The sequence below is a fragment of the Chitinophaga sp. CCNWYY40 genome (assembly GCF_037483205.1).
GTDB classification, from domain to species: domain Bacteria; phylum Bacteroidota; class Bacteroidia; order Chitinophagales; family Chitinophagaceae; genus Chitinophaga; species Chitinophaga ginsengisegetis.
This window is the reverse complement of record NZ_JBBHLF010000004.1, coordinates 1-49297: the sequence shown is the minus strand read 5'-3', so window position 1 is coordinate 49297 and position 49297 is coordinate 1. Positions and strand designations below refer to the sequence as shown.

Here is a 49297-nt window from a genome sequence, read left to right as displayed (position 1 = left end):
CTTAGCGGCGGCTTTTTTAGGAGCAGCTTTTTTAGCAGCGGCTTTCTTAGGAGCAGCAGCTTTCTTTTTAGGTGCAGCTTTCTTAGCAGCCGCTTTTTTAATTGTTGCCATTGTTTTTTGAATTTGGGTTAGTAAAAAAATTGGGTATTAAAAAAAACTTTATGGCTAACACTGATTAGGCTTCCGCCTGAGCAGTGGTATCAAATGCTTTAACAGAAACGTAAGTCTTGTTTTCGCGACCTTTTCTGAATTCCACTACACCGTCTGCTACTGCGAAAATGGTAAAATCTTTACCAACGCCTACGTTTTGACCGGGATGATAAACCGTACCTCTCTGACGAACAATAATGTTGCCGGAGATAGCTGGCTGACCACCGAAGATTTTTACTCCCAGCCTTTTGCTGTGGGAGTCACGGCCGTTTTTTACACTACCTTCACCTTTTTTATGTGCCATTGTATGATTACTTTAAACTTGTCTAATAAATAAATTTAGCTTAACAGGATTAAGCTATTTCATTGATTTTGATTCTTGTAAAGTGGGTACGGTGTCCAACTTTCTTTCTGAAGCCTTTTCTTCTCTTCATCTTGAAAGCGATGACCTTGTCACCCTGAACATGAGCCAGAATCTCTGCTTTTACTACTGATTTTACATCAGTGCCTACGGACAGCGCACCAGCATTATCTGTTAACAGTACATCGGAAAACTCCACCTTGTCTCCAATATTTCCTTGTAACTGCTGTACAAAAATTTCCTGGTCTTTTTGTACTTTAAATTGCTGACCTGCGATTTTTACAACTGCAAACATAATTATCCAAAATATAATTTCCGCAAAAGTAACCTTTTGTTTTCTAATAGACAAAGTTTTTCGGTCTTTTTTAAATCACCATGTATAAACACATATGAAGGACCGCCTAAAGCTTAATCTTTTCAAAGATACATACTTTCTTGAATTTTAAATTATTTTAACAAATAATGATTTCTGGCGCCGGGTCGCCATATGCACATTTTTATGCTATTTCCGGATCATTTAAAAACAGCTATCTTGCTGTACAAACCAACGCAAATTTGTATACTTTTGTCGTTTACACGAATAAAAACAGATAGGATGAGGACATTTATTTACCTGCTTATTTAATTACCAGAGAGGGATATTTCTTCCGGAAATCCCTAAAAATCAGTGCAATTAAATCCCCGGATAAATAAATATGCTCAGCTTTAGTCTCTCAATTATAAAACAACAGGCATGAAGTTTAAATCACTGCTGGCCAAACCATTTGCTTCTATCGTACATAATAAGATAAAGAAGGAAATGTTAAGGGCGGTAGAAGATCAGGATACTATCCTGCAGGAGCTCTTGAAGACAGGCAGAAAGACGGAATTCGGAACAGATCACAAGTTTAGCGGGGTACAAACCCACGAAGAATTTAAACAGGCTGTGCCTTTGCGGGATTATGAGCAGTTTAAGCCTTATATTGAAAAAATCAAGGAAGGCAAACAAAATGTACTGTGGAAAGGGCAGCCGATTTACCTGGCTAAGACCTCCGGAACGACCAGTGGTGTTAAATATATCCCCATCTCCAAAGAATCTGTTAATAATCATATAGATACAGCGCGTAATGCGTTGCTGAACTATATGGGAGAAACAGGCAATACGGCCTTTGCGGATGGCAAAATGATCTTTTTGTCCGGGTCGCCGGAGCTGGAAAGGGTAGGAGGCATTCCTACCGGCCGGCTGAGCGGTATCGTGAACCACCATATTCCCCGGTATCTGCGTACCAATCAGCTGCCATCGTACGAAACCAATTGTATTGACGACTGGGAAACGAAGCTGGACAAGATTGTGGAAGAAACCATTAATCAGGACATGACGCTGATCAGCGGCATACCACCCTGGGTACAGATGTATTTCGACCGCCTGATGGAGCGCAGCAATGGTAAAAAGATCAAAGAAATATTTAAGAATTTTGATGTGATGGTATACGGCGGGGTGAATTTTGAGCCTTACCGTTCCAAGCTGATGGCCTCTATAGGTTCGCCGATCCATACGGTGGAAACGTTTCCTGCCTCTGAAGGCTTTTTTGCCTTCCAGGATTCGCAGGAGCGCGAAGGGTTGCTGCTGAACACCAATTCAGGGATCTTTTATGAGTTTATACCGGCGCAGGAAATTTTTAATGAGAACCCTACGCGACTGTCGCTCAAAGATGTGCAAACAGGTGTAAATTACGCCATGGTGATCAACAACAACGCCGGATTATGGGGGTATAACCTCGGTGACACGGTGAAGTTTGTTTCCACTAATCCGTACCGTTTGCTGGTAACCGGCCGTATCAAACATTTTATTTCTGCGTTCGGGGAGCATGTGATCGGTGAAGAAGTGGAACACAGCCTGATGAAGGCGGCAGCAGAGGAAAATGTGCAGATTACAGAATTTACAGTAGCCCCGATGGTACAAACCAACGGTGAACTGCCTTACCACGAGTGGTTTGTAGAGTTTGAGAATATGCCCGCCAACATGGAGGCATTTTCCAGGAAGGTAGATGAAAACATGCGTCAGAAGAATATTTATTATGATGATCTGCTGACCGGAAATATTTTGCAACCCCTGAAGATAAGGACTGTACGTAAGCAGGGCTTTATCGATTATATGAAAGCTATTGGAAAACTGGGAGGTCAGAACAAAGTGCCTCGTTTGAGTAACGACAGGAAGCTGGCGGATGAACTGGCAGCGTATTTACAAAAATAACCGGCGATTCAGGGCGGAACGGCTGTCAGGCTATTTTACCGGCAGCTGATTCTTCATTTTTTGTTAACTGTAAAAAAGTAAATCACCGTAATGAATAAACGAAAGATTGCCATTTTCGGATCAACCGGATCTATTGGCATACAGGCACTGGAGGTGATCGCTGCGCATCCCGACAGATTTAGTGTAGAAGTATTGACCGCACAGCAAAATGCTGACCTGCTGATTGAGCAGGCGCTGAAATTCAAGCCCAATGCGGTAGTGATAGGCAGCGAAGCAAAGTACAAACAGGTAAAAGACGTATTATTTGATAAAGGCATCAAAGTATTTGCCGGTCCGAAAGCGATGGTGGAAGTAGCCGCCTGGAGTTCGATCGACATGGTACTGGCGGCCATTATGGGTTTTGCCGGCCTGGCGCCTACTTTATCTGCTATTGAACAGGGCACCCCGGTGGCATTGGCCAACAAGGAAACCCTGGTAGTAGCCGGTGATATTGTAATGGCTACCGCACGCAGGAAGAATGTACCCATTATACCGGTAGATTCTGAACATTCCGCCATCTTCCAGTGCTTGCTGGGAGAGCCTTTCAGCAAGGTGGAAAAAGTAATCCTGACCGCCTCCGGCGGACCATTCCTCGGTAAAAAGCCGAACTTCCTCATCAATGTAAAGAAAGACCATGCGCTGCAACATCCCAACTGGAGCATGGGCGCTAAAATAACCATCGATTCCGCCACCCTCATGAATAAAGGGCTGGAGATGATTGAAGCACGCTGGTTGTTTGGCCTGGCGCCGGAAAATATTGAAGTGGTGATACATGCACAATCTATCATTCACTCGATGGTGCAGTTTGTGGATGGTTCCCTGAAAGCACAGATGGGATTGCCGGATATGAAACTGCCTATCCAGTATGCGTTGGGGTACCCCGACAGGCTGGCCAATGATTTCCCCCGTTTCTCTTTCCGGAATTATCCTACGCTTACTTTTGAGCAGCCGGATACCAAAACTTTCCGTAACCTGGCTATTGCCATTGAGGCGATGCACAGAGGCGGAAACGCTGCGTGCGTAATGAATGCCGCCAATGAAGAAGTGGTGAATGCCTTCCTGAAAAACAGGATAGGCTTCCTGCAGATGACGGAAGTGATTGAAGAAACGCTGGGTAAAATACCGTTTATTGAAACCCCCACCCTGCACGATTATTATGAATGCGATAATGCCGCACGTGAACACGCTGCATCCCTTATCAATTCTATCGTTATATAAATTGCCAGTAAAAATTAACAAAGAGTTTTGCCGGAATATGTATTAAAACTGATATATTAGGCAGATTAAAGCAGAAACAATTAAATGACTACAGAGGTAATATTGGTGAAAGCCGGACAGTTGTTACTGTCACTTTCTATTTTGGTAGTGTTGCATGAGTTAGGCCATTTTATCCCGGCCAAGTTGTTCAAAACCAGGGTGGAAAAATTCTATTTGTTCTTTGATCCGTGGTTCTCTCTCTTCAAAATAAAGAAGGGCGAAACAGAGTATGGAATCGGCTGGCTGCCGTTGGGAGGATATGTAAAAATATCCGGAATGATAGATGAAAGTATGGATAAAGAACAGTTGGCAAAGCCCCCGCAGCCGTGGGAGTTCCGTGCCAAACCAGCGTGGCAGCGTTTGATCATTATGATCGGCGGCGTAACCGTGAATATTGTCCTTGCGTTCTTTATTTATGCGATGATCTTATGGCACTGGGGGGAAACCTACCTGCCTACTTCTGCCGCAAAATATGGGGTGGTAACAGATTCCCTGGCCCGCAGCATTGGTATGAAAGACGGTGATAAGATCGTTACCATTGATCACCATCACGTGGAAGCCTTTGAGGCGATCCCCGGAGATGTAATCCTGTCGGAAGCCAAAAGTATCCAGGTAGAACGTGATGGTAAAACCCTTGATCTTCCTATCCCGGCTGGCTTTACCAGGCAGCTGCTGAAGCAGAAAGCGCCTTTTGCCATGCCCCGTCTCCCTTATATTGCCGACAGCACCCTTCCGGGATCTGCTGCCGCCAGGGTAGGTGTGAAGAGCGGCGACCGGCTTATTGCCATCAATGGCGCGCCGTATCTGTACTATCATGAGTTTGCAACCGAGATCAGGAAGCACAAGAATGAAAATGTAATAGTGACCCTGGTTCGTGGCAACGATACACTGAACCTGGCCGCAAAGCTGAGCGATAAAGGCACATTTGGCGTATATCCAAAAGATCCTTTTGAGTATAAAGTAAAGAAGTATACTTTCCTGGAATCCTTCCCGGCCGGTTTTCACAAGAGCGTCGACAAACTCGTAAAATATGTGCAGCAGCTTCGCCTGATCTTTGTTTCCAAAGAAGTAAAGGTGAGTGAGTCGCTGGGTGGATTTATGTCCATCGCGAAGTTGTTCCCTGATGCGTGGGACTGGCAGATGTTCTGGGAGATGACAGCATTCCTGTCTATTATACTGGCATTCATGAATATCCTGCCTATTCCGGCACTGGATGGTGGCCACGTGCTTTTCCTGCTGTACGAGATCGTTACAGGGCGTAAGCCGAGTGAGAAGTTCCTGGAGTACGCGCAGATTGTGGGTATGCTGATCCTGTTTAGTTTGCTGTTGTTTGCAAACGGACTGGATGTATGGAGAAACCTGCTGAGCGGATTATTTTAAAAATATTACTGGCATTTGATCGGGATGAATGATCAAATGCCAGTTTTTCATGCTATCTTTGTAAACTGTTTTACAGGGGGATGCCTGGTTTTGACAGCATAGATCTTTGAGAGTGTAAGCATGCCGTGCGTTGGATAATTAGCACGATAATCTGAATATTCAAACTCTAATTGGCGAATCTAACTACGCCATGGCTGCCTAATTATAAATTAGACACCCATTATAGCCGCTTGAAGTTGTTGCCTTATGCGACTTCCGCCGCCGAATCATAAACCCATAGGGATAGGTATTCATGGTTTCTGTGAGTGAATACTGAAGCTACAACGGATAAGGAAATGGTTGGTTCGTTACGCCCCTGCCAGATCCCGACAAAACAATGCGTAAATAAGCATGTAGAAAGCTTTCGGCGAATATGTTTGGACGCGGGTTCGATTCCCGCCATCTCCACTTTTGGACGCGGTTCATTTTACCGCTTTTCAAGATTTTAAAAGTCACTGATTTTCGGTGACTTTTTTTATTTGTGCTGGTTTGAGAAGCATATTTTAGTTGGCAATTCGGTTAGCTTTTATCTGCCGGAACTGTAACTATCTGAATTAGTACAAAAAATCTTCAGGGGCTATGTTAAAATAATAGCTGAGGTGCCCTCAAAAAGTCAGACACTTTTGGGGGCACCTCAAATAGGCTACTTCATATCTACAGGGATAAAAATTAATGGTGTTGGTAAACAGGAGGCGCCCGGAGGTGAATAGGTGAAATGAATGGTTTGCACTTCTCCGTTTGCGGCAGGTGGGAATACCTGCACTAAAATAGCTTCCGGTGATTTTTTGGTGATAAGGCGATCTGATGGCAATTGAATGATGCCTTCTTTGAATTTTCCTTTGCTCACTATCATGGTATTGGCCATGCCGCCGCACCACTGGTTATTATCGCTGCGGGCGTTCCAGGTTACCAGCGCGAGACCTTGTCCGTTGTTGCTTTTCCATTTCAGTTCCACGTTGTACATCACGCCGTAGTTGCCGGCCAGGGTAGCTCTTTTTCCCGTGGTGCCTTCCCGGCCAAGTACCCAGGGGTCTTGCTCACCATCGGCCATCACCATTTGCACGATGCCTTTCTGTGTGTCGATGGTATCGTTGGAAACCACTTCATAATTGCTTACGCCAAAAAGGCCGCGGCCTGCGCCGCTCTGGCTTTTGGAGGGTAGTATGCTGGCGCGTGCAAGGGCAGTGGCGACAGGTGTTCCGGGGGCTGTTTGCACAACACTGATTTCGCCTGGCTGGTCAATCACAAAATCATACAGGCCATGCACCAGTTCATCATATTTTACCTGGTATTTTTCCTGTGCAGGATCAATGGCCAGGATTTTTCCGGGTGCTATGGTGCGGACTTCGGTTTGCGGTGTAGCAGCAAAATAATCTGCCAGTCCCTGTTTACCTACCTGAAAATAGCTGGTGCTGGGCTTTTGGGAAGAATATTTCAGCATGCGGATATGCATGGGTGCGGCGCCGGTATTTTTTATCACCGCTACAATTTTGGTGGTGATCTTAGTTGGTTCTTTCACACCGTTTACGTTATATACATAAAGCCGTACTGTGCCTGGTGCTACTTTTTCTTTCAGTGCAATGGCTTCCGGCACGCGGATATATTCCGGATCATCTGAAATAATATATTGCGGGCCTGATAAAACTATCTTCTCATAGTTAATCTTTGGCAGTTGTTCATTGAGGATACCAGGCAGTTCTACAATGCTGCCTTGTTTGGTGGTCAGCAGCTTTTGCCGGATTTCTGCCGGCACCGTTTGTGCTGCGGCAGGCAAAGTAAGTACAAGATGACTGCTGATAAAGAGCATGGTGAGCCCTGAACGTGTGAATAATTTTTTCATGATGTTACTTAATAGAGATAGATAATATTTTTTATCAATTAAGACAAACTTAATAAAAAAATTAAGAAACAAATAGGTAAAAGAATATTATCTGCAAAAACATCATTGAACGGAGAGTAGTTTGTCTCTCGCAATCAGGCAGCCGCCTATGATACCGGCTTTTTCTTTTAGTTTGGACATCAGCAGCTGTGTATCGTTATTCACCAGGCTGAGGGAATACTTATTCAGTGCGCTGCGTATAGGGAGACGGATATACTCGTCGGTTTGGGAAAGGATGCCGCCCAGTACCACCAGCTCCGGGTTAAATATATTAATAAGTACGGAGAGGCCGCGGCCTATCTTTTCTCCGATACCGGCTACCAGCTCTATGCAGAGCACATCTTCATTACGGGTGGATTGTATAATATCTGCCAGGTGGAGTGGCTCGGGCAGTTTATTGTCGTGCTGCAGCGATGAGCCGGAGCCTTGTGCAATTTTTTCCTTGAACATCCTTATCAGCGCCTGTCCGGAGGCCTCTGTTTCCAGGCATCCCTTTTTGCCGCAGTGGCAGATCAGTTCATTGGTAAACAGCGGAATGTGGCCCATTTCACCTGCGAAACCTGATTTACCACGGTATATTTTGCCGTCGATCATGATCCCAAGACCAATGCCATAGTCAAGGTTTACGAACAGTACATTTTTTTCATCGCGTACAATCCCGTTGTGGAATTCCCCGTATGCCATTGCCCTGGAGTCGTTTTCCAGGTAGGTGCGTATGCCGGTGATCTTTTCAATGATGGTGCTGAGCGGTTCTTCATGGAAATGGAAGAAGCTGTAACTGTAGCCGTTTTCACTGTTCACACGGCCGGAGAGGTTTACACAGAGCGCCAGGATATTCCGGTGTGCAGCGGACAGGTTGCCGATAAATCCCTGGATGATCCGGATAAGATGATCAAAGGATTCCTGCGTATTGGCCAGCAGGTAAGGCACCTGCATTTCATCGGACACCAGGTTTTTCTTGAAATCCAGCAGTCCTATATTCACATGATAATGTTTTACATCTACTCCTATAAAAAAGGCCGATTCGGCCACCAGTCCATATATATTGGCGCGGCGGCCGCCTTTTGAATCTACTTTGCCTTCATCTTTTACCAGGCCGTCGCCTATCAGTTCATTAATTAGACTGGTGGTTTTGGGTACGCTGATGTTCAGCGCAAGTGTCAAATCTGTTATGGTAGCGTTGCCGGTTTTATCGAGATGGTTAATGATGGCCCGTTTCAGCGATTTATTCTTATAAGCTACCCCCGAAATAGTTTCTTCAGAAAAAAGATCAAAGATATTTTGATTTACCTGGGATTGCATTGGATCAGTTTTTTTCATTGTTCTAAGATAAATGAATTGATTTTAGTGAAAAGTAACCGCGTTATTTTGTTTTAAAAAAATATTTTTACAAAGTTTTGCTTAATTAATAATTTAATTTATAAATTTACGAACGAAAGTAAAATAAATTACAAAGATAGCGTTATTTATGAGGAGTGATCTACAGAATAAAAGCCAGGCACCGGAAATATTAGCGGCGGCATCCCTGCATAGCTCTTATGCAGGGCAATACCGCCAGGAACTGCTGGACAATGTGCTGCCTTTCTGGATGAAGCATAGCAAAGATGAAAAGAACGGTGGCTACTTTACCTGTTTGCAAAGGGATGGCCGGGTATTCGATACCGATAAATTTATGTGGCTGCAAGGCCGGGAAGTGTGGTGTTTCAGTTACATGTATAATCACGTGTCGCCAAAAGAAGAATGGCTGCAGATGGCATTGCATGGCGCCGGCTTTATGGAAAAATATGGACGGGACACTTCCGGCAACTGGTTTTTTTCCCTGACAGCCGATGGAAAACCATTAACGCAACCGTACAATATTTTCAGTGATTGTTTTGCTGCCATGGCGTTTGCATCATTGGATAAAGCAGCGCCGAACGACCGCTACAAGGAAATAGCCATATCCACTTTTAAAAACATCCTGCAAAGAAAAGATAACTGGAAAGGCCAATACAATAAAGCATATCCGGGTACCCGTGCGCTGAAAGGGTTTAGTTTGCCCATGATTTTGTGCAACCTGTCGCTCGAACTGGAGCACTTGCTGGGTGCGCAACAGGTGAATGAGCTGATCCCGCCGGTGATCCATGAAGTGATGAATGTGTTTTACCAACCTGCCCGTGGGCTGATCCTGGAAAATGTATATGCTGATGGCCGTTTCTCCGACAGCTTTGAAGGGCGTCTTGTAAATCCCGGTCATGCTATTGAAGCCATGTGGTTTATCATGGACCTGGGTGTGCGGCTAAACGATACTGCATTGATACGCAAAGCGTGCGACATTATGCTGCGTACCCTGGAATACGGGTGGGACCAGGAGTTTGGCGGTATTTTTTATTTTATGGATATCCTCGGCAATCCGCCGCAGCAACTGGAGTGGGATCAGAAATTATGGTGGGTACATGCGGAGGCGCTGGTGGCCTTGTCCAAAGGGTATGAATTAACGGGTGATGAGCGCTGTTTGCTATGGTTTGAAAAAGTACACGCCTATGTGTGGGAGCATTTCAGAGACGAAGCATTCGGCGAATGGTACGGCTACCTGAACAGACAGGGCACGCCTTTGCTCACGCTGAAAGGCGGTAAATGGAAGGGATGCTTTCATGTACCACGTGCGCTGTACCAGGTATGGAAAACATGGGAACGTATCCAGTCTTAATACTATAAAATATCAACCAGATGACCACCAGTATCAGGTATATAATATTCGTTTTATTGTTGACGGGCTGTATGCAGCTCCGGGCGCAATCTGCCAATACGGATGTGCTGATTATCGGCGGTGGCGCCAGTGGCACAACCGCCGGTATCCAGGCGGCACGAATGGGAGCGGAAGTGATTATTATAGAAGAAACTACCTGGCTGGGCGGGATGCTTACTGCAGCTGGCGTGTCGGCTATTGATGGTAATCACCGTTTGCCCGCCGGATTGTGGGGCGAGTTCAGGCAACAGTTATACAAATATTATGGTGGCCCGGATTCGGTTGCCACCGGCTGGGTAAGCAATACTTTATTTGAGCCGCATGTTGGCAACCAGGTATTGCAGCAGCTGGCATCTGCAGAAAAAAAATTGCAGGTATGGTATAACACCCGCTGGCAATCTGTAAAAAGAGAAAACGGTAAATGGACGATTACCGTAACACAAGGGAAGCGCCTGCGTGTGCTCACTGCCACCATCCTCATCGATGCCACCGAATTGGGAGATGTGATGGCTGCCGCCGGCGCACATTACCGCATCGGGATGGACAGCCGCCTGGATACCCGTGAAGAGCAGGCACCTGTACAGGCCAACAACATCATACAAGATCTGACCTATGTTGCAGTACTGAAAGATTATGGCAAAAACGGCAACAAAATAATTCCCCGGCCGGAAGGCTACGATGCCTCTGTGTTCCAATGCAGCTGCGATGTAAGCGATCCGGCTACATCCGACAGCCCGCAGAACAACTGCTACCGCATGATGCAATACGGACGATTGCCACATAATAAATACATGATCAACTGGCCCAAATGTGGTAACGACATATATCTCAACGCGATTGAAAGCACCCGTGCAGAAAGGGAAGCTGCGTGGAAACAAGCGAAGCTGCATACGCTCCGTTTTGTTTACTATCTGCAAACAGCATTAGGATATAAAAACCTGGGACTGGCAGATGATGAATTTCCGACCGCTGATAAACTGCCCATGATACCTTATCACCGGGAATCGAGAAGAGTGAAAGGGCTGGTGACCTTAACGGTTAATGAAGTAGCGCATCCCTATGAAAGCACGCAACCATTATTTCGTACAGGCGTTGCCGTAGGAGACTATACCATCGATCATCATCATCTGAAAAATCCGGCTGCGCCGGCGATAGATTTCGTCAAGATAAAAGTGCCTTCTTATAATGTGCCTATGGGCAGCCTGATTCCGCAGGGAGTAGAGGGTTTGATAGTGGCCGAAAAAAGCATCAGTGTAAGTAATATCGTGAATGGCGCTACACGCCTGCAACCGGTAGTGTTGCAGCTGGGGCAGGCCGCCGGCGTGATAGCCGCGCTGTGCATACAACTGCATCTGCAACCCGCGGCGCTTTCCGTACGTCAGGTGCAACAGGCATTGCTGAATGCCAACGGCTACCTGATGCCATTTATTGATATAACGCCTGCTGACCCTAATTTTGCCGCCGTCCAGAAAATAGGCGCCACCGGCATTCTTAAAGGAACCGGCGTGCCTTATATGTGGGCCAACCAAACCTGGTTTTACCCGCAGCAACCTGTTAGCGGTTATGAACTGGTGCAGGGCTTACGCGCTTATTATCCTGTACTGAACACCTATTGGGCTGCTTCGGGTGATATGCTAACGATAGCAGATTTTGTAAAGATTATTGCAGCAACAGGAACACCTGTAACTATACCACAAGTAAAGAATGATCTGGAAAGCGCCGGCATCAGGCTTTCCGGCAGCGAGCCTCTACACCTCAGCAGGTTGGCGGCAGCTGTCTTGCTGGACAAATACCTTCATCCTTTTGAAAAGCCTGTCACTATTTCAGGAAACCTGGAATAGCCTGTAGTTCGTATCAGTAACCACATTTTATTAACCAAAGTAATTGTTTATGAAACAATTCAGGCATTATTTATTATCCAGCCGTTATGTATGGCTGCTCCTATGCTTCCTCGCGTGCCAGCTGTCGTCGTTTGGCCAAACCAGAACGGTTTCGGGGATCATCACTTCTGCCGACGGGCTTCCTGTACCGGGAGCCACGGTTCTTGTCAAAGGAACCAGCCAGGGCGCTTCTACTGATACGGATGGAAAGTTTACGCTGCCGCTTACATCAGACAAGGCCACACTGGTAATTTCCATGATGGGATACACGCCGCTTACGCTCAGCGTAAAGCCGGGCGACCAGGTAAAGGCAACGCTGGAGCGGAGTTTAAAAGATCTTGATGAAGTAATGGTAGTGGCCTATGGCACGCAGAAAAAAGGAAGCGTGATTGGTTCGGTAGCGCAGATCAGCGGTGAAGAACTGAAGAAAGCGCCGGCCATGAACATCACTAATATGCTGGCAGGCCGGCTGCCGGGCATTTCAGCGCTGCAGCAATCGGGCCGCCCCGGAGCAGATGATGCTGCGCTGCGTATCCGCGGCGTAAGCACGTATGGCGCCAACCAGGGACCGCTGATCATTATTGATAACGTACAGCGTCCTTCGTTCTCCAACCTCGACCCGGATGAAATTGAAAGCATCACCGTATTGAAAGATGCCGTTTCCACTGCCGTATATGGTTTACAGGCGGCCAACGGTATCATCCTCATTACTACCAAGCATGGTAAAAACCAGAAGCCAACCGTTACCTATGATGGCTCCGTTACCTTCAACTCCAATACCCGCGTTCCAAAATTCCTGAACGGCCCGGATTATATGTCGTGGTATAATAAAGGAACCGATATGGACAACGACTACCTCGCGCATACCGGCGGCGATCCTGTGCCTTACGTATATACGAAGGAACAGATTGAGGCGCTGAAGAACGGCACCAACACCAACCCGCTGTTTGGTAATACCGACTGGATGGGTGAACTGATGGGAAAAACGAGTATGTCGCAGCACCACAACATCAGCGTGCGCGGTGGTACTGAAAAGATAAAATATTTTGTATCCGGTGGGATGCTCGACCAGGAAGGTATTGTAGAGAATACCAATTTCAAACGCTATAACGTGCGTTCCAACCTGGATGCAGCATTGAACGATTATATATCCGTAGGCGTGGACCTGGGCATGCGGCAGCAACTCACGGCCACACCTGGTATTTCGCCGGATAACGAGGCTTACATGAACCCGTTTTACCAGGCGGTGCGCATGTTGCCTAACCTGCCTATGTATGCACCCAACGGGTTGCCTACTGCTTACAACAGCGGCGCCGGCTGGGTAAATCCCTTAGCTGCCGTGCAGAACTCCGGTTACCAGAACGGGCAAACCAATGTGTTCCAGGGCAACCTGACCTTTAAGGTGAAAGTGCCGGGCGTAAAAGGACTGGAGCTGAAATTGCTGACAGCCTATGATAAAAGCAGCACGGAAAATAAAGGATGGTTAACGCCGTATACCGTGATGGGCCGCTATCGCGATCAGGTGAGTGGCGATTACACGACCATCAGTTCTTTGCCGGGCATCACCAAAACATCGTTACGACAGTCATACACCCAATATAACCGTAAAACATTCCAGCCAAGCGCCTCTTATACCAACCAGTTTGGCGATCATGCCATCAGCGCATTATTGTTGTACGAATGGTCGCAGCAAAAGTCCAGCCTGTTTTCCACAGGAGCCAGCAATTTTGCGTTAAGTGACCTGAAGGAGATCGATTATGGCAGCAAGGCTACCGAAGATTTTATTTCTCCCACAGGCTCCAGTGATATCGACGATTCCAGGGCAGGCGCCGTAGCGCGTTTCAATTACAGCTACAAAGACAAATACCTGCTGGAATTGGCCAGTCGTTACGATGCTTCCGTGAATTTTATGCGCAACAACCGCTGGGAAATATTTCCTGCTGTGGGCGCAGGCTGGGTGATCAGCAAGGAATCTTTCTTTGATAACCTGAGCAAAACGATCAGCTACCTGAAACTGAAAGGATCTGTAGGCCGCGTGGGTAATGATGTGGCGCAGCGGTTTGCGTACCTGCAAACATTCGCGCTGACCACAAACCCGGTGGTGGTGATTGGCGGCAAACCTACGGCTGCCTTATATACCAGCGCACCGCCTAATGTGAACCTCCGCTGGGAAACCTCCACACAAACCAACATAGGGTTTGAGTCCGTTTTCCTGAATGGCTTGCTGGGATTTGATTTTGAATGGTTCTATAAAATCACCAACGATATCCTCGATAGTCCTGGCAGCCTGTATCCCTTATCTCTGGGCGGTTACGCGCCTGCTGTGCTGAACTATGGTATTGTGGATAACAAGGGTTTTGATTTGCAGATAAGACACCGCAACACCATCGGTAAATTGCAGTACGGTGTTACCGGTAATATGAACTGGGCTAAAAACAGGATCCTGCGTTTGAATGAAAGCACCGGTTTGCCTGCATGGCAAAGCCGCGTGGGCCGCAGCATCGGAGATAAAATGGGTTTTGTGGTGGATGGTATGTACCAAACCTGGGAAGAAGCAGCGAATGGATCTTCACCAAGCGGCGGCGTTATTGCACCGGGCTTTTTCAAATATCGTGATCTGAACGGCGATGGCCGTATTACCCGCGCCGACGATATGACTTTTGTAGGACGCAGCAATATGCCGCAGCTAACCTATGGTTTGAACATAGATCTGAAATATGGCGCCTTCGATTTCTCTGCGCTGTTCCAGGGCGCTGCACTGACCAGCATCAGCCTGGCCGGTACTTATGAAGGTTCCAGCGGAACCAGTGGCGTAGATGATAACACGCCCTTTACCAAAACTTTTTACAACTACGGTAACGCGCCTTATTACCTGGTAGAAGATTCATGGACACCGGACAACCCGGATGCAAAGTATCCCCGTTTAAGCGCTTACAAAGCTTCTTTATCATCGCATAACGCCCATGCCAATTCCGGTTGGGTAAGGGATGCATCTTACCTGCGTTTGAAATCCGCACAGCTGGGATATAATCTTCCAAAGAGATGGCTGAACAGGGCTAAAGTGCAGCAGGTACGGTTGTATATCTCCGGCTTTAACCTGATCACCTGGGATAAACTGAAATACCTGGATCCTGAGATGCCAAACGTGAACAATGGTTTTTATCCGCAACAGCGCATGTATTCAGGCGGTGCATCTATTACTTTCTAAACCACAACACAGATCATTATGAACAAGGTAACTACCACCATACAACAGGCTTTACTGGCAATGGGTATCATCATAGCTGCGCATGGCTGTAAAGTGGATATAGACCCGACGGACCGCTACACGGAAACAGCGATATGGAGCAATTCCGCTAACATGGAGCTTTATATCAACGGCATGTACAGCGAGTTTAAAACATTCCAGTTCGGCGTTTTCCCTATTGGTTATGATAACGCCACCGATGCGTTAAGTGATATAGAAAAATATACTTCTACCGTTGCCGGTAATGGAACAGTGAACATATTGGCAACTGATGCGTCCAGGGTAAATTCGGCAGGCCCGCAACTGAACTACTGGCAAACGGGTTACTCGCGTATCCGCCGCCTGAACGAGTTCCTGGACGGTCTTGCGAAATATGCCAAAGTAGATGAGGCTACCAAAAAACAGTATGAAGCAGAAGCGCGTTTTATCAGGGGTTATGTATATTTCTGGCTGGTAAAACTGCATGGCAGCGTGATCCTGATGGACAACATCGGGCAGTATCTGACCAAAGAACATCAGCGTGCTTCGGAAGAAGACTGCTGGAAATTTATTGCAGCAGATTTTGCATATGCCGCTGAAAATCTCCCAGAGCAACAAGATGCCAATCGCACCGGCAGGGCCACCAAAGGCGCGGCCTATGGCATGCTGGCGCGCACCTGGTTATATGCCGCTTCCATTGCGGAATATGATAAGAAACAATTTAACCAGGATGCACTCACCGGCGTGAATGCCGCCAATGCACCCGCATATTACAGGAATGCTGCAGATGCCGCCAAAGCGGTAATAGATCTCGCGGCAAAAGGGTACTACGACCTGGAGTCTGATTATGCTTCCATCTTTACCAATAAAAATACAAAGGAAGCCATCTTCAAACTGGACTATGTATCGCCACAGGTAACCCACAGTTTGGATCTGGGATTTGCGCCTCCCGGTGATGCGCCCGGTCAGTGCCTGGTGTACGGTGTGCCCACCGCTGAACTGGTGAATGAATATGAAATGAACGACGGCACAAAATTTTCCTGGAGCAATGCTGCTATGGCTGCTAATCCTTACAGCAACAGGGAGTCCAGGTTTTATGCGTCCATACTTTATAACGGCGCTTCCTGGAAAGGGCGTACGCTTAACACCACGCCTGGCAATGTTACCGAAGGCTTTGCAGAATATGCAGTAACCGGCGAGCCCCGCAAAACGGTAACGGGCTATTATATCCGTAAAATGCTGAATCCTGCTGTGAACGATTTTGTGGCGAACAAAAGCACACAGAGCTGGATAGAAATGCGCTATGCAGAAATACTGCTCATTGCTGCGGAAGCCAGGGCTAAACTAAATGATATTGCAGGCGCGCAGCTGGCGCTGAATACGCTGCGGAACAAACGCGGACTGCCCAATACGCCCGCTTCTACTGCTGCTGCGCTGATGACAGCCATAGAACACGAACGCAAGGTAGAACTGTCTTTTGAAGGACACCGTTACTGGGACCTCCGCCGCTGGCGTAAAGCGCATATTGTGCTGAACAATGTACGCTTTACTGGTCACCGGATAACGCCTACCGACGACGGCTTCAAATATGAAGTGGTGAACTGTGATAACATGAACAGGCAGTTCACGCCGGCCTTGTATTATATCCCTATCCCGGTGTCGGAACTGCAGAACAATGCAGCGCTTACCCAGATAAAAGGATGGTAGATCAAGATTCCCTGACAACAACCAAAATGAATCACATGAAACCAAACATATTTTTTATTGTCATCGCAGCTGCCGCCGCCCTGTTTTCCTGTCGCAAGCCCGATGCGATAGTCCGCAAGCAACAGGGTGCATTGAGCGATATTTATCTCACTACAGATGGAAAGGGAAGCGAGCGCTTATTTGACGCGCGTTACAGCGCCAATAATGACACCATTTATTTTGATGTTCCCTGGTATTACCCGGCGACATCCGATAATGAGGTGGACCTTAAAAAGCTGATTGTGCGGGCTACCATTCCTACAGATGCTACAGTAACGCCGGCGATAGGGGCTGTAACGGACCTGAGCAAACCCTTAAACATCACAGTAACAGCCGGTAATGGCGCTAAATCTTCCTATGTAATAGTAGCAAAAAAAGTAGGGGATTATTCTATCACCAGCGCAAAAATCAGCGTTACAGTAGAAGGTACGGCGCAGGAGATTGAAGGAGTGATACAGGAGAAAGAAGTGATCTTTTATGTGCTGCCTGGTGTAGATATATCCGGAGCAGTTTTCAATTATGAGATCAACAAACATTCTACGGCATCGGTGGCAGAAGGCGCCACTATCAGTCTTGCGCAGGAACAGCCTTTTACGGTAACCGGTGTTGACGGTGTATCCAAAACCTATACGCTGCGCGCCCGCGAGCCGCAGAAACTGGCTTACGGCGCAGGGATCAACCGGAAGCTGTGGATAAAAACCGGCGCGGAATTATCTTTCACGGCCAATATGGAAACTTCTATTACCGTGAGCGGCGATTACCTCGTAGTGGTACGCAGAACCAATCCTTCCAAATACAGTGTGTACAACCGGTTTACGGGCGCTTATGTAAAAGAGATGTATTATCCTTTTACGGGGCTGTCGTTCCAGATCGCCAGTGATACCACGGGTAATTTGCTCGCTGCTTCCTGGGCGCCGAAAAACAGCAAATTCATATTGTACAAATACAGCAGCGTAGCGGATGCCGCTCCTGTAAAACTGGTAGACTGGACCAACAGCAATCCTACCGGCATCACCGGCGACGGTGGCGTAGGCAGGAGGGTGAATATTTTCGGCGATCTCAACAAAGATGCAGTGATCATGGCTACCGGTGGGCAATCTACCATCATCTACAAATGGCGTATTGCGGGTGGCGTTTTGCAGAGCAATGATCCTGAAATCATCAATTATAAATCCATCGCCGGCGGCGCCTCCAGCTTATGGGGATATTACGCCGAAGCGCAACCTGTTTCTGCAGCGGCCAACAGCGATTATTTCCTGAACTACCAATTTGAAGTGGCACTGGTAAACGGCGCTACCAATGAGAGATCCGCAGCGCTCACCCTGGGTGATCCGGTGGTGTTTACGATGCCTACCGCTTACGGCACGTTTAACAATGCCAATTACCTGGCCATTGTGAAGTATCTGAATTCTTATGATCTGAACCAGGTACAGATGTCGCTTTATGATGTTACCAGTCCTTCGAAAATAAGCCTGCCGCCTACGGATGCTGCTTACCCGCAGTTCAACATATTTAACTCAGACCTGTTTACCGGTACTGCCAATGGCAACGGTACCGCTGATATCTGTATCGGTTACAGCGATCACAAACAGCGGATGCAGGTATATATGATGCTGACCAACGGCGGTATCATGGCGCACGAATTCACTACTTATGCACCTTAAGAAACACAGCATACTGCCGGTTGCAATACCGGCAGTATGCCTGCTGAATACCTGTAACCATTAATCAATTTACCATGAAGCACCGCGTATATTTTATCGGGTTATCCGTTTGCCTCCTGCTGGCAGCGGCATGTAAGAAGTCGGGTAAAGCTGATCCAACGCCGGTTTCGCCGGTGGACACCAGCGGAACATTTGTGCCCGGCAGGAATGTGATTGTGTGGGTAGATGCCCGTTCCAACGTTTTCGGAACCTACGGAAGATTAAACGATACCGCGCAGATAAAAACAGTGCTGGACACACTGAAACAAACAGGCGTCACCGGCCTGGTGATTGATGTAAAAGGAAGCACCGGCTACACCATGTATCCCAGCGCATACGCCAAACAGGTAACATCGATGGATGGTAAATCACTGCCGGCCAATGTGGACTATGTAGGATTCATGATCAGCGAAGCGAGGAAAAGATCATTCAAGGTATATGCTTCCATCATCACTTTTGTAGAAGGAGATGGGGGCAGAAGCATTGGCACTGTGTTCGATGATCCCGCGTTTAAAAGCCGGAACGAATCCATTGTATGCGATGTGAACGGCAACCGCGTGCCGGTTACATCTACCGGTCGCAATGCCTTTGTAAACCCGGCCCGGCCGGAGGTGCAGACCAGGGCCTTGAACATCATCAAAGAGATTGTGCAGAAATATGATATCGATGGGCTGATTCTCGATTATGCCCGTTATACAGATATTGACGCTGATTTCTCCGACTTCAGCAAAGAACAGTTTATTGCTTTCCTGAAAGAGAAATACAACGATAACGATGCCGCGAAGATGAACTTTCCCGGCGATATTGTTACTTCATGGAAAAACACAAGTGGCCAGGTGTTGCCTGCTACCACCGGTAAATACTACAAGAAATGGCTGCTGTACCGGGCCACCGTGATCCACGATTTTTTTAAACAGGCCAGGGCAGCAGTGAAGAGCGTAAAATCGTCCGTGAATTTCGGCGTGTATGTAGGCGCGTGGTATGTTACCTATTACCAGGTGGGCGTGAACTGGGCCAGCGAAGAGTATGATCCTTTCAACGATCAGGCCATCCGGTTCGACTGGGCCTACCCGGAATACTATAAAACGGGATACGCAGAGCAGCTGGATATCATGATGACGGGAAATTATTTTACGCAGATCCTGTTATCTGAAAACGCTGCTACCGCCAATCTTACTTATCATTGGTGGAGCGTGGAAGGCTCTATCCGCGGTACCCGCTACGTTACTAAAAACAAGGTGCCTTTATACGGCGGTATTGATATGGGGAATGTAGACTGGGCCAGCAAAGCAGAGATCACCAGGAGTATTAAATACATCACAGCCAATACTACCGGCGGCATCATGTTGTTTGACCTGGTACATATTTATGCACCGCAATACAACCGCCTGAAACAGCCTTTGTGGGACGCCGTGAAAGCGGGCCTGCAAAAATAAAAGTATTAAACAACGGAAACACATGCAGCATCGTGATAATAGCCTCGACGCATTGAGAGGGCTGGCCATACTGGCTATGGTACTCAGCAGCAGTATTGCTTTTGGCATACTGCCGGCGTGGATGTACCATGCCCAGGAGCCGCCGCCTGCACATATTTTTATGCCGGACTTGCCGGGTATTACCTGGGTGGACCTGGTATTTCCATTTTTTCTGTTCACGATGGGAGCCGCTATACCACTGGCTTTGAACCGGAAGGTAAAAGAAGGTGCGAACTTCGGTGACGTGTTGTCCGTTGCCTGCCGGAGATATCTCTTACTGGTTTTCTTTGCACTGTTTACCATGCATGCCCGGAGCATTGTGCCGGCCGGTAATCCTTCGCCTTTTATGTACCTGTTACAACCGGCTGCGTTTATCCTGTTGTGTTTTCAATTGTATAAACCGGCCCGGCAAACGAAATTATGGACCGCCGTAAAGCTGTTGTCGTTTGCGCTGGCAGGTGTTCTGTTGTACCTGCTGCCTTTTAAAGATGGCAAAGGTTTTTCTTTATACCGCTTCGATATTATCATGATGGTGCTGGCTAATATGGCTTTTGCGGGTACGCTGGCCTGGTGGTGCACCAGGAATAATCCCTGGCTGCGGATAGGGCTACTCCCTTTTGTGATGGCGGTGCTGCTGGGCGCGGGTGTACCGGGTTCTATTAATGAAGCTGTTTTTCAATGGTCGCCTTTCCCCTGGATGTATAAATTCTATTATTTAAAATACCTGTTCATCATTATTCCCGGTACATTGGCGGGCGAGTGGTTATTGCAGGACAATGCTGTCCGCCCGCCTGCGGAGAATGCGGCGCCTTCCCGTACAGGTATGTTGGCTGTTTTATCGTTTGCGGTGATTGTTACCAACGTGGTATGTTTGTTTGGCCGGCATCTGCTGGTTAATCTTGTTATTACTACCATACTTTGTTTGCTGTTATATTATTTTTCCGGGAGATTTTTACATGCTGCAAAACCGCTGCTGCTAAGGTTCTTCAAAGCGGGCGTATATCTTTTGCTACTGGGTCTCTTTTTTGAGGCGTATGAAGGCGGTATAAAAAAAGATCCTTCCACTTTCAGTTATTATCTTGTAACCGGGGGACTTGCCTTTTTTATGTTAATGACTTTTTATTACTGGCAGTTAAGCGGCGCCGGCGCCGGTATCTTGCGCTATTTAAGCATGAACGGCCGGAACCCTATGGTGGCTTATGTAGCGGGCAACCTGTTGCTGCTGCCGTTGTTGCGGTTAAGCGGGGGGATGAGCCTCTATACCGCTATGCAGCAAAATATAGCAGGCGGTTTTTTAAGCGGCGTATTGTTTACGGGAATAGTGTCCCTGATTACCGTGTTTTTTACAAAACGCGGATGGCTATGGAAAACATAGTCATAACTGCTGTTAACATGTAAACTATTTTATCAATCATACCGACATCACAATATTATGAATCTTGCGACCATCGACGTTTTAATTATCTTATTATACCTGGTCATTATCATCGGCCTGGGGTTCTGGATCTCCAAAAAAGCCTCCGGTAACATACAGTCCTACTTCCTGGGGAATAACAATATCAAATGGTACTGGCTGGGCTTCAGCAACAGCAGTGGTATGTTTGATGTAAGCGGTACCGCTTTTTATGTAGCGCTGTTATTTATCTACGGGTTTAAGGCTGCCTGGCTGCCGTGGCTGTGGCCCATCTGGAACCAGATATTTGTGATGGTATTCCTCGCTATCTGGATCAGGCGGAGTAATGCCATGACCGGGGCCGACTGGATCATCAAACGATTTGGCGATGACAGGGGAGGACGGTTGGCACATATGATCGTAGTGATATTTGCAGTGGTAAGTGTGATCGGTTTTATCGGGTATGTATTTGTGGGCATCGGGAAATTTGCTGCCAACATGCTGCCCTGGGATCTTTCCAATGGGATGTTTACCAATCAGCAAACCTATGCGCTGATCATTGTGGCGCTGACTACCCTCTACACCGTGAAAGGCGGTATGTACAGCGTGGTGGCTACTGAAGTATTGCAATATGGCATCCTGGTGGTGAGTTGTATACTGGTGGTAATATTTGCTGTGAAAGGTGTGAACTATGATCAGCTGCATCAGCAGCTGCCGCAGGGCTGGGCCTCTTTCTGGCCGGAATGGAAACTGAACCTCAGCTGGGATCATACCTTTCCGCAGGCCAACCGTAAAATAGCCGAGGATGGTTTTACCTGGTTTGGCGCATTGATGCTGATGATGATCGGTAAAGGCATTTTTGCCAGCCTGGCCGGACCGGTACCGGGTTTCGACATGCAGCGCATCCTCAGCGCCCGCCGGCCCTGGGAAGCGGCTAAGCTGTCGGGCTTCACTAACCTGGTATTGTACATCCCGCTGTTTATGATGGTGAGCGCTTTAACGCTGATTGCCTTTAACGTATTTATGCCTTCTTTACAATCGCAGGCAAAACCCGACTTTGAAACGATCCTGAGCCAGGTGGTAAGCAATTACCTGCCCGCGGGCATCCGGGGCGTTGTGCTGGCCGGTTTGCTGGCCTCGTTTATGAGCGCATTCTCCGCTTTTGTGAATGCGGCGCCTGCCTACCTGGTGAACGATTTCTATAAAAAATATTTCAGACCCGACGCGCCGCCCAGGCATTACGTTAAATGTAGTTATCTCGTTTCTATCGGCATTATTGCTACGGGTTGTTTTTTCGGCCTCTTTGCAGATTCCCTTAGTTCCCTTACCATCTGGCTTTCCTCTGCTTTATACGGCGGGTATGCTGCTGCCAACGTATTAAAATGGATCTGGTGGCGCTTCAATGGTTACGGTTATTTTGCCGGTATGCTGGCCGGACTGTTATCGGCCACATTTGTACCTAAACTGATGGAGTGGCTGAGCAATCATTATTTCAGCGGCTATAATGAAGTGTTTGGTAGTGGCATCGGTACACTGATCTCTTTCTTTATCATCCTGGTGTTGTCGATGTCGGCCAGCGTGATCGGATGCCTGCTTACGCCGCCAACGGAAAAGGACGTTCTGAAAATATTTTACGCCAACACCCGTCCGTGGGGATACTGGAACACTGTATTGCAATGGGTAAAGCAGGATGATCCTGCGTTTGAGCCTAACCGCCAGTTTAAATGGGATATGTTGAATGTACTGGTAGGCATTTGCTGGCAGATGAGCATGGTGATTATGCCGGTATTTTTTGTATTCGGCTATTTCAGAAATGGCTTCCTGGCTGCAACTGTATGGATACTTTGCATGATTGTTTTAAAATTCACCTGGTACGACCGTCTTAAAATTACTGCCGCATGAAAAAGATGATGTATTTTTTAATGTGCCTGTTAACATCCGCGAGTGTGGCAATGGCCCAGGAGTCGCTGGATAGCAGCTATGCCAACAACTATTACAAAGAGCGTGTGAAATTTTTTAATCAGCTGCCTGTACCCGCCAGGGGCGTGGTGTTCCTGGGCAACAGTATAACGGAAGTGGGGCCCTGGAGCGAAGTGCTGCCGGGTATGACCGTCAGTAACCGCGGTATCAGCGGCGATAATTCCTTTGGGGTATATGCCCGTCTGGATCAGGTGCTGGCTTTGCATCCGCGAAAAATATTCCTGCTCATAGGCGTTAATGATATAAAAAGAGGAACGCCGCTGAATTATATAGTGGCCAATTATGAGCGGATAGCAGCTAAGGTAAAGGCCATGGCGCCGCATACTACCTTGTACCTGCAAAGCGTATTGCCGGTAACGGAACCGGTGTTGGCGGATATTTACGTGAAGATCCGCAACGAGAAAATAAAATTGCTGAACGAAGGGTTACAACAGATCGCCGCTAAATACCACTGTACTTATATTGACCTTCATAACGATGTTTTTGCAGGTGAAGGTGGACAACTGAAACGGGAGCTGACAACAGATGGTCTGCATCTCCAGCCACAGGCCTATATTTTATGGGTGGAATACCTGAAACGTAAAAAATATTTATAGCATGAAAGCAGTAGCGTATTTTTTCAAACGTATTGGCTGTGCAGCTTTACTATGCGTGGGCTTCGTTTCTGCAGCGGTTGCGCAGAAAATCGACAGCAGCTACAACAACACCTATTACCAGGGAAGAATGGAACTGTTTAACACGTTGCCGCTGCAAAAGAAAGCCATCGTTTTCCTGGGTAACAGCATCACGGAGCGGGGCGCCTGGGGCGAGCTGCTGCCCGGCGTAAAAGTAATGAACCGCGGCATCGGCGGCGATAATACTTTTGGCGTACTCGCCCGGCTGGATGGTATTGTGAAAGCCGTGCCGCGCAAGCTGTTCCTGTTGATCGGCATCAACGATCTGAGCAGGGGACTACCGCGGGAAGTGATCCTGGAAAATTACGATCATATCGTGGCTTATATCCGTACCCATTCTCCCAAAACAAAAATTTATATTCAAAGCGTATTACCTTTATACGAACCATTTACAACAGCTGCATATCTTAAAAATAAAAAAGACAGCATCCTGCAGTTGAACGTGGGCATCCGGAAAATTGCAGAGAAGTATGGCCTGCCTTACATCAACCTGCATGAAATATTTGCCGACGCCAATGGAGACCTGGTAAAAGAGCTGACGGCTGATGGCATCCACCTGAAGCCCGCTGCTTATGTAATATGGGTGGACTTCCTCAAAAAACGGAAGTACCTGTAGCAAGGAAAAATATCGTTATGAATAATAAAAAACTATACGTGCCTGCATTATGGCTATTGTTATGTATCCCGGCATTTTTGTATGGCAGTGCGCCATCCAGGGAAATTTATGCGGTGAAAGGCGCGGATACCTTATGGTTTGATCATTACCGTCCGCAAACAGCGGCCAATGGCATTTCTGTGCTGTTTGTACACGGTGGCGGTTTTACCGGCGGAGATCCGGTAAACCAGGCGCCGTTTGCCGAAGGCCTTGCCCGCATGGGATATAATGTATTTGTGATCAAATACCGTTTATACCTGAAAGGTAAAAGCTTTGGTTGTGAAACCGTGGTGCCGGAAAAACTGAAAGCCATCAGGCTGGCTGTAGAAGATACCCGTGATGCTACCAACTATTTACGCGGACACGCCGCTGCATTAAACGTAGATACGTTGAAGTTATTCCTGGCTGGTAGCAGCGCCGGTGCAGAGGCCGTGTTGAACCTGGTGTTCAATCCTTTTGTAAGCCGTAAAGACAGTAGCCATAAACCATTCCGTTACGCCGGCCTGATGGCCTTTTCCGGCGCTGTGCTGGATATGAACCCGGTATATGTGCAGCGGCCGTTTCCTGTATTACTAATGCACGGCACCAATGACCAGCTGGTGCCCTATGCCACTGCAGCGCATCATTTTTGCAACGCTACCGATGCCGGATGGATCATGATGTCGGGCGGCTATACACTTTTTACAGAAATGCAGAAGAAACGATGGCCGGTAACCCTTTACACGTATGAAGGTAAAGGACACGAGGTAGCCAGCTTTATGTTCAGAAAGTTTAAGGAGATGGATAATTTTATGCAGAACGCTGTGCAGGGAAAAAAGCAGGCGCCGGTGCATTTTGTTGAAAAATAAATAACGGATTATAAATTTATAGGGAGATATGAAGATAACCGGAACATTCCTGGATGAGATCAGCCACGACATCCCCCATCAGAACTGGGGAGCCAAAGAATGGCGCAGGGATTTTGAGCACATGAAAGCAATCGGGATAGATACCGTGATCCTTATCCGCAGTGGGTACAGGCGTTTTATTACTTATCCGTCGGCCTATCTCATAAAAGAGCAGCAGTGTTACCATCCGCCGGTAGACCTGGTAGAGCTGTTCCTGCAACTGGCAGATGAGCTGGATATGCAATTTTATTTTGGGTTGTACGACAGTGGCAAATACTGGGATTCCGGAGATATGCAGCATGAAATCGACAGCAACCGTTTTGTAATAGATGAGGTATGGAAAAATTATGGTCATCATAAAAGTTTCAGAGGATGGTACCTGAGCATGGAGATCAGCCGTAAAACCAGGGGCGCTACCACGGCTTTCCGTACATTGGGATTGCAATGCAAAGCCGCGAGCAATGGCCTGCCAACATTGATTTCCCCGTGGATCGATGGGAAGAAAGCAGTGATGGCGGCATCGGCTGTAATTACAAAAGAAGATGCCGTTTCTCTCAAAGCGCATGAGCAGGAATGGAGCGAAATATTTGCCGGTATACAAGGCGCGGTGGATGCCGTTGCGTTCCAGGATGGGCATATCGACTACCACGAACTGGATGATTTTTTTGCAGTCAATAAAAAAATGGCGGACCACTTTGGGCTGCAATGCTGGACTAATGCAGAAAGTTTTGACAGGGACATGCCGATTAAGTTTTTGCCTATCAAGTTTGAAAAGCTGCGTTTAAAGCTGGAAGCTGCCAGGAGAGCAGGTTATGATAAGGCCATTACTTTTGAGTTCTCTCATTTTATGAGCCCGCAGTCGGCTTACCTGCAGGCAGGACATTTGTATAACCGCTATAAGGAATACCTGGAAGAAATAAAGGGCGCGGAGTAATGTCATTCGGTTATTTCTTCTTCTTAAGAAAAACATAAGAATCTTTTCCCGGCAATAGGAAAAGATTCTTTTTACTGATGAATAAATTTTATTCCACTTCAATCCACCTTCTTCTACTTTATCTGGAATAGTAATTTTAAAATAAATGAATAAATTTGCCACATGAGAATGACGGTAATGTTATAATATAAATTTTCAAGTCTGGTAAAACCAATACCCCCTGGGGGGCATCAATTTTATTGTCTGAACTTTTATAGTATAACATTATGCATAACACCCTGAATCCACAACAAATACAGTCATTTATTACTGACGGCTTTGTCCGTATTGATAATGCTTTTTCTGCTGATCTTGCGGGTGAAGCAAGAAATATTCTATGGAAAGATATTCCAGCGGATCCTAACGACAGCAGCACCTGGACAAAACCGGTCGTTTGGCTGGGTATGTATACACAAGAACCATTCATCAAGGCTGCCAATACCGCGGTTCTTCATAACGCATTTGATCAGTTGGTCGGTAAAGAAAAATGGGTTCCCTGTAGGAGCATGGGTGCCTTTCCCATTCGTTTCCCGGCAGAAGTTGATTCTGGTGACACCGGCTGGCATGTAGATGCGGGTTTTGCTGGTGCGGATCCGAATGACTTTTTCGCGGCCAGAGTTAATATAAACTCTAAAGGCCGTGCCTTGCTGATGCTGTTTTTATTTTCGGATACCGGCGAGCAGGATGCGCCAACCAGGATTCTAAAGGGCTCACATCTGGATGTTGCCCGATTACTGGAGCCGGAAGGTGAAGAAGGACTTTCTTTCATGGAACTGGCAGCCAGGTTGCCGGAATTGCCTGAGAGAGAGGAAGTACAGGCAACAGGAAAGGCCGGCACGGTATATCTCTGTCACCCATTCCTGGTGCATGCTGCGCAGCGGCATCGTGGTCTGGTACCTAAGTTTATGGCACAGCCACCGCTGTTACTCAGGAGCGGGTTTGATATCAGGGGTAAAGGCCTGTGCAGTCCGGTAGAGGAAGCAATAAAAACGGCGTTAGGTATTTAGCACGTCTAATAAAGTGGGCGTCCGGATCTACCTGCGGGATATCCGGACGTCCTTTTTTTGCTCATTTTCCTCCAAAGAAGTATTGTGAACTACTTCACAAGCAGGGCCTGTCCTTCAAAAACCACTCCCGGCCAGCCATGAACCATAAATTGCCTGATATTCTGGTGATCTGTTCCATTGGGATTATTTAATACCGATTGATAGTGTTCTGCAAACAGGTACAGGGTATCTTCATTGTCCAGGTTATTTAGCCGGGCGAAAGCAAAAACCTTCGCGCTACCCTGATTTTGGGTCGCTTCATTATGTGCCTCTCCGTTTTTAAAAGCGGTTGGCTGATGTTGATAGTAAGTTTCTATAAATTCAATCACCTCTTTGAAACTAAGTGAATTGTCTTTTAAGTTTTTAATCAAAGTAATTAATTGCTCTTTCATCCGGCGTATTATGTATTTAGAATCATGTGAGTTTATGCAAGGCCAGTATACCTTATTTAACGGATCAAAAATAGAAATTTAAGATGATGTCGTGTTGCTGAATATTTTCAGGATGGCCGCAGCCATTTTTTCAGCAACCGGGTGATCACAGGCATTACCACCCATGTTAACAAGGCTACCATGCAAACGGCAATAATAAGTACCCGCAGCGGCATGGGCAGGTTTTGAAGATAGGGGCCTACTGTGAATGACAACAACAGGCTGGTGGGGAAAACGCCGCATAAGGTGGCAACAGCCATTTTCCATCTTGGTGGTGGCAGCGGATAACGAAACCAGGCTTCCAGTCCTGTTAGCGGCCTGTAAACCGGTTCTTCGGTAAGTTTTGAGGCGTAAGCCTCCCAGTCTCTAAAAAGTTTTGAATTATAAAATGCGTCTCTTTCAGCTTCATCCGCAAAAGTTCTTAAAATGCCAATCTCATTCGAATCTGAACCCGGCAGCGACGTGATCATGGCAGCGCCATGAACGCCTCCATGTATAAATGATTCGCCGAGAAACTGCCTGAGGGCTTCTTTAAATTCCTCTTCTTTTCCCGGAAGTACCTTCCTTGTAATGGCTACGTGTATCGACATCTGTTAAATGATATTTAAAAGCGAACAACAAATAAATATACAAAAAACTGTCTTTACAGATGTAGATGGGCATAAGAGGTTACTTTGCCGAGGCCACTAATTCCCCGATATAAGCTGTTAATGTTGTGGTACCTCTGACCGGGCCGGGCGGTGTATATTTTCCCTTCAGTGTAGCGTGGGTCATTGCTGCCATTGATTTCGCTGCCGGCGCTGAAAAGCCTGCGTCTTCAAGTGCCTGTATCCAATGGCTTTCAGGAATTTCTACCGCTTTCACATCTTTCCCCAGCGCAGCAGAGAATGCGTCTGCAACATCCTTTGCGGAGTATTGTTGCGGACCTTCCACATTATGCAGGCCGGTTTGGGTAACCGGTTCCAGCATCAGCCTGGCAGCCACGCCGCCAATATCACCGGGTGATACCATGGGGAGTTTGAAATCAACAGGATAAAAGGTATAAACAGTGCCTGCTTCACGTGCTGTTTCCAAAGAAGCGGCCCAGTTGCTCATGTAATAAGCGCCGCGGATAATAGTGGTTGGTATATTCATATTCGCCAATGCCTGTTCCATTTCATACAGCACACCAAGATCGCCGAGACCGTTACCCGGCTGCGCACCGTAAGTAGACTCCGCCACTACTTTTTTTATCCGGGATCCTTCAAGCGCAGTAAGAATAGCATTCAGCGTTTCTTTTTCTTGTGCTACCGTATCTGTTGAGGGAGCTGCCGGGGGATTAAGTAAAAACAACCGTTCACCCGTATTGAAAATCTTCTGCAAACGCTTTACATCCAACACATCTGCGATGGCTACGTCCGCTCCCTTTTGTTCCCATTCCTGCTTCTTTTTTGGATCGCGGGAAATAATGGTTACCAGCTCTCCCTTTTCTATGAGGGCCTCTGCCAGTGCAGATCCTATATGTCCTGTACCTCCTAAAATAATATGCATGTCACCAGTAATTTAATGTTAGAATGGAATTCCACAAATCATACCATGATGTTGTAAATAACAACAGCTTCCCCTGAGGGAAGCTGTTGAGTGGAATGATAGCAATAAAGTTACTGTCAGTAGAATACGGCTATGCTGTCCGGTTTCCAGTTGGTGTCGTTGAGATCCACCTCTATGCCACTGCTGGTGGGCGCAAAGAGATTGCCTTTTAAAACGGTGCGTTTGTTGGTTTCAAACTTAACATTGTTAATGACTTTGTTGGCCAGCAAATTACCCAGGGTACTTCTGCAAACAACTGTTATCGATGGCACCGTGTAGCTGCCCTGCAACGGGAAGTAAGCCTGTGTTTTAAAACCTGGCTTTCCCTGGTTGTAAGCGGGTATCTGGAACGTATAGCCCAGGTAGTTCGAATAAGCAGTACCGTTAGCAGGGTTGCTTACCTCCCCGGTAGGAAAATTAAATACCCGCGGGATGCCGCTGAACTGAATGTCCATCCAGGCGGCATCAGCCGGCAGCGGGTCCTGGATAATAAATTGGAGTCGCGCCACAATACGGTCCAGTGAAACTTTGGCATTAGCCGGTCCATTTACCACCATTTCAAAGTGCTTGCTGAAAGCATCGCTGCCGGGATACTTGAAACCGGCATTGGTGATGTTTGGACGATACTTGTCGCCGGTAGCCAGCAAGGTAAACCTGTAATTACCGGGCGGCAATGTATCCCGGATTACACCAAAAGAAGGACTACCTACTTCCTGCACAATTTCATGTTTGATGGCAGCCAGTGCACCTGTACCATACACTTTGTAGTAAAGGTATTTTACATGACCATCCAGCGAATCTTTTGCAGTTGTGGCATCGCCGGCGATGCGGGCAAAGCTGTCCAGCTCCTGCGAAAAATCATCGACATTAAAAGTAACAGGGAAGACAGTTCCGGCGCTGGCTTCAGGTTCGGTGTTGGCAGGTTGTGAGAGGTTTTTGTTACAGGAAACAAATAGCATGGCGCCGGCGAGCCATACCAGGGGTGTGGTTTTAGACATGGTTGAAGAATTTAGGTTGATTAAGTTAACTTTATTCTGTGCCTTTTTTGCTACTTGTAATAGTAGAGTTTGAAGGGGTATTTAGTGACAGGCTGTGATAAACCAGGCATACTGAAACGATCACGGTTAGTAAAGAGAAAATGTACCAGCTCCTGGAATGGCTGGTACAGCCTTGATATAACGCCCAAAAAAAAAAGCCGCCCCCGGTAAAGGGAAACGGCTTTTGCATCATCACTCAAAAACAATCTTTATTTTTTTTCCGGCAAGGCAACAAAGCGGATCACATTTTCTCCGCCCAGGTAATTCTTTGAAGCGGCCTTAATGGATGCGCCGTTAACGCGGCCCAATTGTTTTTCTATATTGGGCAACTCTTTCAGCGCTTCATTACTTTCTATTTTTCCGGAGATGTATTGTAACCAGAATTCATTGCTTTCTACCTGTAATTCATATTGCTTCTGGAAGCCTGCTTTGAATTTCTGCACTTCATCGGCAGTGGCGCCCTGTTGCTGTAAGTTGGCGATATCCTGCTGTACCAGCCCTACGAGGTGTTCTACGTGTTCAGGTGCACAGCCGAATGATACATTTACCGCGAAGCGCTGCTCGGGTTCTTTCGACATATTTGCATTTACAGAAGGTGTGTATACTTCGCCGGCGTTTTCCCGCAGGCTTGTTAACAGGCGGTATTGCAGTATTTCAGACAGTGCCTGCAGCTGTACTTTATTTTCGGTACTGTACACGCAGTCGCCATTGTAAACCAGTAATACAGTGGCCTTATTATCAGTTCCTTTGGTCACCGTTTTTACCAGCTGACCTTTAGGCGCACGTAGCGGCAGTTTCACGGCTTTCTCCTTTCTGTTCAGGGAAGGCAATGCACCGAGGTATTGTTCCAGCAAAGGTTTGATGCTGTCGGTATTAAAGTTTCCTACAAATACGAAGTTAGCCTGCGAGGCATCCGCAAAGCGGTCGCGGTACACTTCATACGCTTTTTCCAGGCTGATACTATCGAGCCGGGTTAAAGTAGAGGGGCTTGTACGGTAATTGTAGCCGCTCAATACAGCGGTCACGGTATCTTTAAATACATTGCCCGGATCGTTGTAACGGGTTTGGATCTGCTCCCTGGATTGGGCCAGTGCATTTTCAAACAGCACGGTGTCTTTCCGGGGTGCGGTAAACCGCAGGTATACCAGTTGCAGCGCTGTCTCAAAATCTTTCACGGTGCTGGCGCCGCCCACACCCTGGCTACGTCCGCTGATGAACGCGCCCACGGAGGCAGATTTGCCGTTTAATATCTTCGATAATTGAACCGGCGAAAGGTCAGCAAGACCGGACCCGCTTATAATGCCGTTTGCACTGGAAGCGCTGGGGAACTCTTCATTTGAATATTTATTGATACCACCGGGTGCAAATGACATGAACTGGATCACATCATTTTTGTAAGTGGTGGGTTTGAGCCATACTTTCACGCCATTGCTCAAAGTTAATTGTTGTACGCCCAGTGCAGCATAGCTTTTTTGCGCTACTACTTTTCCGGGTGCAGGTAATTTTTTTAACAACGGCTGATCGGTAACGTTGTCTTTGTACGCTGCCAGCGAGGCCGCGGCTATTGTTTTAAACCACCCGTTAACGGTAGCGGAATCAGGAAGATTGTTTTTCTCTTTCTCAGGAGCAACGATGAAGATATCGCGGTTGGTATCTTTGATGTATTCGTTGGCTACTGCTTTCATATCGTCAAGACTGATACCCGGCAATTCCTTTTTCAGGAAATTGTATTCCCAGTCGAACCCTGGTGAAGCTGCTCCTTCGAGGAACAACGCCTGGTATTCTTTCACATAGCTTTCGGAAACTGTTTTGTCTTTTTCCTTTGCTGCTTTTTCGAGATTGTTGAGGTAGGCCACTTTGGCGCGGTCCAGCTCTGATTGTGTAAAGCCGAAACGTTTTACCTGTTCTACTTCCGACCAGCCGGCGGCAAAGGCTTCTGCCAGCTTACCGGGTTTAGCGGTCACGGAAAAGGAGAACTGATCCAGTCCGCCCATTAAGTTACCGATGCCTGCGTTTACACCCAGGAATGGGGGATTGGGTTTTTGAGATAATTCCCCGATCCGGGCGCCGAGTACCTGGTTAAACAACGACCGTTTTACCGTGTTGAGATAGTCGGTAGTAGTGATCATTTTACCGGCTGTATGCTTTATAGCCATTTCCAGGTTGGTGGCAGATACTTCGGGGTCGGTAATGGTAAGGAACTGATTTTTGCCGGTGAGGGCAATTTTATAATCGGGCCGGGATTTTTCGTTAGCAGGGTTTTTCAGGTCTGCAAATTGTTTGCGGATCTGTTGTTCTACTTGGTCAACATCCACATCGCCTACTACAATGAGTGCCTGCAGGTTGGGACGGTACCAGTCGTGGTAAAAGCGACGGAGCGTTGCCGCCGGGAAATGCAGCAGTATGCTATCCGTACCAATGGGCGAACGGTTGGCATACCGGGCATTGTTTAACACCACGGGGAGTGTTTTGTCCTGTATGCGGGCTGCTACGCCTTCGCGCAGGCGTTTCTCTTCAATGATCACGCCTCTTTCTTTGTCAATATCGTCTGTTTCCAGCAGCGCTTCCTGTGCCCAGTCGCGCATAATATCCAGGCCACGGCTTACCATTTTTGGATCAGTGGTAGGAATAGGCAACTGGTAAACGGTTTCATCGAACGATGTATAGGCGTTCAGGTCAGCGCCGAAGCGCACGCCTGCTTTTTGCAGGTAATCGATCAGTTCATTTTTGGGGAAATGGGTGGTACCGTTAAAATTCATGTGCTCCAGGAAATGGGCCAGACCACGTTGGTCCTCATCTTCCAGGATAGAACCTACTTTGTTGGCCAGGTAGAATATTGCGCGTTTGGCAGGTTCATTGTTTTTGCGGATGTAGTAGGTAAATCCATTTGATAATTGCCCGGTACGAACTGCGGCGTCCAGCGGAATGACCTGGCTCTGACCGGAGCCCTGCGCAAAGCTGTCTGCTGTTGAAAAACACAGCAGCCCTGCTATGGCCAGATAACGATAATGCATAGCTATTTATCTTTTGTTGGTTTTTGTGTGTAACATGGTTCCGTTATAAGAACATTACAGCATGTCTAAGATACCTTCATTCTCAATAATAATCATTCCCTGTCTGTCTGTTGTAATACCTTTTTGCAGGGTATAGGTGTATTTCGGTACGGTACCTTCCATGATGGTTGGCAGGAATTCAAACTGTATATGATCGCCTTCGGTTTTTAGTGCGTCTCCCACTTCAAAGATATGAGTGGAAATAATAAAGAAGCAATCCCTGAAAGCGGTGAAAGCTGCTGTTACAGCCAGTGTGGCGTCATAAGCGTCTTTCACGTTGGTGCCTTTAAACAGTTCGTCGAAAATAACGAAGAGATGTTTGTCGGCGTCTACTTCTTCCGCTACCTTTTTTACACGGAGTACTTCTGCATAAAAATGGCTGTATCCGCGGTTCAGGTCATCAGGTACATTTACGGAAGAATAGATGCCATCCAGTACAGAAAACTCCAGCTCCTGTGCAGCCACAGGGAATCCCATATGCGCCAGGTACACCATGATCCCTGTTGCTTTCATGAGGGTAGATTTTCCCGCCATGTTGGCGCCGGTGAGAAACAGTACGTTGCTGTTGCCGTTAAACGAAAGCGTGTTGGGCACTGCTTTATCCAGGCCGGGATGTTTAACTCCTTTGGCTGCCAGCACATTTTTTTCTTTCGGTAACGCCTTTGCGTAGGAAAATCCTTTTGCTTTGGCAATACCGGAAACGGTGATATATACTTCTATTTCGTAGGTGAGCGCCAGCAAGGCTTTTAACTTATCCTGGAATACGTGTGCCAGCAGGTAGTGTAGCCTGGCGGTTTGCAACAGGGACCTTTCGTCGTTTATATTTTGCAGCCGCTTATCCCGGACAATGCTCCGGGCGCCTGCCACCCATTTTTCCCAGGGGGTGTTTTTATCACGGCCTTCTTTTTCCAGCTGACCAAGTAGCGTAGTGAAGCCTTTCAACAGCTGTACGCAGGTAGCTATGCCCTGCAGTTGCAGTTCGTATGCATCATCCTTTACCAACAGGGCGGCTAACTTTTTCCGGCTTATTTGCCAGAGGGCCAGGGGAAAGTTGCTGTTGCATCCTTCATCCAGGAAGGCTTCTGTGCTGCCCAGCAGTTGTTCCTCAAAAGGGAAGGGAATGGGCTGATCGCCGAAGTAGCGGAATGCGGCGCTTCTGGCATTGATCTGGTCTGCATCGGTTAACGGGTGGAGGAACATGGTATCCAGCAGTTTCTCCGCACCCCGGGTTTTTACCTGGTTGAAAAGACTGAAGATGGAATTGGCATTATACTTTCCAAGCAACGACAGATCGTCCAGTGTTTGTTTATCTGCAATAAAGCTCATGTGGTCTTCTTTATTGATTTTTTCCTGGCCAATATGTCCAGGATACCTTCATTTTTTATAATTACCATACCATGCCTGTCGGAAGTAATGCCTGTGGCCAGTTTATGGGTATAAACGGGCTTGCTGCCTTCCATTAACGTTGGCAGATATACGAAATTGATATTGTCACATTTCTCTTTGAGCACGTCGCCGGCTTCAATGATATGTGTAGATACCACGAACATACAGTTCTTCCTCCGTGCAATGGCCGATGTAATGGCGATGGTGGCTTCGTATGCGTCTTTTACATTGGTGCCGCGGAACAGTTCATCAAAGATGACAAACAGGTATTTATCGCGGCTTAGTTCCTGTGCAATGGTTTTAACACGCAACACTTCTGCATAAAAGTGACTGGCGCCCTGGCTCAGGTTATCCGGCAGGTTGATGGTTGTGAAAATGCCATCTCTTACGGAAAATTCCATTTTTGCAGCAGGCACCGGGAACCCCATCTGGCCCAGGAACATGGCAATGCCCAGTGCTTTCATGAAGGTGGATTTCCCGGCCATGTTGGCGCCTGTCAGGAAAATAATATTGCTTGAAGGAGTGATGTTGAGTGTATTGACCACCGGTTTGGTTAAAGACGGATGGTAGAAATCTTCCAGCACTACTGTTTGTTTTTCCGCATCCAGGGCAACGGGGAAACAGAATTTACGCTCCCGGGCGGTGCGGGCAACAGACAGGTATACGTCGGCCAGGTAAATATGTCCCAGCAATTGCAATACGATACTCCGTTGCCGGAAGCGGAGTATTTTATCATACTCCGCTACCGCGGCAAAGGAAAATTTCTGTTTGGTATGTTCCTGCAGCAGGGGCTGTAATTCCGCTGTTTGTAATAACCGGTCGATGGCCGCCAGTTCCTTGTTGTAAGGAAGATCCGCCACCTGTTGCCGGATGTTGTCTGCAAACGTACGGGTTGCCTGTAAAATACCGATCAGGCTCACTACACCTTTTTCAATGGCTTTGTACGCTGTATCGGCGGCAATCAGGTGATTAAACTTCCTGCCCAGTGTATGTTCCTGGTCATTCAGTTTGGTGCGTTCATCGGTATTCTGCAGGTGTTGTTCTGCGGCATCAAACCAATCGCCTTCATACGGGAAGCGGATTTCCTGTTGGGAAAACGCGCGGATGATAGTGCTGCGCGCATTAATGGCAGCTGCGTCTGAGAGCGGGCTGCGGAACATTTCTTCCATCAGTTCCGATCCTCCGCGGGTAAAGGTGCGGTTATATATCGTATACACTGAATCGCCTCCACCTTTCCCGAAAATGTTCAGGTCATTCAGCGTTTGTTTGTCGGTCATTAGGCTCATACCAGCTGTTTGTTTTATTTTCTTCTTCTCCTGATAAGTAAAATGCTGCTGCCTATCAGCAATAATCCGGGGATTACACCCATTAACCCGTATTTCACCACTTTCAAACTTCCTTTGGTGAGGAAGAGGGTGTTGTCTTTTGAATGCGGGCGACTTACATCTACCGGTACGGTGCCGTAAGATAGCCAATGGAACATACCTGGAATCAAAGAAAAGTTGGAAGCGCCGTAATATCTGATAGGCGGTTTCATACCACCGTTACTGATACAGTCGGCATCTCCTATAATCATGATGCGTTGCTCTTTATTACCTACTTTTCTCGATAAGGCCATTGCTGTAACAAAGCTGTCTGCTTTTTCTCCGGCCATAATATCTACGGAAGCAGAATCATTGACAAAATCGATAGTCTGTGTTTCGTTCCATGTTTTCATGGTATCGGTTTGAAGAACAGGAGTAGCTTTAAAACCTTTATCTTCCGCCATCACCAAACCAGCTGCTTTTACCATACCCACATACGCATGTTGTTTGATCATCAGTTCAAACATAGGTGCGATGCTGATAGCTGCATTTGTAGGTCTGCATATCACGGCATTGGCCGCTACATCCGTTTTAGGTTGTACCAGCTGACCAGGTATTGTTTTTACACCAAATTGTGAGATGAAAGATTCCATCACCGCTGATCCGGGTTTGATGGTTACCACCAGGTTTCCGCCATTGGCAATGTAGGCATCCAGTTTACGTTTTGAAACGGAATCCATGTCCTGCAGCATATCGGAAACTACGATAATGTCTACGCCTTTGGGGATCTGGTTATTGCCGGAGAGGTCCAGTGTTTCCACATCGCAGCCCTGGTTGGTGAGGGCATAACGGAATGTTTTAACAGAAGAAAACAGGGTATAGTCCTTTATGCGGTCGCCTTCAATTTTACGTTCTCCCTGGCCTTGCAGGAAGGCGATTTTTGGCAGCTTCATTACCATGCGTTTGAACACAGCAGATATTTCTGCTTCATCGGGGAATTTCATCATATCTTCATAAATCCGCAGAAAAGCCTTTTGTCCGTTTTCTCTTTCTACCAGGCGAACAAAAACATTGCCTTCATCTCTGAGGTTGATTTGCTTTCTTATTTCTTCCGGTTTCAGGAACATATCAATATCCAGGTCTTTGATCTCTGCTTCCTTTTGCGCCATTTCCGCGAGGGATTTGTTTTTATAAACAAAGTTCAGGCGGGGGTTATTACTGGCGGTATCATAATAATAAACGTACTTCAGCTTTGTTTCCGGTTTGAAACGGATATATTGTTTCAGCTGCTGTTTATCTTCATTTACCATTTCGGGCATCCCATTGTAGCCTTCCCGGTCGAGGAGATTTACATAGGTGGTGATGGTGAGGCCGCCATCCAGTTTGGCCATGATGGCCTGGCTGTTGGGCGTGAGGGTATTCCGCTTTGTTTCGGTAGCATCATAATAGGCCATGAATATTGGCCGGGAGGTGGTGTAACCCAGCGCCATAGCGGCTATCACCACCAGTGCATACTTGCTCCATACGGAAGAAAAAGATGCATGCGTGCGGTTAGCCTGTAATTTCAGGATGCTCAGCCCCAGGAACATGGCTACTACAATAATGAAATAAAGTACATCTTCTGTACAGATCAATCCGGCGATCATTTCGTTGCAACGGCCGGAAATCGATAGCCAGTAGGTGATATCACGTACAAAATCAATGCTCTGCCATACTTTGTTCATATAGCTGAGAGTGCCCAGCAGTACCAGCGTTCCGAGGGCGGCCACTACCTGGTAGGAGGTGAGGGACGACATAAACAATCCAATGGCAGCATAGGCGCACATCAGGAGGTAAATGGCAAGAAGTCCCGATAATACCGGCGCCAGTTCAAACTTGTCTACTATAAACATACACACAACCACATACACAAGCAGCACTGCTATCAGCAGGAGGCTATAGGCCATCATCGCCAGGAATTTACCGCGGATGATTTGTGAGGAAGTGATGGGAGATGAATATAATAATTTGATAGAACCGCTGCTCAGCTCCCGGCTCATCAATCCCATTGTGAGCAGGGGCATATAGAGATAGAGATAACTTTGCACCGAGGCAAGCAATCCCCGTTGTCCGGAAAAAATATTGGCGGAGATAAAGGACAAGCCAAGGCCGCTGCTCTGGCCCCGCAGCATCTCCTGCATGGTGTCTGCAAAACCCATCCCTGTCTGAAAAGTAAATACCACGAGGATCATCCAGGCGATCGGTGAATAAAACAAAGTGAATAACTCTGCTTTGGCGATCTTAAAAATTTGTCTCATTGAATATCTTTTATTGATTTTTTATTTGGTATTTTTTTTAGACAACCTGGCAAATACAGCATCCAGTGAACTCTTTTCAATAATCAGTTCCATAAGTCCCCAGCCTCTGCCCACGCTTATTTCCGCGATCCGTTGCGCCGTTTTCTTTTCCCCGTCGTATCCGAGTCTGAAACGGGAGGGCGCCAGTTGTTCAATAGACCTGATACCTTCCAGCTTCAGCAGTTCCTCCTGTGCGGGAGGCGTTTCCAGCATTACTACCAGTGAATTGGGTTCGATGTAGTTGTCGAACATTTCCAGGGTTCCGGAAAACACCATCTGCCCTTCTTCAATCATTTTGATTTCCTTGCAGGTAGCCTGTACTTCTGTGAGGATGTGGGTAGACAATAACACGGAGCGGTCTGTTGCAATTTCCTTGATCAGGTTCCTTACTTCCACGATCTGGTTTGGATCGAGGCCGTTGGTGGGTTCATCGAGTACTACAAACTTAGGGTTGTGCACAATGGCCTGGGCAATGCCCACACGTTGCTGGTATCCGCCGGAGAGGTTGCGGAGCAGGCGTTCCCTGAAATGCGCCACGCCGCATCTTTCCAATGCCTGCTGTACTGCTTTTTTTACCTGGTCTTTTTCCACCATCCGCAAATCGGCGCAATAGGTGAGGTATTCTTCCACGGTGAAATCGAGGTACAGCGGCAGCTTTTGCGGCATAAAACCGATGTTGCGTTTGGCCGTTACCGGGTCTTCTTTCAGGTTGATGCCGTTGATAAATACTTCTCCCTTTGATTGTTTTAACACCCCACAAATGATATTCATGGTAGTGGATTTGCCGGCTCCATTGGAACCCAGCAGGCCCACAACTCCCTGGCTATGGATCTCAAAATTTATGTCTCTTACCGCCCACTGGGAGGCGTAACGGTGAGACAGATTCTCAACTTTTACGATGGCGTTTTCCATTCATTACGGATTGTTTATTGAATAAAATAGCAGGCGTAAGCTTTTGCTTACACGGTTATTGCGTTTGAATATTTTTTTATAAAGATGGGTTACTGAAAAATACCTTTCGCCGGGGACAAGCCCCGGGCGAAAGGAAAGGTCAGGAATCAGTAGGCGGCGTTTGCAATAGCGCGTACATCTATATGATATTTTGTTTTGTAATAATCCACCAGGATATCAAACTTCTGTTTGATGAGCGGATACTGCAGGTACGGTTGCATTTGTGCATCCGTCCGGGTTGTAATATGCATGATAAATGAAGTAATATCATTTGACTTGGCCGTTCCCCAGGAATAGGTGCCATAATACCATTCGCCTATTCTGCCGCTGATGGGATCATAGCTGGTGGGTAAAAAGCCCCTGTTCCGGAAGGCTTCCAGGTTGTCCGGCATCGACAATGGCGAGGTAGGCGCTGCCGCTGTAGCGTAATTGCTGACGGTATAAAATGCTGCGGGAATATCCAGGATATTGTTACTGATGTAATAACTCCAGATAGCGCTTGTGAGAATATTCTTTTTCGCTACTTTCTCTGCCGGGGTCATGGTTCGCAGGGATGCGTTCATGCCCGCGAAAGTGATAGACTTACCTACTACTTTGTAATCGAAGTAGAGATATTCCCTGCCTGGCGGCATGCCTGGCCGGTATTGTTTGATGGTATCGGCCATCAGTACCCGGTAAGGAATCCCCTGGCTTTTCCTGAAATCTTCCGGAAGAAATTTCAACCACACATCATTGAGAAAGTTCAGCATATCCCCGGCATAGGCGGGATTGCCCAATACCGCTGTATCGATCTTTGATGCGCTGGTGCCGGATGCCTGTGTCCACTCAAAATCCTTTTGTGTAAACACATACAGGAAGTAAGATCCGTAGTTGTTGTACAGCTGCTGGATTTTATCATTTGCCTCTTTGGGGGCGTTCCCCTGCGGCAACACATAGTCAGGTCCGATCGGCGCCGGTGCGCCAATTTCATTATCCTTCGAACAGGAGAATAATAATATGCTGGAGATGCAGCCGATGAGAAATATATGTTTCATGTTAAAGATGGTATTGCGTGTTTAATAGTTACTGTCCGATCCTGTCGCTCATGGCGCCGGAAGGATTTTGTTTCAGTGCCGGATTCCTCTGCAGCAAACTGTTAGGAAAAGGCAGCGTGTACATCGGGTCTTTTTCTTTCAGTGTGTAATGCAGAATGGCTTCTCCCAGTTCATGCTGATACCGGTGTGTAATGGCCGGCATGCCGTAACGGCGAAGATCAAACCAGCGGAACCCTTCGAGGAAAAATTCTTTCCGGCGCTCGTCCCGTACCGCCTTTAGCAGCACTGCTTTATCGCCGATGTTTTCATCTGTATAACCGATGATACGTGTACGGCGCAGGTCATTCAGATCTTTCATGGCCGCGCTCAGTTTTCCGAGTTGCACATTTGCCTCTGCCCTGTTTAACACGGCTTCTCCAGTACGAAGACATTGAACAAGTTCCCCGGCTATGTTTGTATACTTCGATATGAGCGGCGCGTCGCCGTTTGAATCAGAGATGCCATATTTGTAGCGTACATCTTTCTCTGCATCATAAATGGACATAAGTTCCGGTGAAAACGTATAGGCGGTTTGGTCGCCCCCCTGTGATTTTCCGCCAAACATCCATTCCACTTCAGGGTTGGTATAGGTGAGGTAGTACCCGGTGGTGATGCCGGTCATATCCATCAGCACACTTCCTTGTTCAAACACTTTATTAGCTTCTGCTACGCAATCTTCCCATTTCTCCATATAGAGATATACCCTTGATAAAAGAATATGAATGGCAGGCTGGTTGATGTGATAGTCCCTGCGCGCAATGGGCAGCGGGTCCATCAGCGTGGCAGCTTCTTTCAGGTCGTTGACGATTTGCTCATATACTTTTGCAACGGTCGCCTGCTCCATGTATTCCGCAGTTACACTGGAGTTCAGCTTTAAGGGTACGGCAAGCGCCTGTGGATTGCTGTTGTAAGGTTCTCCGTAGAGATTTACCAGCCGGAAATAATAGAACGACCGCATAGCCAGGGCTTCACCTTTTACCCTGTCTTTTTCCTGCTGGCTGCCGATGGCGGTGTTGATATTATCCAGCACGGCGTTGCATCCCATGATCCGTTCATAAAAATAGAAGTAGGCGGTAGATGCAGGATCTTCACTGATAAGATCGCCCAAACCATTTCTGTCGGCTAACTGAGGCTGCCACGTATAGTAGAGGTAATCCGTTTTCACAGTAGCCGTTCCTACAATGGAGTAGCCGGTACCGGCGCCCCATTCAATGTTAAGATCCACGTCGTCGTCCATGCGGGAAAGAAAATCAGTTGGCTCGTCATTTCCCATATAACCTGATCCCATCAACAGCTCCCGGAAATCGGTAGCAGTTTTGGGAATGATTTCACTCTGGGATTGTTCTTCCAGGAATTTAGTGCAGCTGGATGCCAGCAGCGTGAAGACAAAGAAAACAGAGAATAACTTATATTTCATGCGCTTCAATATTAGAAAGTCATATTAAAAGATAATGACGTTGTTCTGCGGGCAGGCCATCCGTTTGTTTCGGGGTCATAGCCTCTCCATGCATCGTCAAAAGTTACCAGGAACGGGTTGGTCATGCTGAGGGATGTACTCAGTCGTTTAATGTGTATCTTTTTCAGCAGTTCCTGTGTAAACTCGTAGTTAAACGAAATTTGCCGGCAGCGGACAAAATCAGCATCTGCCACCATGTAATCGGATTGGTTATACAGGTAATATGGCGTTACTGGAAGCGAATTCATCGTTGGCAGGTTAAGCTCTATCCTGCGGGGATTGCCGGGTGGAACAGCAGGAACGTTGGTATATTTCTCATCGCCTGGTTGTTTCCAGCGTTCCTTCAGGATCCTGGGAGCATTCTGTTCGGGAGTGGGCGCACCGGAAGCATTGTAGAACACCGGCAGTCTTTTTTGATTTCCGAATGCCATGGCGAATTGTGCGCTTAAGGAGAGGTTCTTATACCTGACCATTGTATTGAATCCACCGGAAAAGTCGGGATCCAGCTTACCTGATTTTACCAGGTATTCCAGGTCGTTGGCAGTAGGTTTAATATCCATGTTTTTGAAGAGCGGTACTCCATTGGCCGGACTTAAACCTGCATAAGCATAGGAATAAAAAGTGGAGTAGGCTTCTCCGTTCACAATAGCTGTTCCGTTCAGATAATCCTCTCTCGTATTAACCCTTTCGTTTTGTTTCAGCACGTTCCGGGCAAGACCTGTATTCACAGAAAACTGCCACATGAAGTCTTTGGTACGCACCGGCACTACACTAATGATCAGATCATAGCCGGTGTTTTCCATCAGGGAGCCAAATACGGTTGCGGAATTCATCCCGTTTTCAACGGGCACGTCCCGTGAAGCGAGGATGTTACTGCTTTTTTTGTACCAGTTGGCGGTAGCGCTCAGGCGGCCGTTAAACATGGCAACATCCAGTCCGAGGTTCCATGTTTTTGTTTTCTCCCAACCCAGTTCAGGATAAGGCAGCGATTTGATATTGAGGATATACTGTTTGAATACGTTGCTGAGTCCTCCGTCGGTGGCAATCAGGTAAGGAGATACTGCTTCCACTGCATTTCCCTGGTAGCCATAAGTGGCAGATACGTCGAACGCATTCAGCCATTTCACGGAGCTGAGGAATTTTTCATTGGCAACGCGCCATTTTCCACCCACCGACCAGGTTGGCTGGAACCGCTTGTTTTTGTCCTGCCCGAAACGGTTGGAGGCATCCAGTCTTGCGTTGAAGTTGAAGATAAAGCGCTGATCAAAACCATACACCGCAGAAAAATATTCACTCAGGAAATTACTCTTCTGGTTAACGATGCGGGAATTTACGCGCATGAGGTCAAGGAGATTATCGCCGTTGCCGGAGATAGCCGCAGACAGTGCCGGAACAGGCGCATAACTTTCTCCGCGGTAACGGAGATAGCCATAACGGGTATCAGTGTTACCCTGCGTGAGTGCGGATCTTGCCTCCATTCCCCCCTGGAGGGTAACGGCATGTTTAGTACCAAACAGGTGGTTATACACCAGGCTGTTTCTCCAGGTATATCCACTGTTATTGGCATTCTGCATTTGTACGAGTCCTCCGAAAGGCAGGCGGCTGGCCAGTTCCTGCGGGGAGTTGGACAGTACGCTGCCAAACTCATATCCTCTTGTTTGAGTGATATAGTAAGATAATTCCGTAGCGTAAGATTTTACGTTGGAATTGGTAAGGGTGTAAGATAACAGTCCCTGGTATTGCAGGTCCTTTGTTAACTGCAGGTTCACATCTGCAGTAGACGACAGGTTAGTGGTCACATTTTTATTCCCGGTATTATTAATTTCATTCTGAATGTTATACTGGTAGCTGTTGTTGCCGGGGAAAACGGTGCTGGATTCCCCTCTTTTCTCATGATAGAAAAGGGAGCCGTCGTCGTTATACATAGGAATGGTTCTGGCAGTATTGTAAGCATAGGTGAACGGATCTACGCCATATGCAAAACCATTTGTTTCCCGGCGGCTTCCATTCAGCATAAAGTTTACGGTTAGCCGTTTTCCAAACCGGAGCGTGGTGTTGGAAGAGGCGGCGAAAGAAGTAAGGTCATTTCCTTTGGCTTCGCCGTTTTGCTGTTGCAGGCTCAGGGAGGTTCTGTTTGAGATTTTCTCGGTACCACCGGAGATGCTCAGGCTGTGATTCTGACTGAACGGGTTGCGGAACAGGAGAGAGAACCAGTCGGTATTCTGATTTTCCAGCTTCCGGTACCGTTCCACGTAAGTGGCGTAATCAATCTCTTTTCTTTGTAGTTGCTGGATCAGTGCAGCGTAGCCGATAGGCAATACTTCAGCAGTATAGCTGTCGCGCGCTTCGTATACTTCTTTCGAAAACTGCATCAGTTCCTGGGAGTTCATCAGGTCGAAGTCGCCGTAGGTAGGTTTCTGACCAACGGTGAGGTTGGAGTTGTAAGACACCGACAACTGGCCGGGACGGGCTTTTTTTGTGGTGAGTACAATTACGCCGTTGGCTGCCTGTGAACCATAAATAGCGGTGGCCGAAGCATCTTTTAAAACGGTGATGGTTTCAATATCGTTTGGGTTCAGCCAGGAAATTGCGTTGGAGGCAATCAGGCGCAGTTCACTCATGTCTCCTGCCAGTGATCCGCTGCCACTGGGCATTGGTAAGGGATCGCGCTGGATTACGCCATCCACTACCCAAACCGGTTCCTGGTTGCCCAGGATGGTAGAGGTACCGCGGATACGGATCTTTGGGGTGGAACCCACCTGCCCCGATTGCGTCATTACAGACATGCCGGGCACAACGCCCTGCAACATCTGGTCGATGCTGGTTTCGCCGGCTATCTTGATATCATCGGCTTTCACGGAGTAAACGGAACCTACGTAGTTCTTTTTATTCACGTTCATATACCCGGTGATTACTACGTCGTTCATTTCAAAGTCTTTCCTGTTCAGCGTGATGTTCAGTAACAGGTTGGCGCCATCGGTTACCAGCAGCGACTTCGATTGTGCTTTATCAAGCGTGTTGGCAGTGAAACCATTATTCCCTTTCAGGACAGCGATTTCCAGGGTTTCATATCCCAGCATGCTGATCACGAATACCGCATTTTCGGGAGGACGGTTAAAGAAGAAAGAGCCGTCAGACCCGGTGATGGTGCCGCTGACTGTATTTTTTATCCGGACAGAAACGCCCGGCAGTGGTTCACCGGTTGCAGAGCGGATGGTACCGGTGATGGTATTGGGAGGAGCCAGGATATTGCCGGCCGGCGCTGTTTTGCGGGACAATACAATTGTTTTGTCCTTGATCACATAGGTAACCGGAAAATCTTTCAATACTTCATTCAGCAGATCTTTCAACGGCATATCACGTACGGAAAGCGATACGTTCCGTGTATCATTGATCGTGTTATTATTACTGAAAACTACGTACCCTGTTTGTTGTTTGATGGCACTAAATACTTGTTTGATAGGGATGGCTTTACCCGAAAGGGTAACGGTTTGTGCGTGACCCGAGGCATTTGCCTGAAAGATGGCGGCGGCTAATAAAATGACAGTAAGTCTCATTACCAGAAAGATTTTGGTTAGGCCCATGTTTTTTCCCCGGCGATCGGGCGGCCAATAGCATTTTTTTTGCATAAATTGCATGAGATTTGGTTGTTAATAAATGTGAATTGCAATAAACCGTTTAGAAACCAACTAAGTCAAATACACCGTCACGGCCGCAATCCGTGACGGTTTTTTAATGGTTGGTTCGTTTAATAAAATAGTCAGGCCGGGCCATACAGGCCCCTTCTGTGATTCTCCGGTGAAGTGTATCTGATACTTATTTATTCAGCACAATCAATTTGCGTCCTTCTACTCTAAAGTCTACTTCTGTTCTCCTTAATATTTCCAGCAGGTCTGTTAATGATATCTGCCTGCTCATTTCTCCCATGAATTGTATATCCGGTATACCATTTTCATAAACTACATCTATATTGTACCAGCGTTCCAGCTGTCGCATTACTTCTTCGAGATTGGCGCCTTCAAAGTTGAACAGGCCATTTTTCCAGGCCATTATTTTTTCAATGTCCGGATTGCTTACTATAGCTATTTTTGCTCCCGGTTTATTGGTGCCGGAAATATTGTTGATCTGTGCCTGCTGACCAGGTTTGAGGATTATGCTGGCAGGTTCACTGACTACTCTTACGCTTCCATCGAGCAATGTTGTATTGATCGTTTTTTCATTTTCGTAGGCGTTTACGTTGAACAACGTGCCCAGTACTTCTATGGAAGCTTTATTATTTACATTTACCAGGAAAGGTTTATTGACATCTTTTGCTACTTCAAAACAAGCTTCCCCGTATACTTCCACTTTTCGTTCCTTGCCCGCAAACACGGTAGGGTAGCGGATGGAGCTGGCTGCATTTAACCACACTTTGGTGCCGTCAGGTAGGGTCATCTGGAATTGCCGTCCTTTGGGCGTGGTCATTTTGTTATACTGGATATCGGAAACGGTTTCCCCGGAAGGATCATACATCAGTTTTCCGTTAGATAATACTACGGAGGTACCGCTTTGGTGCGCAACAATTCCGCTGGTCATGCTATCCAGTACAACCTGTCGTCCGTCGGCCAGGGTGAGTATAGCGCCCTGACTGCCGGGAGTGATATCCGCTACCTTTGATGCGATGACCGGCGACTGATCTTTTTTATTCATTACCAGCAGGTAGGTGCTTCCTGCAAGCAGCAGTGCTGCAGCAGCTGCCCAGCCCCATCTGCGGATGAAATGAACCCGGTGAACCGGGGTCGCAGCAGGTTGGTCAAATCCAGGGATCTGTTCACTGATCTTCCTGGAAATCCTGCCTGTATCATAGGCATAAAACCGCTGAAGATTCGCCACCAGCTGTTGCTGATCGGTTAGTTCTGCAAAAAGACGGCGGTTATCATCGGAGGTGTTGATCCACTCCGTTAATGCAATTTGCTCGTCAGCATTCAGACTATTGTCCAGGTATTTGCCAATCAGGCCGGCTATGTAATGATTGTTCTCCCTCATGTCGATACTACTAAAACAACTAACTCCTCCTTTTATACCGCCCTTCTCAAAAAAAAATCAGCGTTGCAGCAATAATAGTGCGGAAACAAGGACTGGCAGGGATATCAGCTCATTTTTTAAAAGAGCGGTGCGTAATAATCCTACACCTTTTGCTTTTTGGTTCAGAACGGTCTGGTAGGCCATATTGAGCTCATCGGCTATTTCCTGCGGCCGTTTCCCGTCGATAACGGAGAGGCGCACTACCTGCCGGCATTGTGGTGGCAGCTTTTCAATTTCGAGGAAAATAGCCTGTATTACCTCCGTTTTTATATAGGCTTTTTCAACATCTATGGAAAAGCGGTCGGCTACCCTTTCTATCGACTGGTGAATATCACCATGTCGTTTTTGTGCCTTTAGATAATTAAGGGCGGCGTTTCTTGCGGCAGTGAACAGGAAAGCTTTCAGTTGGCCCAGTGTGGGGAAGTTTTCTTTTTTTTGAAATGCCTGGATGAAGCATTCCGAAACAATATCTTCTGCGGCCATGGTATCGGAAGTCAGCTGTTCCGTAAAAAAACAGAGTGGCCGCTGGTATAGCGCATAAATTTGATGCAGTGCTTTGTGTTCGCCCTGCTGAAAAGAAGATATCAGCTCAATTTCCCCGTATGCTTGCTTACTTGACAATGCTTATTTTATGTTCATGTTTGGAAGCACAAACTAGAGCAAAAATTCTCAATGAAAAAGCGGTGTCTTTAAATAATTGAAAATTAATTGATTATGAATTAGGAATAAGGCCGGAAATTCTTCCTGGTACCGGGAAAATGTTTTGGATGGCCGGTTCCGGAAGGTGCCTGTTTCTTCGGAAGTTACCGGCTGCCGGTGGAACCTTATTGACAATGTTATTGTTATCACCTCTTACAAGGTTCTTTTCTAATCATTTAAAAAGATCATCTTATGTCTATCGTAAAAGTAATTGAAGTCATCTCTTCATCAGAAAAAAGCATTGAAGACGCTATCAATAATGCTGTAAGCGAGGTTTCAAAAACCATACATAACATAGATTCTGTTTATGTAAAAGACATCAAAGCACATGTAAAAGACGGCAAGGTATCTACCTATGGCATCATTTGTAAAGTGTCTTTCCGTATAGATGAAGAACGGAAATAAAAGGGGAAAATAGCCATTAAACCCAGGCTGAGTTTATATCATAAGACCCCCGGATATCTTATGTAAAGGGATACTCATGGCATATGTTTTGGGGCCATTTCCCTAAAAGGAGGGATTATGAAAAACTCACTTTTCTTCTGTTATACGCTGTCGTCATTGTTCCTCTTATGGGGTTGTAACAACAGGTCTTCCGACAGCGAAAAGAAAGCCAAAGAAGCCAACCGCGCAAAAATCGACAGCCAGATGATGGGCAGCCCGTCTGCGGAGTCATTAGCCGTTATTCCTTCCAAAGCAGATGCTGATTTCCTGGTAGAAGCCGCCAGTGGAGGAATGACAGAGGTACAGCTGGGACAGCTGGCCCAAACAAATTCTATGAACAAACAGGTAAAGGCTTTTGGGGCCTTAATGATAAAAGATCACGGAGCAGGTAACGAAAAACTGAAAGCATTGGCTGCATCCAAAAATATAATACTCCCTGATTCGGTGTCCAATCATCAGCAAAAAATGAAGGAAAGACTGGAAAAAAAGAAGGGAGAAGCATTTGACAGGGCCTATATCAGCATGATGATAGATGATCATAAGAGAGATATCCGCGCATTTAAAAGTGCGGCTAAGAATGCGGCAGATGTGGAGATAAAGGCTTTCGCCCTGGACAATCTGCCTATTTTATCAGCGCACCTTGACTCTGCCCTGAACCTGCAAAGAAAGATGGGTATACCGGTTGGGCCATTGCCTTACCAGTAAGCAGGCTCAGGGTCACGTCCTGAAAAAGGTTTACACTTAAAAAAGTGTAAAACATGCAAAAAACAAACATTTCAGGTCGAAAATG

At 47.1% G+C, this 49297-nt stretch carries 36 protein-coding genes and 1 other RNA gene; 19 read left to right on the top strand and 18 right to left on the bottom strand.

Annotated features, from left to right (window positions below; translation table 11 throughout):
- Positions 1–175 precede the first annotated feature (175 nt).
- The gene (gene rpmA / locus V7S65_RS15110) at positions 176–454 is read right to left on the bottom strand and encodes a 50S ribosomal protein L27 (protein ID WP_079468897.1); all 279 of its coding nucleotides are present in this window, start codon (positions 452–454) and stop codon (positions 176–178) included.
- A 49-nt stretch (positions 455–503) separates the two neighbouring features.
- Positions 504–806 (bottom strand): 50S ribosomal protein L21, encoded by a 303-nt coding sequence (rplU, locus tag V7S65_RS15105; protein ID WP_079470010.1) that lies wholly within the window; start codon positions 804–806, stop codon positions 504–506.
- A gap of 438 nt (positions 807–1244) precedes the next feature.
- On the opposite strand from rplU, the gene V7S65_RS15100 reads away from it, so the two are divergent.
- The 4 genes from V7S65_RS15100 (at position 1245) to ssrA (ending at position 5870) form a co-directional block, all read left to right on the top strand.
- Positions 1245–2744: a GH3 auxin-responsive promoter family protein gene (locus V7S65_RS15100; protein ID WP_079468896.1), complete on the top strand. Its 1500-nt coding sequence runs from the start codon at positions 1245–1247 to the stop codon at positions 2742–2744.
- Between the two features lie 90 nt (positions 2745–2834).
- Complete coding sequence (locus tag V7S65_RS15095; protein ID WP_079468895.1) at positions 2835–4001, top strand: 1-deoxy-D-xylulose-5-phosphate reductoisomerase; 1167 nt, start codon at positions 2835–2837, stop codon at positions 3999–4001.
- An 84-nt stretch (positions 4002–4085) separates the two neighbouring features.
- Positions 4086–5420, top strand: coding sequence for an RIP metalloprotease RseP (gene rseP / locus V7S65_RS15090; RefSeq protein ID WP_336387165.1), 1335 nt, complete (start codon positions 4086–4088; stop codon positions 5418–5420).
- A 76-nt stretch (positions 5421–5496) separates the two neighbouring features.
- Positions 5497–5870, top strand: a transfer-messenger RNA (tmRNA) gene (gene ssrA / locus V7S65_RS15085).
- A 232-nt stretch (positions 5871–6102) separates the two neighbouring features.
- Here ssrA and V7S65_RS15080 read toward each other — a convergent pair.
- Together V7S65_RS15080 and V7S65_RS15075 are read right to left on the bottom strand one after the other, a co-directional pair.
- On the bottom strand, positions 6103–7299 hold the full coding sequence (locus V7S65_RS15080) for a copper amine oxidase (RefSeq protein ID WP_336387164.1): 1197 nt from the start codon (positions 7297–7299) through the stop codon (positions 6103–6105).
- A gap of 102 nt (positions 7300–7401) precedes the next feature.
- Positions 7402–8640: an ROK family transcriptional regulator gene (locus V7S65_RS15075; protein ID WP_079470008.1), complete on the bottom strand. Its 1239-nt coding sequence runs from the start codon at positions 8638–8640 to the stop codon at positions 7402–7404.
- A gap of 166 nt (positions 8641–8806) precedes the next feature.
- Between V7S65_RS15075 and V7S65_RS15070 the strand changes: the two genes are divergently transcribed.
- The 13 genes from V7S65_RS15070 (at position 8807) to V7S65_RS15010 (ending at position 27665) form a co-directional block, all read left to right on the top strand.
- The gene (locus V7S65_RS15070) at positions 8807–10027 is read left to right on the top strand and encodes an AGE family epimerase/isomerase (RefSeq protein ID WP_336387163.1); all 1221 of its coding nucleotides are present in this window, start codon (positions 8807–8809) and stop codon (positions 10025–10027) included.
- 20 nt (positions 10028–10047) lie between these two features.
- The gene (locus V7S65_RS15065) at positions 10048–11907 is read left to right on the top strand and encodes an FAD-dependent oxidoreductase (protein WP_336387162.1); all 1860 of its coding nucleotides are present in this window, start codon (positions 10048–10050) and stop codon (positions 11905–11907) included.
- 49 nt (positions 11908–11956) lie between these two features.
- The gene (locus V7S65_RS15060) at positions 11957–15154 is read left to right on the top strand and encodes a SusC/RagA family TonB-linked outer membrane protein (protein WP_336387161.1); all 3198 of its coding nucleotides are present in this window, start codon (positions 11957–11959) and stop codon (positions 15152–15154) included.
- Between the two features lie 18 nt (positions 15155–15172).
- A complete protein-coding gene (locus tag V7S65_RS15055) occupies positions 15173–16879 on the top strand; it encodes a RagB/SusD family nutrient uptake outer membrane protein (RefSeq protein ID WP_079468885.1) in 1707 nt (568 codons plus the stop codon).
- Positions 16880–16914: 35 nt separating this feature from the next.
- On the top strand, positions 16915–18582 hold the full coding sequence (locus V7S65_RS15050) for a DUF5018 domain-containing protein (RefSeq protein WP_336387160.1): 1668 nt from the start codon (positions 16915–16917) through the stop codon (positions 18580–18582).
- A 74-nt stretch (positions 18583–18656) separates the two neighbouring features.
- Positions 18657–20057, top strand: coding sequence for an alpha amylase family protein (locus tag V7S65_RS15045; protein ID WP_336387159.1), 1401 nt, complete (start codon positions 18657–18659; stop codon positions 20055–20057).
- A gap of 22 nt (positions 20058–20079) precedes the next feature.
- Entirely contained in the window at positions 20080–21471 is a 1392-nt protein-coding gene (locus V7S65_RS15040) for a DUF5009 domain-containing protein (protein ID WP_336387158.1), read from the top strand.
- A gap of 57 nt (positions 21472–21528) precedes the next feature.
- A complete protein-coding gene (locus V7S65_RS15035) occupies positions 21529–23391 on the top strand; it encodes a sodium:solute symporter family protein (protein WP_336387157.1) in 1863 nt (620 codons plus the stop codon).
- Positions 23388–24065, top strand: a complete 678-nt coding sequence (locus V7S65_RS15030; protein ID WP_336387156.1) for a GDSL-type esterase/lipase family protein — start codon at positions 23388–23390, stop codon at positions 24063–24065. The genes V7S65_RS15035 and V7S65_RS15030 overlap by 4 nt, the downstream gene beginning before the upstream one ends.
- A gap of 1 nt (position 24066) precedes the next feature.
- A complete protein-coding gene (locus V7S65_RS15025; RefSeq protein ID WP_336387155.1) occupies positions 24067–24759 on the top strand; it encodes a GDSL-type esterase/lipase family protein in 693 nt (230 codons plus the stop codon).
- A 17-nt stretch (positions 24760–24776) separates the two neighbouring features.
- Positions 24777–25646 carry an alpha/beta hydrolase gene (locus tag V7S65_RS15020; RefSeq protein ID WP_159454233.1) on the top strand — a complete coding sequence of 290 codons (870 nt, stop codon included), beginning with the start codon at positions 24777–24779 and terminating at the stop codon, positions 25644–25646.
- Positions 25647–25674: 28 nt separating this feature from the next.
- A complete protein-coding gene (locus V7S65_RS15015) occupies positions 25675–26619 on the top strand; it encodes a DUF4434 domain-containing protein (protein ID WP_336387154.1) in 945 nt (314 codons plus the stop codon).
- A 266-nt stretch (positions 26620–26885) separates the two neighbouring features.
- Positions 26886–27665, top strand: a complete 780-nt coding sequence (locus tag V7S65_RS15010) for a phytanoyl-CoA dioxygenase family protein (protein ID WP_336387153.1) — start codon at positions 26886–26888, stop codon at positions 27663–27665.
- Between the two features lie 89 nt (positions 27666–27754).
- Here V7S65_RS15010 and V7S65_RS15005 read toward each other — a convergent pair whose 3' ends face one another.
- The 14 genes from V7S65_RS15005 to V7S65_RS14940 all read right to left on the bottom strand — a co-directional run bounded on the left by V7S65_RS15005 (position 27755) and on the right by V7S65_RS14940 (position 47985).
- Positions 27755–28096 (bottom strand): HopJ type III effector protein, encoded by a 342-nt coding sequence (locus tag V7S65_RS15005; protein WP_336387152.1) that lies wholly within the window; start codon positions 28094–28096, stop codon positions 27755–27757.
- Between the two features lie 107 nt (positions 28097–28203).
- Positions 28204–28725 carry an antibiotic biosynthesis monooxygenase gene (locus V7S65_RS15000; RefSeq protein ID WP_079468875.1) on the bottom strand — a complete coding sequence of 174 codons (522 nt, stop codon included), beginning with the start codon at positions 28723–28725 and terminating at the stop codon, positions 28204–28206.
- A gap of 79 nt (positions 28726–28804) precedes the next feature.
- A complete protein-coding gene (locus V7S65_RS14995) occupies positions 28805–29665 on the bottom strand; it encodes an NmrA family NAD(P)-binding protein (protein WP_336387151.1) in 861 nt (286 codons plus the stop codon).
- Positions 29666–29781: 116 nt separating this feature from the next.
- Positions 29782–30702: a hypothetical protein gene (locus V7S65_RS14990; RefSeq protein WP_336387150.1), complete on the bottom strand. Its 921-nt coding sequence runs from the start codon at positions 30700–30702 to the stop codon at positions 29782–29784.
- Between the two features lie 248 nt (positions 30703–30950).
- Positions 30951–33755 carry a M16 family metallopeptidase gene (locus V7S65_RS14985; RefSeq protein ID WP_336387149.1) on the bottom strand — a complete coding sequence of 935 codons (2805 nt, stop codon included), beginning with the start codon at positions 33753–33755 and terminating at the stop codon, positions 30951–30953.
- Between the two features lie 54 nt (positions 33756–33809).
- Complete coding sequence (locus V7S65_RS14980; RefSeq protein WP_336387148.1) at positions 33810–35120, bottom strand: MutS-related protein; 1311 nt, start codon at positions 35118–35120, stop codon at positions 33810–33812.
- Positions 35117–36466, bottom strand: a complete 1350-nt coding sequence (locus V7S65_RS14975; RefSeq protein ID WP_336387147.1) for a MutS-related protein — start codon at positions 36464–36466, stop codon at positions 35117–35119. The genes V7S65_RS14980 and V7S65_RS14975 overlap by 4 nt, the downstream gene beginning before the upstream one ends.
- A 14-nt stretch (positions 36467–36480) precedes the next feature.
- A complete protein-coding gene (locus V7S65_RS14970; RefSeq protein WP_111579527.1) occupies positions 36481–38781 on the bottom strand; it encodes a Gldg family protein in 2301 nt (766 codons plus the stop codon).
- A 21-nt stretch (positions 38782–38802) separates the two neighbouring features.
- On the bottom strand, positions 38803–39732 hold the full coding sequence (locus V7S65_RS14965; RefSeq protein ID WP_079468867.1) for an ABC transporter ATP-binding protein: 930 nt from the start codon (positions 39730–39732) through the stop codon (positions 38803–38805).
- Between the two features lie 146 nt (positions 39733–39878).
- On the bottom strand, positions 39879–40805 hold the full coding sequence (locus tag V7S65_RS14960) for a hypothetical protein (protein WP_336387146.1): 927 nt from the start codon (positions 40803–40805) through the stop codon (positions 39879–39881).
- 28 nt (positions 40806–40833) lie between these two features.
- A complete protein-coding gene (locus tag V7S65_RS14955; protein WP_336387145.1) occupies positions 40834–42261 on the bottom strand; it encodes a RagB/SusD family nutrient uptake outer membrane protein in 1428 nt (475 codons plus the stop codon).
- An 11-nt stretch (positions 42262–42272) separates the two neighbouring features.
- Positions 42273–45857 carry a SusC/RagA family TonB-linked outer membrane protein gene (locus V7S65_RS14950; RefSeq protein WP_336387144.1) on the bottom strand — a complete coding sequence of 1195 codons (3585 nt, stop codon included), beginning with the start codon at positions 45855–45857 and terminating at the stop codon, positions 42273–42275.
- A 259-nt stretch (positions 45858–46116) separates the two neighbouring features.
- Entirely contained in the window at positions 46117–47325 is a 1209-nt protein-coding gene (locus tag V7S65_RS14945) for a FecR family protein (RefSeq protein WP_336387143.1), read from the bottom strand.
- A 57-nt stretch (positions 47326–47382) separates the two neighbouring features.
- Entirely contained in the window at positions 47383–47985 is a 603-nt protein-coding gene (locus tag V7S65_RS14940; RefSeq protein WP_079468863.1) for an RNA polymerase sigma factor, read from the bottom strand.
- Between the two features lie 270 nt (positions 47986–48255).
- Here V7S65_RS14940 and V7S65_RS14935 point away from each other — a divergent pair, with 270 nt between their 5' ends.
- Together V7S65_RS14935 and V7S65_RS14930 are read left to right on the top strand one after the other, a co-directional pair.
- Positions 48256–48468 (top strand): dodecin family protein, encoded by a 213-nt coding sequence (locus V7S65_RS14935; RefSeq protein ID WP_079468862.1) that lies wholly within the window; start codon positions 48256–48258, stop codon positions 48466–48468.
- A 117-nt stretch (positions 48469–48585) separates the two neighbouring features.
- Positions 48586–49212 (top strand): DUF4142 domain-containing protein, encoded by a 627-nt coding sequence (locus V7S65_RS14930; protein ID WP_336387142.1) that lies wholly within the window; start codon positions 48586–48588, stop codon positions 49210–49212.
- Positions 49213–49297: the final 85 nt, after the last annotated feature.

Excerpts from the sequence above, each read along its gene's own strand:
- V7S65_RS15075 (WP_079470008.1), bottom strand. The coding sequence starts at position 8,640 with ATGCAATCCCAGGTAAATCAAAATATCTTTGATCTTTTTTCTGAAGAA.
- V7S65_RS14930 (WP_336387142.1), top strand. The coding sequence starts at position 48,586 with ATGAAAAACTCACTTTTCTTCTGTTATACGCTGTCGTCATTGTTCCTC.
- V7S65_RS15040 (WP_336387158.1), top strand. The coding sequence starts at position 20,080 with ATGCAGCATCGTGATAATAGCCTCGACGCATTGAGAGGGCTGGCCATA.
- V7S65_RS15005 (WP_336387152.1), bottom strand. The coding sequence starts at position 28,096 with ATGAAAGAGCAATTAATTACTTTGATTAAAAACTTAAAAGACAATTCA.
- V7S65_RS15065 (WP_336387162.1), top strand. The coding sequence starts at position 10,048 with ATGACCACCAGTATCAGGTATATAATATTCGTTTTATTGTTGACGGGC.
- V7S65_RS14975 (WP_336387147.1), bottom strand. The coding sequence starts at position 36,466 with ATGAGCCTAATGACCGACAAACAAACGCTGAATGACCTGAACATTTTC.
- V7S65_RS14965 (WP_079468867.1), bottom strand. The coding sequence starts at position 39,732 with ATGGAAAACGCCATCGTAAAAGTTGAGAATCTGTCTCACCGTTACGCC.
- V7S65_RS15070 (WP_336387163.1), top strand. The coding sequence starts at position 8,807 with ATGAGGAGTGATCTACAGAATAAAAGCCAGGCACCGGAAATATTAGCG.
- V7S65_RS14995 (WP_336387151.1), bottom strand. The coding sequence starts at position 29,665 with ATGCATATTATTTTAGGAGGTACAGGACATATAGGATCTGCACTGGCA.
- V7S65_RS15080 (WP_336387164.1), bottom strand. The coding sequence starts at position 7,299 with ATGAAAAAATTATTCACACGTTCAGGGCTCACCATGCTCTTTATCAGC.
- V7S65_RS14960 (WP_336387146.1), bottom strand. The coding sequence starts at position 40,805 with ATGAAACATATATTTCTCATCGGCTGCATCTCCAGCATATTATTATTC.
- V7S65_RS14985 (WP_336387149.1), bottom strand. The coding sequence starts at position 33,755 with ATGCATTATCGTTATCTGGCCATAGCAGGGCTGCTGTGTTTTTCAACA.
- rplU (WP_079470010.1), bottom strand. The coding sequence starts at position 806 with ATGTTTGCAGTTGTAAAAATCGCAGGTCAGCAATTTAAAGTACAAAAA.
- V7S65_RS14945 (WP_336387143.1), bottom strand. The coding sequence starts at position 47,325 with ATGAGGGAGAACAATCATTACATAGCCGGCCTGATTGGCAAATACCTG.
- V7S65_RS15020 (WP_159454233.1), top strand. The coding sequence starts at position 24,777 with ATGAATAATAAAAAACTATACGTGCCTGCATTATGGCTATTGTTATGT.
- V7S65_RS14935 (WP_079468862.1), top strand. The coding sequence starts at position 48,256 with ATGTCTATCGTAAAAGTAATTGAAGTCATCTCTTCATCAGAAAAAAGC.
- rseP (WP_336387165.1), top strand. The coding sequence starts at position 4,086 with ATGACTACAGAGGTAATATTGGTGAAAGCCGGACAGTTGTTACTGTCA.
- V7S65_RS15030 (WP_336387156.1), top strand. The coding sequence starts at position 23,388 with ATGAAAAAGATGATGTATTTTTTAATGTGCCTGTTAACATCCGCGAGT.
- V7S65_RS14990 (WP_336387150.1), bottom strand. The coding sequence starts at position 30,702 with ATGTCTAAAACCACACCCCTGGTATGGCTCGCCGGCGCCATGCTATTT.
- V7S65_RS15100 (WP_079468896.1), top strand. The coding sequence starts at position 1,245 with ATGAAGTTTAAATCACTGCTGGCCAAACCATTTGCTTCTATCGTACAT.
- V7S65_RS15010 (WP_336387153.1), top strand. The coding sequence starts at position 26,886 with ATGCATAACACCCTGAATCCACAACAAATACAGTCATTTATTACTGAC.
- V7S65_RS15055 (WP_079468885.1), top strand. The coding sequence starts at position 15,173 with ATGAACAAGGTAACTACCACCATACAACAGGCTTTACTGGCAATGGGT.
- rpmA (WP_079468897.1), bottom strand. The coding sequence starts at position 454 with ATGGCACATAAAAAAGGTGAAGGTAGTGTAAAAAACGGCCGTGACTCC.
- V7S65_RS14980 (WP_336387148.1), bottom strand. The coding sequence starts at position 35,120 with ATGAGCTTTATTGCAGATAAACAAACACTGGACGATCTGTCGTTGCTT.
- V7S65_RS15025 (WP_336387155.1), top strand. The coding sequence starts at position 24,067 with ATGAAAGCAGTAGCGTATTTTTTCAAACGTATTGGCTGTGCAGCTTTA.
- V7S65_RS15060 (WP_336387161.1), top strand. The coding sequence starts at position 11,957 with ATGAAACAATTCAGGCATTATTTATTATCCAGCCGTTATGTATGGCTG.
- V7S65_RS15045 (WP_336387159.1), top strand. The coding sequence starts at position 18,657 with ATGAAGCACCGCGTATATTTTATCGGGTTATCCGTTTGCCTCCTGCTG.
- V7S65_RS14970 (WP_111579527.1), bottom strand. The coding sequence starts at position 38,781 with ATGAGACAAATTTTTAAGATCGCCAAAGCAGAGTTATTCACTTTGTTT.
- V7S65_RS15050 (WP_336387160.1), top strand. The coding sequence starts at position 16,915 with ATGAAACCAAACATATTTTTTATTGTCATCGCAGCTGCCGCCGCCCTG.
- V7S65_RS15015 (WP_336387154.1), top strand. The coding sequence starts at position 25,675 with ATGAAGATAACCGGAACATTCCTGGATGAGATCAGCCACGACATCCCC.
- V7S65_RS15095 (WP_079468895.1), top strand. The coding sequence starts at position 2,835 with ATGAATAAACGAAAGATTGCCATTTTCGGATCAACCGGATCTATTGGC.
- V7S65_RS14955 (WP_336387145.1), bottom strand. The coding sequence starts at position 42,261 with ATGAAATATAAGTTATTCTCTGTTTTCTTTGTCTTCACGCTGCTGGCA.
- V7S65_RS15000 (WP_079468875.1), bottom strand. The coding sequence starts at position 28,725 with ATGTCGATACACGTAGCCATTACAAGGAAGGTACTTCCGGGAAAAGAA.
- V7S65_RS14950 (WP_336387144.1), bottom strand. The coding sequence starts at position 45,857 with ATGAGACTTACTGTCATTTTATTAGCCGCCGCCATCTTTCAGGCAAAT.
- V7S65_RS15035 (WP_336387157.1), top strand. The coding sequence starts at position 21,529 with ATGAATCTTGCGACCATCGACGTTTTAATTATCTTATTATACCTGGTC.